Origin of the sequence: Pseudomonas danubii (assembly GCF_042980055.1) — a bacterium.
Lineage (GTDB): Bacteria > Pseudomonadota > Gammaproteobacteria > Pseudomonadales > Pseudomonadaceae > Aquipseudomonas > Aquipseudomonas danubii.
Genome location: NZ_CP116502.1, coordinates 1600840 through 1656987, shown reverse-complemented (window position 1 = coordinate 1656987; position 56148 = coordinate 1600840). Strand labels below are relative to the sequence as shown.

Annotated in this window: 52 protein-coding genes, 1 tRNA gene and 1 pseudogene (2 of these 54 cut by a window edge); 29 read left to right on the top strand and 25 right to left on the bottom strand. The window is 62.2% G+C overall.

The window, feature by feature from the left end; genetic code table 11:
• Positions 1-902, bottom strand: the beginning of a protein-coding gene (locus PFZ56_RS07790) for a glycogen/starch/alpha-glucan phosphorylase (RefSeq protein WP_170002057.1). Its footprint begins 1549 nt before the window's first position; only the first 902 of its 2451 coding nucleotides appear in the window; the start codon lies at positions 900-902; the stop codon falls past the left edge of the window.
• Positions 903-1168: 266 nt separating this feature from the next.
• Between PFZ56_RS07790 and PFZ56_RS07785 the strand changes: the two genes are divergently transcribed.
• Positions 1169-1612: a YkgJ family cysteine cluster protein gene (locus PFZ56_RS07785; RefSeq protein ID WP_170002055.1), complete on the top strand. Its 444-nt coding sequence runs from the start codon at positions 1169-1171 to the stop codon at positions 1610-1612.
• A 276-nt stretch (positions 1613-1888) separates the two neighbouring features.
• Here the strand turns inward: PFZ56_RS07785 and typA are convergent, their stop codons facing one another.
• Both typA and thiI read right to left on the bottom strand, forming a co-directional pair.
• Positions 1889-3709 (bottom strand): translational GTPase TypA, encoded by a 1821-nt coding sequence (typA, locus tag PFZ56_RS07780; protein ID WP_025130242.1) that lies wholly within the window; start codon positions 3707-3709, stop codon positions 1889-1891.
• Between the two features lie 139 nt (positions 3710-3848).
• The gene (gene thiI / locus PFZ56_RS07775; RefSeq protein WP_102862749.1) at positions 3849-5303 is read right to left on the bottom strand and encodes a tRNA uracil 4-sulfurtransferase ThiI; all 1455 of its coding nucleotides are present in this window, start codon (positions 5301-5303) and stop codon (positions 3849-3851) included.
• A 331-nt stretch (positions 5304-5634) separates the two neighbouring features.
• Between thiI and glnA the strand changes: the two genes are divergently transcribed.
• From glnA to PFZ56_RS07760, 3 genes and pseudogenes are all read left to right on the top strand, one after another.
• A complete protein-coding gene (gene glnA, locus PFZ56_RS07770; protein WP_016965623.1) occupies positions 5635-7041 on the top strand; it encodes a glutamate--ammonia ligase in 1407 nt (468 codons plus the stop codon).
• 136 nt (positions 7042-7177) lie between these two features.
• Positions 7178-7732, top strand: coding sequence for a chorismate mutase (locus PFZ56_RS07765; RefSeq protein WP_170002053.1), 555 nt, complete (start codon positions 7178-7180; stop codon positions 7730-7732).
• A gap of 120 nt (positions 7733-7852) precedes the next feature.
• Positions 7853-8158, top strand: a pseudogene (locus PFZ56_RS07760) (DUF4124 domain-containing protein); the annotation flags it as partial.
• 19 nt (positions 8159-8177) lie between these two features.
• Here PFZ56_RS07760 and PFZ56_RS07755 read toward each other — a convergent pair.
• A complete protein-coding gene (locus PFZ56_RS07755; RefSeq protein ID WP_110595369.1) occupies positions 8178-9272 on the bottom strand; it encodes a bifunctional transcriptional activator/DNA repair enzyme AdaA in 1095 nt (364 codons plus the stop codon).
• A gap of 371 nt (positions 9273-9643) precedes the next feature.
• Here PFZ56_RS07755 and glnL point away from each other — a divergent pair, with 371 nt between their 5' ends.
• Positions 9644-10735 carry a nitrogen regulation protein NR(II) gene (gene glnL, locus PFZ56_RS07750; protein ID WP_102862743.1) on the top strand — a complete coding sequence of 364 codons (1092 nt, stop codon included), beginning with the start codon at positions 9644-9646 and terminating at the stop codon, positions 10733-10735.
• Complete coding sequence (ntrC, locus tag PFZ56_RS07745; protein WP_016963311.1) at positions 10725-12161, top strand: nitrogen regulation protein NR(I); 1437 nt, start codon at positions 10725-10727, stop codon at positions 12159-12161. The genes glnL and ntrC overlap by 11 nt, the downstream gene beginning before the upstream one ends.
• Before the next feature lie 532 nt (positions 12162-12693).
• Here the strand turns inward: ntrC and PFZ56_RS07740 are convergent.
• Entirely contained in the window at positions 12694-13134 is a 441-nt protein-coding gene (locus tag PFZ56_RS07740; protein WP_102862742.1) for a hypothetical protein, read from the bottom strand.
• On the opposite strand from PFZ56_RS07740, the gene trmL reads away from it, so the two are divergent.
• A complete protein-coding gene (gene trmL / locus PFZ56_RS07735) occupies positions 13133-13588 on the top strand; it encodes a tRNA (uridine(34)/cytosine(34)/5-carboxymethylaminomethyluridine(34)-2'-O)-methyltransferase TrmL (RefSeq protein WP_016963309.1) in 456 nt (151 codons plus the stop codon). The genes PFZ56_RS07740 and trmL overlap by 2 nt on opposite strands.
• A gap of 184 nt (positions 13589-13772) precedes the next feature.
• On the opposite strand, the gene secB is transcribed toward trmL, so the two are convergent.
• The 3 genes from secB to PFZ56_RS07720 are packed head-to-tail and all read right to left on the bottom strand — an operon-like array spanning position 13773 to position 14965.
• Positions 13773-14255 (bottom strand): protein-export chaperone SecB, encoded by a 483-nt coding sequence (gene secB / locus PFZ56_RS07730; RefSeq protein WP_016963308.1) that lies wholly within the window; start codon positions 14253-14255, stop codon positions 13773-13775.
• 42 nt (positions 14256-14297) lie between these two features.
• Complete coding sequence (gene grxC / locus PFZ56_RS07725; RefSeq protein ID WP_102882126.1) at positions 14298-14552, bottom strand: glutaredoxin 3; 255 nt, start codon at positions 14550-14552, stop codon at positions 14298-14300.
• Positions 14552-14965 carry a rhodanese-like domain-containing protein gene (locus PFZ56_RS07720; RefSeq protein ID WP_102862740.1) on the bottom strand — a complete coding sequence of 138 codons (414 nt, stop codon included), beginning with the start codon at positions 14963-14965 and terminating at the stop codon, positions 14552-14554. Before PFZ56_RS07720 ends, grxC begins: the two co-directional genes overlap by 1 nt.
• Before the next feature lie 165 nt (positions 14966-15130).
• Between PFZ56_RS07720 and gpmI the strand changes: the two genes are divergently transcribed.
• The 5 genes from gpmI (at position 15131) to PFZ56_RS07695 (ending at position 21550) form a co-directional block, all read left to right on the top strand.
• Positions 15131-16666, top strand: coding sequence for a 2,3-bisphosphoglycerate-independent phosphoglycerate mutase (gene gpmI, locus PFZ56_RS07715; RefSeq protein WP_102882127.1), 1536 nt, complete (start codon positions 15131-15133; stop codon positions 16664-16666).
• A gap of 185 nt (positions 16667-16851) precedes the next feature.
• A complete protein-coding gene (locus tag PFZ56_RS07710; RefSeq protein WP_339070560.1) occupies positions 16852-17772 on the top strand; it encodes a DUF1460 domain-containing protein in 921 nt (306 codons plus the stop codon).
• A gap of 220 nt (positions 17773-17992) precedes the next feature.
• Complete coding sequence (locus tag PFZ56_RS07705) at positions 17993-19279, top strand: murein hydrolase activator EnvC (RefSeq protein WP_102862737.1); 1287 nt, start codon at positions 17993-17995, stop codon at positions 19277-19279.
• A 31-nt stretch (positions 19280-19310) separates the two neighbouring features.
• A complete protein-coding gene (locus PFZ56_RS07700; RefSeq protein WP_110595366.1) occupies positions 19311-20621 on the top strand; it encodes a S41 family peptidase in 1311 nt (436 codons plus the stop codon).
• A 116-nt stretch (positions 20622-20737) separates the two neighbouring features.
• Entirely contained in the window at positions 20738-21550 is an 813-nt protein-coding gene (locus tag PFZ56_RS07695) for a divergent polysaccharide deacetylase family protein (protein ID WP_170002049.1), read from the top strand.
• Positions 21551-21634: 84 nt separating this feature from the next.
• Here PFZ56_RS07695 and PFZ56_RS07690 read toward each other — a convergent pair whose 3' ends face one another.
• The 7 genes from PFZ56_RS07690 to PFZ56_RS07660 form a co-directional block, all read right to left on the bottom strand.
• Positions 21635-22390 carry an ABC transporter substrate-binding protein gene (locus PFZ56_RS07690; protein WP_102882132.1) on the bottom strand — a complete coding sequence of 252 codons (756 nt, stop codon included), beginning with the start codon at positions 22388-22390 and terminating at the stop codon, positions 21635-21637.
• Positions 22391-22453: 63 nt separating this feature from the next.
• Complete coding sequence (gene hisF / locus PFZ56_RS07685; protein WP_015633827.1) at positions 22454-23224, bottom strand: imidazole glycerol phosphate synthase subunit HisF; 771 nt, start codon at positions 23222-23224, stop codon at positions 22454-22456.
• Positions 23225-23233: 9 nt separating this feature from the next.
• Positions 23234-23971 carry a 1-(5-phosphoribosyl)-5-[(5-phosphoribosylamino)methylideneamino]imidazole-4-carboxamide isomerase gene (gene hisA / locus PFZ56_RS07680; RefSeq protein ID WP_170002047.1) on the bottom strand — a complete coding sequence of 246 codons (738 nt, stop codon included), beginning with the start codon at positions 23969-23971 and terminating at the stop codon, positions 23234-23236.
• Positions 23972-24013: 42 nt separating this feature from the next.
• Positions 24014-24274: a DUF2164 domain-containing protein gene (locus PFZ56_RS07675; protein ID WP_102862732.1), complete on the bottom strand. Its 261-nt coding sequence runs from the start codon at positions 24272-24274 to the stop codon at positions 24014-24016.
• Positions 24275-24913 (bottom strand): imidazole glycerol phosphate synthase subunit HisH, encoded by a 639-nt coding sequence (gene hisH, locus PFZ56_RS07670; RefSeq protein ID WP_110595364.1) that lies wholly within the window; start codon positions 24911-24913, stop codon positions 24275-24277.
• Entirely contained in the window at positions 24913-25506 is a 594-nt protein-coding gene (hisB, locus tag PFZ56_RS07665) for an imidazoleglycerol-phosphate dehydratase HisB (RefSeq protein ID WP_011058736.1), read from the bottom strand. The genes hisH and hisB overlap by 1 nt, the downstream gene beginning before the upstream one ends.
• 237 nt (positions 25507-25743) lie before the next feature.
• Positions 25744-27405: an OFA family MFS transporter gene (locus PFZ56_RS07660; protein WP_102882134.1), complete on the bottom strand. Its 1662-nt coding sequence runs from the start codon at positions 27403-27405 to the stop codon at positions 25744-25746.
• A gap of 342 nt (positions 27406-27747) precedes the next feature.
• Between PFZ56_RS07660 and PFZ56_RS07655 the strand changes: the two genes are divergently transcribed.
• The 5 genes from PFZ56_RS07655 to PFZ56_RS07635 all read left to right on the top strand — a co-directional run bounded on the left by PFZ56_RS07655 (position 27748) and on the right by PFZ56_RS07635 (position 32791).
• Positions 27748-29973 carry an AsmA family protein gene (locus PFZ56_RS07655; protein ID WP_110651075.1) on the top strand — a complete coding sequence of 742 codons (2226 nt, stop codon included), beginning with the start codon at positions 27748-27750 and terminating at the stop codon, positions 29971-29973.
• Entirely contained in the window at positions 29970-31037 is a 1068-nt protein-coding gene (gene mutY / locus PFZ56_RS07650; protein ID WP_170002045.1) for an A/G-specific adenine glycosylase, read from the top strand. The genes PFZ56_RS07655 and mutY overlap by 4 nt, the downstream gene beginning before the upstream one ends.
• Complete coding sequence (locus PFZ56_RS07645) at positions 31034-31306, top strand: oxidative damage protection protein (RefSeq protein WP_047301095.1); 273 nt, start codon at positions 31034-31036, stop codon at positions 31304-31306. Before mutY ends, PFZ56_RS07645 begins: the two co-directional genes overlap by 4 nt.
• Positions 31307-31410: 104 nt before the next feature.
• Positions 31411-31486, top strand: a tRNA-Phe gene (locus tag PFZ56_RS07640).
• 228 nt (positions 31487-31714) lie between these two features.
• A complete protein-coding gene (locus PFZ56_RS07635) occupies positions 31715-32791 on the top strand; it encodes a YhcG family protein (RefSeq protein WP_170002043.1) in 1077 nt (358 codons plus the stop codon).
• Between the two features lie 86 nt (positions 32792-32877).
• Here the strand turns inward: PFZ56_RS07635 and PFZ56_RS07630 are convergent, their stop codons facing one another.
• From PFZ56_RS07630 to PFZ56_RS07620, 3 genes are all read right to left on the bottom strand, one after another.
• Entirely contained in the window at positions 32878-33156 is a 279-nt protein-coding gene (locus PFZ56_RS07630) for a hypothetical protein (RefSeq protein ID WP_170002041.1), read from the bottom strand.
• A 352-nt stretch (positions 33157-33508) separates the two neighbouring features.
• Entirely contained in the window at positions 33509-34090 is a 582-nt protein-coding gene (locus PFZ56_RS07625) for a hypothetical protein (protein ID WP_170002039.1), read from the bottom strand.
• 120 nt (positions 34091-34210) lie between these two features.
• Positions 34211-34531: an isochorismate lyase gene (locus tag PFZ56_RS07620; RefSeq protein ID WP_102882137.1), complete on the bottom strand. Its 321-nt coding sequence runs from the start codon at positions 34529-34531 to the stop codon at positions 34211-34213.
• 227 nt (positions 34532-34758) lie between these two features.
• Between PFZ56_RS07620 and PFZ56_RS07615 the strand changes: the two genes are divergently transcribed.
• Positions 34759-35754 carry an alpha/beta fold hydrolase gene (locus PFZ56_RS07615; RefSeq protein ID WP_170002037.1) on the top strand — a complete coding sequence of 332 codons (996 nt, stop codon included), beginning with the start codon at positions 34759-34761 and terminating at the stop codon, positions 35752-35754.
• Here the strand turns inward: PFZ56_RS07615 and gltS are convergent, their stop codons facing one another.
• The 3 genes from gltS to PFZ56_RS07600 are packed head-to-tail and all read right to left on the bottom strand — an operon-like array spanning position 35755 to position 38698.
• The gene (gltS, locus tag PFZ56_RS07610) at positions 35755-36963 is read right to left on the bottom strand and encodes a sodium/glutamate symporter (RefSeq protein ID WP_170002035.1); all 1209 of its coding nucleotides are present in this window, start codon (positions 36961-36963) and stop codon (positions 35755-35757) included.
• A 52-nt stretch (positions 36964-37015) separates the two neighbouring features.
• Positions 37016-37954 (bottom strand): formimidoylglutamase, encoded by a 939-nt coding sequence (gene hutG, locus PFZ56_RS07605; protein ID WP_170002033.1) that lies wholly within the window; start codon positions 37952-37954, stop codon positions 37016-37018.
• 18 nt (positions 37955-37972) lie between these two features.
• Complete coding sequence (locus tag PFZ56_RS07600; RefSeq protein WP_170002031.1) at positions 37973-38698, bottom strand: IclR family transcriptional regulator; 726 nt, start codon at positions 38696-38698, stop codon at positions 37973-37975.
• 259 nt (positions 38699-38957) lie between these two features.
• On the opposite strand from PFZ56_RS07600, the gene PFZ56_RS07595 reads away from it, so the two are divergent.
• Positions 38958-39368, top strand: coding sequence for a hypothetical protein (locus tag PFZ56_RS07595; RefSeq protein ID WP_102882141.1), 411 nt, complete (start codon positions 38958-38960; stop codon positions 39366-39368).
• Between the two features lie 81 nt (positions 39369-39449).
• Here the strand turns inward: PFZ56_RS07595 and PFZ56_RS07590 are convergent, their stop codons facing one another.
• From PFZ56_RS07590 to gabP, 3 genes are all read right to left on the bottom strand, one after another.
• On the bottom strand, positions 39450-39770 hold the full coding sequence (locus tag PFZ56_RS07590) for a hypothetical protein (protein WP_102862719.1): 321 nt from the start codon (positions 39768-39770) through the stop codon (positions 39450-39452).
• A 369-nt stretch (positions 39771-40139) separates the two neighbouring features.
• Positions 40140-42170: a DKNYY domain-containing protein gene (locus tag PFZ56_RS07585; RefSeq protein WP_170002029.1), complete on the bottom strand. Its 2031-nt coding sequence runs from the start codon at positions 42168-42170 to the stop codon at positions 40140-40142.
• 188 nt (positions 42171-42358) lie between these two features.
• Positions 42359-43750 (bottom strand): GABA permease, encoded by a 1392-nt coding sequence (gene gabP, locus PFZ56_RS07580; protein WP_102882143.1) that lies wholly within the window; start codon positions 43748-43750, stop codon positions 42359-42361.
• A gap of 564 nt (positions 43751-44314) precedes the next feature.
• On the opposite strand from gabP, the gene PFZ56_RS07575 reads away from it, so the two are divergent.
• The 6 genes from PFZ56_RS07575 to PFZ56_RS07550 all read left to right on the top strand — a co-directional run bounded on the left by PFZ56_RS07575 (position 44315) and on the right by PFZ56_RS07550 (position 50486).
• Positions 44315-45088 (top strand): ABC transporter ATP-binding protein, encoded by a 774-nt coding sequence (locus PFZ56_RS07575; RefSeq protein ID WP_102862716.1) that lies wholly within the window; start codon positions 44315-44317, stop codon positions 45086-45088.
• A gap of 13 nt (positions 45089-45101) precedes the next feature.
• On the top strand, positions 45102-45854 hold the full coding sequence (locus tag PFZ56_RS07570; protein WP_102882144.1) for an ABC transporter substrate-binding protein: 753 nt from the start codon (positions 45102-45104) through the stop codon (positions 45852-45854).
• Between the two features lie 65 nt (positions 45855-45919).
• Positions 45920-46615 carry an ABC transporter permease gene (locus tag PFZ56_RS07565; protein ID WP_016963587.1) on the top strand — a complete coding sequence of 232 codons (696 nt, stop codon included), beginning with the start codon at positions 45920-45922 and terminating at the stop codon, positions 46613-46615.
• The gene (locus PFZ56_RS07560; RefSeq protein ID WP_170002027.1) at positions 46612-47301 is read left to right on the top strand and encodes an ABC transporter permease; all 690 of its coding nucleotides are present in this window, start codon (positions 46612-46614) and stop codon (positions 47299-47301) included. The genes PFZ56_RS07565 and PFZ56_RS07560 overlap by 4 nt, the downstream gene beginning before the upstream one ends.
• Positions 47302-47349: 48 nt before the next feature.
• Complete coding sequence (locus tag PFZ56_RS07555) at positions 47350-48561, top strand: methyltransferase (protein WP_170002025.1); 1212 nt, start codon at positions 47350-47352, stop codon at positions 48559-48561.
• A 293-nt stretch (positions 48562-48854) separates the two neighbouring features.
• Positions 48855-50486: a BBE domain-containing protein gene (locus tag PFZ56_RS07550; protein WP_170002023.1), complete on the top strand. Its 1632-nt coding sequence runs from the start codon at positions 48855-48857 to the stop codon at positions 50484-50486.
• A gap of 374 nt (positions 50487-50860) precedes the next feature.
• On the opposite strand, the gene PFZ56_RS07545 is transcribed toward PFZ56_RS07550, so the two are convergent.
• Complete coding sequence (locus PFZ56_RS07545) at positions 50861-52444, bottom strand: peptidase M20 (RefSeq protein WP_102882147.1); 1584 nt, start codon at positions 52442-52444, stop codon at positions 50861-50863.
• Positions 52445-52760: 316 nt separating this feature from the next.
• Here PFZ56_RS07545 and PFZ56_RS07540 point away from each other — a divergent pair, with 316 nt between their 5' ends.
• From PFZ56_RS07540 to PFZ56_RS07525, 4 genes are all read left to right on the top strand, one after another.
• Positions 52761-53678: a LysR substrate-binding domain-containing protein gene (locus tag PFZ56_RS07540; RefSeq protein WP_102882148.1), complete on the top strand. Its 918-nt coding sequence runs from the start codon at positions 52761-52763 to the stop codon at positions 53676-53678.
• 149 nt (positions 53679-53827) lie between these two features.
• Positions 53828-54919, top strand: coding sequence for an ABC transporter ATP-binding protein (locus tag PFZ56_RS07535; RefSeq protein ID WP_102882149.1), 1092 nt, complete (start codon positions 53828-53830; stop codon positions 54917-54919).
• A 91-nt stretch (positions 54920-55010) separates the two neighbouring features.
• Complete coding sequence (locus PFZ56_RS07530; protein WP_170002021.1) at positions 55011-56123, top strand: ABC transporter substrate-binding protein; 1113 nt, start codon at positions 55011-55013, stop codon at positions 56121-56123.
• A gap of 10 nt (positions 56124-56133) precedes the next feature.
• Positions 56134-56148, top strand: partial view of an ABC transporter permease gene (locus PFZ56_RS07525; RefSeq protein WP_102882151.1) — the 5' portion only. 822 nt of this gene lie beyond the right edge of the window; 15 of the gene's 837 nt are visible here — the first part of the coding sequence; its start codon is at positions 56134-56136; its stop codon lies off the right edge, out of view.

Here is a 56148-nt window from a genome sequence, read left to right as displayed (position 1 = left end):
AGCAAATCCTGCAACGACGCAGAGACGAAAAAGTACTCCTGGCGCAGACGCAGTTCCTGGCCCGCCTCGGTGCTGTCGGCCGGGTACAGCACCCGGGAGATGCTCTCGGCCCGAGCCACTTCCGCCACCGCCCCCAGGTGGTCACCGGCGTTGAAGCGCTCCAGGTGCAAATCCTCCATGGCCCGGGCCCGCCACAGACGCAAGGTGTTGACGCTGGCCCCACGCCAGCCCACCACTGGGGTGTCATAGGCCACCGCCCTGACGGTTTCCACCGGCCGCCAGACCTGGCGAATGTTGCCCGCTTCGTCGGTCACGCTGTCGACGCTGCCGCCAAAGCCGATGGAGTAGATCACCTCGGGGCGCTCGAACTCCCAGGGGTTGCCGAAATCCAGCCAATGTTCGGTCTGCTCCTGCTGCCACCCGTCGACAATCGCCTGGCGGAACAGGCCGTGCTCGTAACGGATACCGTAGCCGTGACCGGCCAGGCCCAGGGTCGACATGCTCTCCATGAAACACGCCGCCAGGCGCCCCAGGCCACCATTGCCCAGGGCCGCATCGGGCTCCAGCAGGCGGATGCGCTCCAGGTCCACCCCCAGATCGGTGAGGGCCTCGCGGGCCACGTCCAGCAAGCCAAGATTGCTCAGGCTGTCAAACAGCAAGCGACCGATCAGGAACTCCAGGGACAGGTAATACACCCGCTTCTGACCCTTGCGGTACATCTGTCGCGTGTGATCCATCCAGTGATCGACCATATGGTCCCGCGCCGCCAGGGCAATGGCCTCGAACCAGTCGTGGTCGAAGGCGTGATCCGGGTCTTTGCCAACCGCGTAGGTGAGTTTGGTCAAGACGGCTTCGCGAAAGGCGGCCACCTCAGCGTCACGAACAAGGGATTCCTGAGTCATCGATACGACCTCTGACGAGATACACAGTGAGCATGGAATGGTCTGAGCCTAGTCGGTCTGACACGGAGCGAAGGCTCTGGTTCGGCGCTGTCTCAAATGGCTCGACTCACGAGAGAGCCTTGCGCGCCTGCAGGGGAAAAAGATGCAGATGCCGTGCCGCCAGGGACTAATCGCAAGGCACACAAGAAAAATCCGACCTAAAGTCGTTCAAAAATCCACCAGTCCCGGTATGATCGCGCGCCCTGGAACATGCCGGAAGCACCACCTTGATGAAGTCCAATCTGATCGCCGCCGCGGAAATCGACCGTCTCGATACCTGGGCCAAATACACCGCGCCCATGTGCGGTTCCTGCATGTCCAGCTGCTGCACCCTGCCGGTGGAAGTGAAGATCAAGGACCTGATCCGCATTGGTATCGTCGACGAATTCGAGCGCGGCGAACCGGCGAAGAACATTGCCAAGCGCCTGCAGAAAGAAGGCATCGTCGAGCGCTACAACCAGAAGTCGGAAATCTTCACCCTGCAGCGCATGAGCAACAACGACTGCCTGTATCTGGATCGTAAAAGCCGCCTGTGCACCATTTATGACAAGCGCCCGGACACCTGCCGCAACCACCCGAAGATCGGCCCGCGCCCGGGCTACTGCGCCTACAAGCCCAAGCCCCAGGAGCGCCCGACCAATACCAGCAGTCGAACCCTGGAACGTTTCTGATCCCCTGCCCTTCAGGCTGCTAAGGCTGCCCACCTCCCACCGCAGCTAACGCTGCTGTAGCCGCTGCCGAGCAGCGCGAGGCTGCGAACGGCTGCAAGGCAGCCGCAAGACGGCCAGCGCGGTAGCTCAGGCACTACGCGCCGCCTGGGTTGACGGCCGCTGCGCGCCCGGTCGCAGCCTCGCAGGCTCGGCAGCGGCTACAGGTTTTCTCCAGGCATAAAAAAACGCCCCCGGTCTCGCGACCGGGGGCGTTTTCATTCAGCCGGAACTAAAGACTCAGTTCTTGGCTTTCTTGGCAGCGCGGGTACGCTCGCCTTCGTCCAGGATCTTCTTGCGAAGACGGATGGACTTAGGAGTCACTTCACACAGCTCGTCGTCCTGGATGAATTCCAGAGCCTGTTCCAGGGTGAAGCGAACAGGTGGAACCAGGGCGATGGTTTCGTCTTTACCCGAAGCACGCATGTTGTCGAGCTTCTTGCCCTTGGTAGGGTTGACGCCCAGGTCGTTGTCACGGCTGTTCAGACCAACGATCTGACCGTTGTAGATTTCCTGGCCGTGCTCGACGAACAGCTTGCCGCGCGCCTGCAGGGTTTCCAGGGAGTAGGTCAGGGCCTTGCCGGTTTCTACCGATACCAGTACGCCGTTCTGACGGCCGGACATGTGGCCGGACTTCATCGGAGCGTAGCGATCGAAGATCGAGGTCAGGATGCCTGCACCGTTGGTCAGGGTCAGGAACTGGTTACGGAAACCGATCAGACCACGGGCTGGAATGTTGTATTCCAGGCGTACACGGCCCTTGCCATCCGGAACCATGTTGCTCAGGTCGCCCTTACGCAGGCCCATTTCTTCCATGACCTTGCCCTGGGATTCTTCAGGGATGTCGATGGTGACGTTTTCGAACGGTTCCTGCTTCACGCCATCCACTTCACGGATGATCACTTCAGGACGGCCAACGCCCATCTCGAAGCCTTCGCGACGCATGGTTTCGATCAGTACCGACAGGTGCAACTCACCGCGGCCGGAAACCTTGAACTTGTCAGCCGAGTCGCCTTCTTCAACGCGCAGAGCAACGTTGTACAGCAGCTCTTTGTCCAGACGTTCCTTGATGTTACGGCTGGTCACGAACTTGCCTTCTTTACCGCAGAATGGCGAGTCGTTGACCTGGAAGGTCATGGAAACGGTTGGCTCGTCGACGCTCAGTGGCTTCATCGCTTCGACAACAGTCGGATCGCACAGGGTGTCGGAGATGAACAGCTCGTCGAAACCGCTGATGCAGACGATGTCGCCAGCAGCGGCTTCTTCAACGTCTACACGGTGCAGGCCGTGGTGACCCATCAGCTTGAGGATACGACCGTTACGGCGCTTGCCGTTGACGTCGATGGCCACAACCGGGGTGTTGGGCTTGACGCGACCGCGAGCGATACGGCCAACGCCGATCACACCCAGGAAGCTGTTGTAGTCCAGAGCGGAAACCTGCATCTGGAACGGACCGTCACGGTCAACGCTTGGCGCTGGCACGTTGTCGACGATCGACTGGTACAGCGGGGTCATGTCTTCAGCCATTTCGGTGTGGTCCAGACCGGCAATGCCGTTCAGGGCCGAGGCGTAGACGACTTTGAAGTCCAGCTGTTCTTCGGTGGCACCCAGGTTGTCGAACAGGTCGAAGATCTGGTCCAGAACCCAGTCAGGACGCGCACCCGGACGGTCAACCTTGTTGATTACCACGATTGGACGCAGGCCGGCTTCGAACGCCTTCTTGGTCACGAAACGGGTTTGCGGCATCGGGCCGTCTTGAGCGTCGACCAGCAGCAGCACGGAGTCGACCATGGACATTACGCGCTCAACTTCGCCGCCGAAGTCGGCGTGGCCCGGGGTGTCCACGATGTTGATGTGGTAGCCGTTCCAGTTGATGGCGGTGTTTTTCGCCAGAATGGTAATACCGCGTTCTTTTTCCTGGTCGTTGGAGTCCATCACGCGCTCGTCGTTGAGCTCGTTGCGCTCCAGGGTGCCGGATTGACGCAGGAGTTTGTCTACCAGGGTGGTCTTACCATGGTCAACGTGGGCAATGATGGCGATGTTGCGTAGATTTTCGATCACTTGTGTATCTCGATCAGAGGATTCGGTGTGCTGACAAATGCTGGCAGCGATTAACAATAGAGTCAGGCCTGGCCGTTACAGCTGGACGGCGGCGTCGGGGGGCCGGTGACGCAAGCCACAGGCGAACATCCCCGGGCACTTAGCTCGGTCTATAAACGCGCACATTGGCATGTCCCTCACTGAGCAGATGGTGAGCATGCAGGCGACTCATGACGCCTTTGTCGCAATACAGCAGGTACTGGCGCGTAGGGTCCAGTTCCTTGAAGCGGGCGTTCAATGCATAGAACGGCAGCGCTTGTACTTCGATGCCAGCAAGCTCCAGCGGGTCGTCTTCCTGGGCATCCGGGTGACGGATGTCGATGACGATCTGACCGGCCAGCGCCTCACTGACTTCTTCAATCTGCAAATCCTGGCCCAACTCGTCGATCACCCGATCGATCGGCACCAGCTTGGCCCGCTCGATCGCACGCTCGAGCACCGCCATATCGAATTCTTTCTCTTCATGCTCGACGCGATGGCGCTTGGCATGGGTCTTGGGGTTCACCGAGATGACCCCGCAGTACTCCGGCATGTGCTTGGCGAAGTCGGCGGTGCCGATCTCTTCGGCCAGGTCGATGATGTCCTGCTTGTGGCTGGCGATCAGCGGGCGCAGCACCAGCTTCTCGGTCACGCAGTCGATCACCGACAGGTTGGGCAACGTCTGGCTGGACACCTGGGAAATCGCCTCGCCGGTCACCAGTGCATCGATGTGCAGACGGTCGGCGATGCTTGAGGCGGCACGCAACATCATACGCTTCAAAATGACGCCCATATGACTGTTGTCGACTTTGCCGAGAATTTCCCCGAGCACTTCCTCGAACGGCACGCTGACGAACAGCACCCGCTGGGAGCTGCCGTACTTCTTCCATATATAGTGCGCGACTTCCATCACGCCCAGTTCGTGGGCACGGCCGCCCAGATTGAAGAAGCAGAAGTGGCTCATCAGGCCACGGCGCATGACCTGATAAGCGGCGACCGTGGAGTCGAAGCCGCCGGACATCAGCACCAGGGTCTGTTCCAGGGCGCCCAGCGGGTAGCCACCGATACTGTTGTGCTGGCTGTGGATCACGAACAACCGTTGGTCGCGAATTTCCATCCGCACTTCGATTTCCGGCTCTTTGAGGGAAATGCCGGCGGCACCGCACTGCCGACGCAGCTGGCTGCCAACGTACTTTTCCACGTCCATGGAGCTGAATTCATGCTTGCCGGCACGCTTGCAGCGCACCGAGAAAATCTTCCCGGGCAAGGCCTCGCCGAAGTGCTGCTTGCACTTGGCAACGATGTCGTCGAAGTCGCCCAGCGGGTACTCGTCAACCTGCAGGAAATGCGCGATGCCGGGCATGCAACTCAGGCGCTCGGTCAGCTCCTTCAGGGCCTTGGGCTCGCTGAGGGCGGTTTCCAGCTCGAGGTTGTCCCACACACCATTGACCACCACGGCCGGGTCCAGATCGCGGAGCACGGCACGGATGTTCTTGGCCAACTGACGGATGAAACGCATCCGTACCGGGCGGCTCTTGATGGTGATTTCCGGGAAAACTTTAACGATTAGTTTCATGAAAACTGCGCGCGCTGGGCCAGCCGAAAAAGGGGGGCGCGGATTATAGCGGAAATTGCTCAAGGTTTAACCAATTAATGTGCATAAGGTTTTAGGTGCACCAAAACGGGTCATTTATCAAAGAAGACGCTACATTGCAGTGCGCCAAATGCCGGCATTACGCCAAATCCGCCGCAGAAAGCGTGATTTTGGGGCAGAAAACCCATCTCGGGGCACTGGCATGCAATTTGCTCCCTTGTGAGGCAGGTTGCCATGGCAGAGTATTCGCGCCGGCATCACCCACATTCTAAGGGCACTCCAACACCAAGCCCGAAGCCACCCGGAGGACACTATGTCGAAGTCGGTTCAACTCATCAAAGATCATGACGTCAAATGGATTGATCTGCGCTTCACTGACACCAAGGGCACTCAACATCACGTGACCATGCCGGCCCGTGATGCGCTGGATGAAGACTTCTTCGAATCCGGCAAGATGTTCGACGGTTCCTCCATTGCTGGCTGGAAAGGCATCGAAGCCTCCGACATGATCCTGATGCCGGACGACGAAACCGCCGTGCTGGACCCGTTCACCGAAGAACCGACCCTGATCCTGGTCTGCGACATCATCGAACCTTCGAGCATGCAAGGTTACGACCGCGACCCACGCGCCATTGCCAAGCGCGCCGAAGAGCACCTGAAAGCCACCGGCATCGGCGACACCGTATTCGCCGGTCCAGAGCCAGAGTTCTTCATCTTCGACCAAGTGAAATTCAAGTCCGACATCTCCGGTTCCATGTTCAAGATCTACTCCGAACAAGGTTCCTGGATGTCCGACCAGGACATCGAAGGCGGCAACAAGGGCCACCGTCCAGGCGTCAAAGGCGGCTACTTCCCGGTTCCACCGTTCGACCACGACCACGAAATCCGTACCTCCATGTGCAACGCACTGGAAGAAATGGGCCTGACCGTTGAAGTTCACCACCACGAAGTGGCGACTGCCGGCCAGAACGAAATCGGCGTCAAGTTCAACACCCTGGTGAAGAAGGCCGACGAAACCCAGACCCTGAAATACGTCGTGCACAACGTGGCCGACGCCTACGGTCGCACCGCCACCTTCATGCCTAAGCCACTGTACGGTGACAACGGCTCGGGCATGCACGTGCACATGTCGATCTGGAAAGACGGCAAGAACACCTTCGCAGGTGAAGGCTATGCCGGCCTGTCCGATACCGCTCTGTACTTCATCGGCGGCATCATCAAGCACGGTAAGGCCCTGAACGGCTTCACCAACCCGGCCACCAACTCCTACAAGCGTCTGGTTCCAGGCTTCGAAGCCCCGGTCATGCTGGCCTACTCGGCACGCAACCGTTCCGCTTCGATCCGTATTCCTTACGTGTCGAGCCCTAAAGCCCGCCGTATCGAAGCCCGTTTCCCGGACCCGGCTGCCAACCCATACCTGGCCTTCGCTGCTCTGCTGATGGCCGGCCTGGACGGTATCCAGAACAAGATCCACCCTGGCGACGCCGCTGACAAAAACCTGTACGACCTGCCGCCTGAAGAGGCCAAAGAGATCCCACAAGTTTGCGGCAGCCTGAAAGAAGCCCTGGAAGAGCTGGACAAAGGTCGTGCGTTCCTGACCAAAGGCGGCGTTTTCAGCGACGACTTCATCGACGCTTACATCGCCCTGAAAAGCGAAGAAGAGATCAAGGTCCGTACCTTCGTACACCCACTGGAATACGAGCTGTACTACAGCTGCTGATCCGGTAGCGCCGGCGCAAGCCGCGTGATCAAGAGGCCTCCTTCGGGAGGCCTTTTTTATGCCCGCGCATTTGCCCTGCCCGGGGTGGTTGCGTGCATCATGGGCGCCGCCCTTCTCTTATCTGCCGAGCCCGCCCATGACTTCGCGCCTCAACTTGTGCCTCGCCCTGACCTGCAGCCTGCTCACCACAGCCGCCTGCGCCACCGAAGCCCCCGCCGCTCTCGCCCCGTTGCTCGGCAGCATCGGCGAACGCCTGGCCATTGCCGATCAGGTGGCCCTGAGCAAATGGGACAGCCACAAGGCGGTGGAGGACCGGCCTAGGGAACAGCAGGTAATTGCCGGCGCCACGGCCCAGGCCGCCACCTATCACCTGAGCGAGGAAAGGGTTGGGCAGTTCTTCGCCGCCCAGATCGAAGCCAACAAACTGGTGCAGTACGCCAAGCTGTCCAGCTGGCACCTGCAAGGTCGGGCGCCAGACACCCCGCGCCAGGACCTGGCCGGACAGATCCGTCCACAACTTGATCAGTTACAAAAACGCCTGTTGCAGCAACTGGCCGACTTCAGCCCCCATGCCGGCGATCGCCAATGCCCGCAATGGCTGGCCCAGGCCAATCAGGCCGCCAGCCGCGACCCGTTGCGCCAACTGGCAATGGTCCGCGCCACCGCTGAGTTATGTGTGTTCAAAGGTTAACCACGCCCGCGCCCAGCCTCGCGTCGCCCTATGCTGAGCCTTTCAACCGCGAACCTGTAAAGGGCTGGAATCACCGTGATGCGCGTCGCTGCTTTTTGCCTGCTGTGGATAACGGCGCTGCCCGCCAGCGCAGAGCCTTACGCCCAACTGCAGTTGCAGGGCGTGCCAGCGCACGGCGCGCTGCGGGCCAACAACGGCAGCTTCACGGTGCAGGTGGCGCTGGTGCCGGACTTGCAGCCGCAGCATCGCCTGCGTCTGCTGCTGGACGATCAGGCGTATGGAACCCCGAGCCGGGGTCCTGAGTTGCCGCTGGTGAATATCGACCGTGGCCAACATCGCCTGGCAGTGCAGGTCCTCGACGGCGAGCGGGTCCTGCAGCAGAGCGCGCCGATCACCTTCACCCTGCTGCGGGCCCATCGCCGCTGAGCCCACTTCAACCGCCCCGCTACAGCCCGCTCGCGGAGTGAACCTGCGCAGTGCCCATGCGGCGCTCGTGCTCCAGCAGCCAGCGCTTGCGCCACAGTCCGCCGCCGTAGCCGGTCAGCGCGCCATCGCTACCAATGACCCGGTGACAGGCGATGACGATGGCGATCTGATTGGCGCCGTTGGCCCGGGCCACGGCACGCACCGCTGACGGCGAGCCGATCCGGCTCGCCACTTCGGCATAACTGCAGGTACTGCCCAGAGGGATGGCGCGCAAGGCCTGCCATACCGTTCGGGTAAAGGGCGAGGCGTTCATCGCCAGGGGAGTGTGGAAACCGTCGGCTTCTCCGGCGAAATAACGCTGCAGCTCGGCCTCGATTTGATCGATAGGGGCGAAACGTCCAAACCCTATGCTGGAGCCGCTGCTCTTTTGCAGGTTTTGCAGCTCATTGGCCAGGGCCGGGCGATCGAAAAACTCCAGCAGATGCAGGACCTGGGCGTCGGCCACCGCCAGCATCACGCCGATAGGAGTCTGCAACCAGTCCACCTTGAGCAACTCGCGCCCCCGCAGGTTCGACGGCGGCTGGCCGGCCAGGCGGGCAAAGGCACGGCGAAAGCCACTGTCGGAATCAAAGCCGGCGCTGATCTGCGCCTCGATCACCGACTCACCGCAGGACAGCTGCTGCATGCCTTGGCCCATGCGTCGCAGGCGGGCCATTTCCAGGAAGGTCACCCCAAAGTAGCGCTTGAACGCGCGACGCACGGTGGACGGGTCCAACCCCTGGCGGCTCAGGTCGTCTTCGTACCAGCGGCGTTCGGGATCGCTTTGCAACTGATCCAGCAGGGTTTGCACCCAGGGCTCCTGTACTCCGGCCCGCTCCAGGGGGCGACAACGCAGACAGGCGCGGAATCCCGCTTCGACGCAGCCCTTGATGGAGCTGAAAAACACCGTGTTCTCACGCTTGGGCTTGCGCGCGGCACAGGTCAAGCGACAGAACACACCGGTACTTTTCACCCCGACAAAGGCAAAGCCTTCATAGGCCGGGTCGCGATCCAGAAGGGCCTGGTACAGGGTGTCGTCATCGGGGAGCTGGAACAGCAGAGGGGCGTTTTCCATGGCCGCATCCTAAACCTTGAAGCATGGGGTTCGAGCACTTTAAACCCGCTCCCTGACAGCCGCCGCTGAAAAACGGGCGTTGATTCCCACACCGTCGAGCACCGCGCAAGCACCATGCAGATTCATGCACTATATTGGTGCAACAAGTTGCACCCGGAGACCATTCACAGCCCATTTTGGTTCGAAAATACCCGCCGGGGCTGGCAAAGCGCCACGCAATCGAGCTTCAAACGGCTGTTTCAGGGCTTGGACGCTTCTTTTCGGAGCCTTGGTTTGGTTTTTGCATTTTCTCCACATCAGCGCCTTACCCGCGCGCGCAATTCGGGACCGGCCCCGGATTGTCTTGCTTCAAAAGAGGTCACCACTTACCCATGACCATCAGCGACCCACTGCACCGTCTGCTTCTGGACAACCTGACCACCGCCACCATCCTGCTCAACGCCGACCTGCGCCTTGAGTACATGAACCCGGCGGCGGAGATGCTCCTGGCCATCAGCGGCCAGCGCAGCCATGGGCAATTCATCAGCGAGCTGTTCACCGAATCCGCCGAGGCCCTGAGCTCCCTGCGCCAGGCGGTGGAACAGGCGCACCCCTTCACCAAGCGCGAAGCCATGCTCACCGCCCTGACCGGCCAGACCCTGACCGTCGACTACGCGGTAACGCCGATCCTCAGCAATGGCGATACCTTGCTGCTGCTGGAAGTCCACCCCCGCGACCGGCTGCTGCGCATCACCAAGGAAGAGGCCCAGCTGTCCAAGCAGGAAACCAGCAAGATGCTGGTGCGCGGCCTGGCCCACGAGATCAAGAACCCCTTGGGAGGGATTCGCGGCGCCGCACAATTGCTGGCCCGGGAGCTGCCCGAGGAAAGCCTCAAGGACTACACCAACGTCATCATCGAAGAGGCCGACCGCCTGCGAAACCTGGTGGACCGCATGCTGGGCTCGAACAAGCTGCCGTCCCTGGCTCTGACCAACATCCATGAAGTGCTGGAGCGGGTCAGCAGCCTGGTGGAAGCCGAAAGCCAGGGCTGCATCACCCTGGTACGCGATTACGACCCGAGCATTCCCGACGTTTTGATCGACCGCGAGCAGATGATCCAGGCGGTGCTCAACATCGTGCGCAACGCCATGCAAGCCATCAGCAGCCAGAACGAAATGCGCCTGGGGCGCATCACCCTGCGCAGCCGCACCATGCGCCAGTTCACCATCGGCCATGTGCGCCATCGCCTGGTGACCAAGATCGAGATCATCGACAACGGCCCGGGCATCCCTGCCGAGCTGCAGGACACCCTCTTCTTCCCCATGGTCAGCGGCCGCCCGGACGGCACCGGGCTGGGTCTGGCCATTACTCAGAACATCATCAGCCAGCACCAGGGCCTGATCGAATGTGACAGCCATCCCGGCCACACCACCTTCTCGATCTTTCTGCCTCTGGAACAAGGAGCCCATCGACATGAGCCGTAGTGAAACCGTGTGGATCGTCGATGACGACCGTTCTATCCGTTGGGTCCTGGAGAAAGCCTTGCAACAAGAAGGCATGACCACCCAGAGCTTCGACAGCGCCGACGGGGTGATGAGTCGCCTGGCACGCCAGCAGCCAGACGTGATCATCTCCGACATCCGTATGCCCGGTGCCAGCGGCCTCGACCTGCTAGCGCGGATTCGCGAGCTGCACCCGCGCCTGCCGGTGATCATCATGACCGCGCATTCGGACCTGGACAGCGCTGTCGCCTCCTATCAGGGCGGGGCCTTCGAGTACCTGCCCAAGCCATTCGATGTGGATGAGGCGGTGTCCCTGGTCAAGCGTGCCAACCAGCATGCTCAGGAGCAGCAGGGCCTGGAAGTGGCCCCGACCCTGGCCCGCACCCCGGAGATCATCGGCGAAGCGCCGGCGATGCAGGAGGTGTTCCGCGCCATCGGGCGCCTGAGTCACTCCAACATCACGGTGTTGATCAACGGCGAGTCGGGCACCGGCAAGGAACTGGTGGCCCACGCCCTGCATCGCCACAGCCCGCGGGCGGCTTCGCCGTTCATCGCCCTGAACATGGCGGCTATCCCTAAGGACCTGATGGAGTCCGAGCTGTTCGGCCATGAAAAAGGCGCCTTCACCGGCGCTGCCAACCTGCGCCGTGGACGTTTCGAGCAAGCCGATGGCGGCACCCTGTTCCTCGACGAAATCGGCGACATGCCGGCCGATACCCAGACTCGTCTGCTGCGGGTTCTGGCCGATGGCGAGTTCTACCGGGTCGGTGGACATACTCCAGTCAAGGTCGATGTACGGATCATCGCCGCCACCCACCAGAACCTGGAAACCCTGGTGCACGCCGGCAAGTTTCGTGAGGACCTGTTCCACCGCCTCAACGTGATCCGCATCCATATCCCGCGCCTGTCGGACCGTCGCGAAGACATCCCGACCCTGGCCAAGCACTTCCTCAGCCGTGCCGCCCAGGAGCTGGCGGTGGAACCCAAGCTGCTGAAGAACGAAACCGAGGAATACCTGAAGAACCTGCCCTGGCCGGGCAACGTTCGCCAGCTGGAGAACACCTGCCGCTGGATCACCGTCATGGCGTCGGGGCGCGAGGTGCACATCAGCGACCTGCCGCCGGAGCTGTTGAGCCTGCCCCAGGATTCGGCGCCGGTAACCAACTGGGAACAGGCCCTGCGCCAGTGGGCCGATCAGGCCCTGGCCCGCGGCCAGTCGAGCCTTTTGGACAGCGCGGTGCCGAGTTTCGAACGGATCATGATCGAGACCGCCCTCAAGCACACCGCCGGCCGCCGCCGCGACGCCGCAGTGCTGCTGGGCTGGGGCCGCAACACCCTGACCCGCAAGATCAAGGAGTTGGGGATGAAGGTGGACGGTGGCGACGAGGACGAAAGCGAAGAAGGCTGAGCCCTCCCCCCAACAACGAGGATGTGCGTGCACCAGGATGGGGTGCATGCACTGCTCGAAGGCGCGATGAACCGCAATCGAGCACCGCGCCATCATTCAAGGCCTGGCCTTCAAATCTGAAATTATCCCTTCGAAAACGCAAAAGCCCCGGATTCCGGGGCTTTTGGCTTTTTTTCCAGACAATTCATGCAGCACTAGCCAGAGTTGGCACGCCCCCTGCAATAACCCCATCACTACCCAGTTTAGGGGACCTTGGTACAGGCAGGCCGGGGATTCCCCTCTTTAATACCCGGCCCATCACGCTCACAGCGACGGGCCATGTTTTCGGGAACCTCGGTACAGGCAGGCTGGGGCTTCCCTCTTTAACACCGGGCTCATCACGCTTTGAGCGACGCGCCCACAACTCTTTCGGGGACCCTGGTACAGGCAGGCCGGGAATCCCCTTCTTTACACCGGGACTCATCGCCCCCAAGGCGATCAGCCCCTCCCACTTTTGGGGGCCTTGGTACAGGCAGGCCGGGGTTTCCCTCTTTTATTCCTCCCGCAGGTGGATCGCCAGGCGCCAGCGCCCCTCCACCTCGCTACCCGCCCAATCGCCCCGCAGCGGACGGGCGGCCACCAGATTCAGCAACAAGCCCCGGTCCGCCAGGCGCACCCGCCAGTTCACATTCTTCTGATTGACCTGTAGCTGACCGTTCTGCCCGCGCCCCTGGGCGTCGAACAGCAACGCCACGGCGCCGTCGATATGTTCGCCGTGAACCTTGGGCTCATGGTTGAACCACAGCACCAGGCCATCAGCGGCCACCTCGACCTGCTGCAACTCCACAGGATCGGGCTGGGTCAAGCGGCCAATCATCAGCCCCACCATCACCCCGACAATCGCCAGGGAGCCGAATACCTTCGGCATTAGCTTCGGTCGCGGGTCTTCTTCAGGCGTAGAATGCAGCCTGTCTTTCTCTTCGGAGCCGTGCATGTTTCACGTCATCCTCTTTCAACCAGAAATACCGCCGAATACCGGCAACGTTATCAGGCTATGCGCCAACAGCGGCTGCCACCTGCATTTGATCGAGCCGCTGGGTTTCGAAATGGACGACAAGCGCCTGCGCCGCGCCGGCCTCGACTATCACGAATACGCCACCTTGCAACGCCATGCCGACCTCGCCAGTTGCCTGGAAAGCCTCGGCCATCCGCGCCTGTTCGCCTTCACCACCAAGGGCTCGCGGCCCTTCCATGACGCCAGCTTCAAGGAAGGCGACGCCTTCCTGTTCGGCCCGGAAAGCCGTGGCCTGCCGGCGGACGTACTGGACGCCCTGCCCGGCGAACAACGCCTGCGCCTGCCCATGCGCGAAGGCTGCCGCAGCCTGAACCTGTCCAACACCGTGGCCGTGGCCGTCTATGAAGGCTGGCGGCAACTGGGCTTCAAGTAACCCTTCTCTGTAGCCGCTGCCGCAGACTGCGACAAGGCCCGAAGGGCCTTCTTGCATGCGCGATCACGGCGCCCACTTAGTGGTCGATCGCAGCCTGCGGCAGCGGCTACAGGGTTTTGACAGCTGACGCCCGAGCATGAAAAAAGCGCCGTTACAGGCGCTTTTTTCGTACCGCAACCCGTACTTACTGAACGGTGTTTTCGCCGGCGGACTGCAGGCGTTGCAGTTCCTGGGCGTACAGCGCGTCGAAGTTCACCGGAGCCAGCATCAGCGCCGGGAATGAACCACGGGTCACCAGGCTGTCCAGCGCTTCGCGAGCGTAAGGGAACAGGATGTTCGGGCAGAAGGCACCCAGGGTGTGGCTCATGGAAGCCTCGTCCAGGTTCTTGATCAGGAAGATGCCGGCTTGTTGCACTTCAGCGATGAAGGCCACTTCGTCGCCGTTCTTCACGGTCACGGACAGGGTCAGCACCACTTCGTGGAAGTCGGCTTCCAGGGCTTTCTGGCGGGTGTTCAGGTCCAGGCCGACGCTTGGCTCCCACTGCTGACGGAAGATGGCCGGGCTTTTCGGCGCTTCGAAGGACAGGTCACGCACATAGATGCGCTGCAGGGAGAATTGCGGTGCGCTTTCGTCTTCGGCAGCAGCAGTGTTCTGTTGGTCAGTCATCTCAGATCCTTCTTGATCTTGGGGTCTATAGGGTTAGGAATTTCAGGCCGCCAGCAGCGCGTCGAGCTTGCCGGCGCGCTCCAGGGCAAACAAATCATCACAACCACCTACATGGGTGGCACCGATCCAGATCTGCGGTACGGACGTGCGTCCGGCCTTCTGAGCCATATCGGCGCGCACCTGCGGCTTGCCATCGACCTTGATCTCTTCGAAGGCTACGCCTTTGCTCCCGAGCAGATGCTTGGCCCGCGAGCAATAAGGGCAGTAATCACTGGAGTAGACGATGACCTTGGGCATTACTTCACCAATGGCAGGTTGTCGGCTTTCCAGCTGGACACACCGCCAGACAGTTTGGCCGCGGTGAAACCGGACTTCAGCAGCTCACGGGCGTGGGTGCCGGCGTGCTGGCCTTGGGCATCCACCAGGATGATGGTCTTGGCCTTGTGCTTCTCCAGCTCGCCGACGCGGGCGGCCAGCTTGTCCTGGGGAATGTTCAGCGCGCCGACGATGTGGCCGGCGGCGAAGTCCTTGGACGGACGGATATCGATCACTACGCCCTGCTCGCTGTTGACCAGCGCAGTCAGTTCACGGGTGCTGAGGCTGCGGCCACCGCGGCTCAATTCATGAGCGATCAACAGAGCCAGCAGGATGGCGAAGGCGCCGACGAGCAAGTAGTGTTCAGTGGCGAATTGAATCAGGTGAGCAACCATCTAAGGAGGTTCCAGGGCGTTAAAATGTCGGCCAGTATACACAGCCCTCAAGGTCGGCCAAACCCCGCCCGGCGGTGACGCCATTGGAACTTCGCTTTAAACTGCCACTCCGTTTTTCCACACCTCCTTTTTCAACACTTCCCTATCCAGCCACGAGTGGACGCCATGACTACCACGCCTAAACCTTTGGTCCTGATGATTCTGGATGGCTTCGGTCACAGCGAGAGCCACGAATCCAATGCCGTCTATGCGGCCAAGAAGCCAGTCCTGGACCGCTTGTGCGCCAGCATGCCCAACGGCCTGATCTCCGGTTCGGGCATGGACGTCGGCCTGCCGGACGGACAGATGGGCAACTCCGAAGTCGGCCACATGAACCTGGGCGCCGGTCGCGTGGTGTATCAGGACTTCACCCGGGTGACCAAGGCCATCCGTGACGGTGAGTTCTTCGAGAATCCGACCATTTGCGCGGCCGTGGACAAGGCCGTGGCCGCCGACAAGGCCGTACACATCCTCGGCCTGCTGTCGGACGGCGGCGTGCACAGCCATCAGGACCACCTGATCGCCATGGCCGAACTGGCCTTCAAGCGCGGCGCCGAAAAGATCTACCTGCACGCCTTCCTCGACGGTCGCGACACGCCGCCAAAAAGCGCCCAGTCGTCCATCGAACTGCTGGACGAGACCTTCAAGACCCTGGGCAAGGGCCGCATCGCCAGCCTGATCGGCCGTTACTTCGCCATGGACCGCGACAATCGCTGGGACCGCGTGGCCCAGGCCTACAACCTGATCGTCGACGGCCAGGGCCAGTTCAACGCCGCCACCGCCCAGCAAGGCCTGCAAGCCGCCTATGCCCGTGAAGAGAGCGACGAATTCGTCAAGGCCACCACCATCGGCGAACCGGTCAAGGTCGAAGACGGCGATGCCGTGGTGTTCATGAACTTCCGCGCCGACCGCGCCCGCGAGCTGACCCGGGTCTTCGTCGAGGACGACTTCAAGGACTTCGCACGCGCACGCCAGCCAAAACTGGCCGGCTTCGTCATGCTCACCCAGTATGCCGCCAGCATCCCCGCGCCGGCGGCCTTCGCTCCAGGCAGCCTGGAAAACGTACTGGGCGACTATCTGGCGAAAAACGGCAAGACCCAGCTGCGCATCGCCGAAACCGAAAAATACGCCCATGTGACCTTCTTCTTCTCCGGCGGCCGTGAAGAACCGTTCCCGGGTGAAGAACGCATCCTGATTCCGTCGCCGAAAGTCGCCACCTACGACCTGCAGCCAGAGATGAGCGCTCCTGAAGTCACCGACAAGATCGTCGATGCCATCGAGCACCAGCGCTACGACGTGATCATCGTCAACTACGCCAACGGCGACATGGTCGGCCACAGCGGTGTGTTCGCAGCTGCGGTGAAAGCCGTGGAATGCCTGGACCTGTGTGTCGGGCGCATCGTCGATGCTCTGGAAAAGGTCGGTGGCGAAGCCTTGATCACTGCCGACCACGGCAACGTCGAGCAAATGTCCGACGAGTCCACCGGCCAGGCCCACACCGCTCACACCACCGAGCCGGTGCCTTTCATCTATGTGGGCAAGCGTGCGCTGAAAGTCCGTGAAGGCGGGGTCCTGGCGGACGTGGCGCCCACCATGCTCAAACTGCTGGGCCTGGCGCAGCCTGAAGAGATGACCGGCAAGTCGATACTGCTGGACGCCTGAAACTGAAGCTGGCTGTTTCCTGCACAAACGCCCGATACGCCGTATCGGGCGTTTGCGTATCAGCAGCAGCCTTTGCCTCGCAGCCTCTCCAGCTGATGAGCGCACCCAGGCAGCACCACCCGCAGCACCGCCGCACAAATAGTAATAATTATCAGTTACAATTGTGCAGCATCTGGAGAAACCGAATGAACAAGACCGCTGTATTTTTTTTAGCCTCCGTTCTCGCAGGTTGCGCCAGCCCCGCTCCTGTTGAACACAAACACACAGCTGAAGTGGCTGCGTTCGAAGATCAGCGCCCCTCGGTAGAAATGGACAGCTACACCGCCGAGAAACTGAACGCCCTGCTCAAGGTTCGCCAACAGGCCGGGGCGCAAAGCACGGGCCAACTGAGCGAGGAGATTTCACGGGCGTTCATGCACACGCCTTACGCAGCGAACATGTTGCAGGGCTCGGCGACCCTGGCAGAGAAGCTGGTCGTCGACTTCAGGGGCCTGGATTGCTTCACCTACCTGGATTACGTCGAGGCTCTGCGAAAATCCACCGACCAGGACAGCTTCATCAAAAACCTCATCCAGACCCGCTATACCGGCGACGGCGTGCACTATGCAGACCGCCGGCACTTCTTCACGGACTGGGCGCATGCCGGGCAACCGCTGACCGAGGACCTGACTGCGCAGTTGAGCGCGGATGCGGTGACCGTGACCAAACACCTCAACCAAAAGGCCAACGGGGACCTGTACCTGCCAGGCCTGCCCCTGGTCGACCGCGACATTACCTACATACCCAGCACGTCGATTGACGAGCAGGTGCTCAGCCGCCTGCAGACTGGCGACTACATCGGCATCTACACCCATCTTGCGGGCCTGGACGTCACCCATACCGGGCTCTTCATCAACACCGCCAACGGCCCCGTGCTGCGCAATGCATCGTCCAAGAAGATGCAACGCGAGGTCATGGATTCACCCTTCATGGAATACGTGCAGAACATCCCGGGCATCGTGGTGTTGCGAACCCGACAAGACGGCCAGGCTTTCACACCGCAATCAGCGCCGGAAATCGACGCGCAATCAGCACGGCAACCCAGCCAGGCGCTCACCCACGGCTGATTGCCAACGGCGATCAGCCGCCAGCCACGCCAGCGAACGGGCCTTGCTTGATCGGGGTTTGCGGCAATAACCACCTGCGCCCTGATAGCAAATGGCCCAATAACCGCCCGGAAACGGCTTTTTATGACGAACGCCGCAAAGCAGTTGGCTTTGAGGCGTTTTTTTTGCAGCGATGGGCGGGCATACTAGACCGTCCCTTTCCCTGGTGTCGCCCGCCTCTATGCTTCGCGCCCTGATTGCCCTTGCTCTGATCTGCCTGCTCCAACCGGCTTTTGCCGATGAGCGCGCGCAAACCCAACAACAGTTGGACGCCACGCGTCAGGACATTGCCGAGCTGAAAAAGCTGCTGGGCAAGCTGCAGGAAGAAAAATCCGGTGTGCAGAAAGAACTGCGCGGCACCGAGACCGAGATGGGCAAGCTGGAGAAGCAGGTCGAAGCCCTGCAGAAAGAGCTGAAGAAAAGCGAATCCGAGCTGCAGCGACTCGATGAGGAGAAAAAAAAACTCCAGAGCGCGCGCACTGAACAGCAACGACTGATCGCCATCCAGGCCCGCGCGGCCTACCAGAACGGGCGCCAGGAATACCTCAAGCTGCTGCTCAACCAGCAGAATCCGGAAAAATTCGCCCGCACCCTGACCTATTACGACTACCTGAGCCAGGCGCGCCTGGAGCAGTTGAAGAATTTCAACGAGACCCTGCGTCAGCTGGCCAATGTGGAAAAAGACATTTCCCTGCAACAGGCCCAGTTGCTGGTGCAGAAGAGCAGCCTCGACAGCCAGCGTGAAGAACTCGACAAAGTGCGCAAGGAGCGCCAGCTGGCCCTGGCCAAGCTGAACAACGACGTGAAGGCCCGGGACGACAAGCTCAAGGCCCGCGAACAGGACCAGGCCGACCTGGCCAAAGTCCTGAAAACCATTGAAGAAACCCTGGCTCGCCAGGCCCGCGAGGCAGAGGAAGCGCGTCAGAAAGCGCTGATCGCCCAGCAGGAAGCCGAAAAAAAGCGTTTACGTGAGGCCCAGGCCGACGCCAGCGATGCCCCGCGCAAGCCCGTCAGATCAAGCCCGGGCGCCTTGGTTTCCAGCGCCGGCCCTTCCTTCGGCGGTGCATTTGCTGCAGCCCGGGGAAAACTTCCATGGCCAGTTGATGGTCGACTGCTGGCACGCTTTGGTGAAACCCGTGGCGACGACTCCCGTTCCAAGTGGGACGGGGTGATGATCAGCGCCGCCGCCGGCAGCCAGGTGCACGCCGTACATGGTGGCCGGGTAGTGTTCGCCGACTGGCTGCGCGGCGCCGGGCTGCTGGTGATCCTCGATCATGGCAACGGTTACCTGAGTCTCTACGGACATAACCAGACACTGCTCAAAGAAGCCGGTGATGTGGTCAAGGCCGGAGAGTCCATCTCCACAGTGGGCAATAGTGGCGGACAGGACACTCCTGCGCTGTACTTTGCAATTCGTCAGCAGGGCCGCCCCAGCGACCCGGCACAGTGGTGCCACGCGCAAGGATAAGCGCTGCATCTAAATTAGGAGTTCGTTCGACATGCTGCATTTGTCCCGCCTTACCTCGCTGGCCCTGACGATCGCCCTGGTGATCGGAGCGCCTCTGGCGTTTGCCGCCGAAACCGCTCAATCAGCGACCGCCGCGACCACCAAGGCACCTTTGCCGCTGGAAGAACTGCGCACCTTTGCCGAGGTCATGGACCGGATCAAGGCGGCCTATGTCGAACCCGTGGATGACAAGACCCTGCTGGAGAATGCCATCAAGGGCATGCTCAGCAACCTCGACCCGCACTCGGCCTACCTGGGGCCGGAAGACTTCGCCGAACTGCAGGAAAGCACCAGCGGCGAATTCGGCGGCCTGGGCATCGAAGTCGGCGCCGAAGACGGCTTTATCAAAGTGGTCTCGCCCATCGACGACACTCCAGCGTCCAAGGCCGGCATCCAGGCCGGCGACCTGATCGTCAAGATCAACGGCCAGCCGACCCGCGGCCAGACCATGACCGAAGCCGTGGACAAGATGCGCGGCAAGATCGGCCAGAAAATCACCCTGACCCTGGTGCGCGACGGCGGCACGCCGTTCGACGTGACCCTGGCCCGCGCCACCATCCAGGTGAAGAGCGTGAAGAGCCAGCTGCTGGAGTCGGGCTACGGCTACATCCGCATCACCCAGTTCCAGGTCAAGACCGGCGAGGAAGTCTCCAAGGCCCTGGCCAAGCTGCGCAAGGACAACGGCAAGAAGCTCAACGGCATCATCCTCGACCTGCGCAACAACCCGGGCGGCGTGCTGCAGGCTGCGGTGGAAGTGGTCGACCACTTCATCACCAAGGGCCTGATCGTCTACACCAAAGGCCGCATCGCCAACTCCGAGCTGCGCTTCTCCGCCACCGGCAAGGACGAAAGCGAAGCCGTGCCGATGGTGGTGCTGATCAACGGCGGCAGCGCCTCGGCATCGGAAATCGTCGCCGGCGCCTTGCAGGACCAGAAACGCGCGGTGCTGATGGGCACCACCAGCTTCGGTAAAGGCTCGGTGCAGACCGTGCTGCCGCTGAACAACGACCGCGCGCTGAAGATCACCACCGCCCTGTACTTCACCCCCAACGGCCGCTCGATCCAGGCCCAGGGCATCGTTCCGGACATCGAAGTGCGCCGCGCCAAGATCACCAGCGAGGCCCAGGACGGCGAGTACTTCAAGGAAGCCGACCTGCAGGGCCACCTGGGCAACGGCAACGGTGGTGCCGACAAGCCAAGCGGCTCGTCGAGCAAGGCCAAGCCGATGCCGCAGGATGACGACTACCAGCTGGCCCAGGCCCTGAGCCTGCTCAAAGGGCTGAGCATCACTCGCGGCAAGTGATTGAACCCTTCGCCGGCAAGCCGGCTCCTACAGGAGCTGGCTTGTGTAGGAGCTGGCTTGCCAGCGAAGCGCCCGCCAGGGCGCCCATTCCCCTATAAGGCCCGACCCCGACCCTCATGATTTCCCACCGCCACACTCTGTTCCGCTCGCTCTGGGCTCCGCTGTTCGCCCTGCTGTGCCTGGGCCCCCTTTCCCAGGCCCGCGCTGCCGAATCCGCAGTACCAGCTGTGCCCAAGGCCTACCTGAGTCTGATCATCGACGACCTCGGCCAGAACCTGCCCCGTGACCGCCGCGTACTGGCTCTGCCCGGCCCGGTCACCACGGCGATCATGCCCGACACGCCCCACGCTGCCGAATTCGCCCGTGAGGCCCATCGCGCCGGCAAGATCATCATCCTGCACATGCCCATGGACCCGGCCACCGGCCCCTTCGCCTGGCACCCCGAGCTGCCCATCGAAGAGCTGCAAAAACGCCTGGACGCGGCCTTCCAGGCCGTGCCCTACACCAGTGGCATCAACAACCATATGGGCAGCCGCATGACCGCCCAGCCCCAGGCCATGGCCTGGCTGATGGCCGACTTGCAGCGCCGCCACAAATTCTTCGTCGACAGCCGCACCAGCGCCCAGACAGTCGCCGCCGCACAAGCGCAGAAGATCGGTCTGGCCAGTGTTTCCCGGGATGTGTTCCTGGATGACGAGCGCACCGAGGCGGCAATTGCCCAGCAGTTGCAGACGGCGATCAAGCTGGCGCGCAAACAGGGTTCGGCGGTGATGATCGGCCACCCTTATCCCCAGACCCTGGCCGTGCTCGAACGCGAACTGCCCAAGCTCAAGGCCCAGGGCATCGAATGGATCGATATCAAGTCGATGATCAGCCTGCGCAGCAACGAAGCCATGGCCGGGCATGGCAAGAACGGCAAGTACAGATAGGGCGGCGGCAAGCCTCAAGCTGCAAGCCAACGCGCCGCCGACCTGCTGTTATTTGTAGCTTGCCACTTGCAACTTGCCGCTGATCTAGAGATAGCGCCCCATGATCTCCTCCACCATCCCCTCTTTGCGCATCTGCTCCAGGGCAGCCTGAAGCTTGTCCACTACCTCGTCAGGCACGTCCTTGTTCAGGGCCAGGTACAGCTCGGCGCTATTGAAGCGCAGCACGGTCTTGAGACCGGTGATGCCTGCCTGCTTGGCCAGGTAACGTCCGGCCGGGTCGCCAGTGGCCCAGAGGTCGATCTGACCCGCCACCAGCTTCTTGGCATTGTCCTGGTCGCGCAGCACCACCTGGGGTGCCAGGCCCTGCTTGGTCAGCGTCTCGGCAATGGCATCGCCCTTGTAGGCGCCGATCTTGTATTTGCGCGCCTGCTCCAGGGATTCGAGGGTGATCTTGCTGCCGGCCTTGGCCAGCATGATCCAGTCATCCGGGCCGATGGGGCCGACCCACTTGAACAGCCGTTCGCGGTCCGGCAGGCGCGCCATGACGAACACGCCATAGCCGGGTTGCTCCAGAGCCATCTTGTAGATGCGTTCCCAGGGGAAGCGCAGGGTCAGGCTGTAATTGACCCCGGCACGCTTGAACATTTCGCGGACGATATCCACGGCAATACCGTCGATATTCTCGCCTTGAGCGAAGTTCTTGCCGTTCTTGGCCATGTTGTAGGGGGGGAAGTTTTCCGTCAGCAGCACCAGGGAGGTGTCGGCGGTTTCAGCGGCGCGGGCCAAGCTGCCAAGGAGCAGAGAAGCGCTGGCGACAACCACAAGAAGACGTTTGAACATGACGGGATACCAGAATCCATGGCGTGCCCAAGAGTGCCGCGAGCACGCCATGCTGTCCAGTGGCTATCGCACAACAATCCCGCGCTGAGCCATATAGGCCTTGGCCTCGGGAACCGTGTATTCACCGAAGTGGAAGATGCTCGCCGCCAGCACCGCGCTGGCGTGACCTTCGATGATGCCGTCGGCCAGATGCTGGAGGTTGCCAACGCCGCCGGAAGCAATCACCGGAATCCCCAGCGCATCGCTGATGGCCCGGGTCACGCCCAGGTCAAAGCCGTTTTTCATGCCGTCCTGATCCATGCTGGTCAGGAGGATTTCGCCAGCACCCAGGCCTTCCATCTTCTTCGCCCACTCCACCGCATCTAGCCCGGTGGGCTTGCGTCCGCCATGGGTGAAGATCTCCCAGCGCGGGGTTTCGCCCGGACCGGAGACCTTCTTCGCATCGATGGCCACCACGATGCACTGGGAGCCGAAATGCTGCGCCGCTTCGCCGACGAACTCGGGGTTGAACACCGCCGCGGTGTTGATCGAGACCTTGTCCGCGCCGGCATTGAGCAGGTTGCGGATGTCCTGCACGGTGCGCACGCCACCGCCCACGGTCAGCGGGATGAACACCTGGCTGGCCATGCGCTCGACGGTATGCAGGGTGGTATCGCGCCCATCGACGCTGGCGGTGATGTCGAGGAAGGTGATCTCGTCGGCGCCCTGCTCGTCGTAGCGACGAGCGATTTCCACCGGATCACCAGCGTCACGGATGTTCTCGAACTTGACGCCCTTGACCACCCGGCCGTTATCCACGTCCAGGCAAGGGATGATGCGTTTGGCCAGTGCCATGGCGAGTCCTCAGCCTTGGTACGAATCGCAGAAAGCCTGGGCTTCTGCGACATCGAGGGTGCCTTCATAGATCGCGCGACCAGTAATGGCGCCGATGATTCCCGGAGCCTTGGCATCCAGCAGGGCCTTGATGTCGCCCAGGTTGTGGATACCGCCGGAAGCGATCACCGGGATCTTGGTGGCCGCCGCCAGGGCCGCGGTGAACGGCACGTTGCAGCCCTGCATCATGCCGTCTTTGGCGATGTCGGTATAAACGATGGCGGACACGCCGTCGGCTTCGAAGCGCTTGGCCAGGTCGATCACTTGCACGCTGCTGACTTCAGCCCAGCCGTCGGTGGCGACGAAACCGTCCTTGGCGTCCAGGCCAACGATGACCTTGCCCGGGAAAGCGCGGCAGGCTTCTGCCACGAACTCCGGCTCCTTGACCGCCTTGGTGCCGATGATCACGTAGCTCACGCCAGCCTTCACATAGTGTTCGATGGTTTCCAGGGAGCGGATGCCGCCACCGATCTGGATCGGCAGGCTCGGGTAACGCTTGGCGATCGCGGTAACCACCTCGCCGTTCACCGGCTGACCTTCGAAGGCACCGTTCAGGTCCACCAGATGCAGACGACGGCAACCGCCTTCAACCCACTTGGCAGCCATGCTCACCGGGTCGTCGGAGAACACCGTGGAATCTTCCATGCGGCCCTGGCGCAGACGTACACAGGCACCGTCTTTAAGATCGATAGCGGGAATAATCAGCATCTGGCAAACCTTCAAATTCGATTGTTCAGCTTCACTCGAAAATCAATTTTTCTCGAGCGCCCACAGATCGCTTTCGATGCTCTCGAACCTCTCCTTGAGGTGCGTCTGCACATCGAAAATCGCCCTGTTGTAATAGTGCGGAGCAATTTCGCGAGTAAAGAGTTCAAGAATCTCCGCCGCCTCGAACGAGCCTAGATCGAGCTCGAAGCGCTCCTCCATGAAGCGCTTGATCTTGTGCGTCGCCTCACTCTCCTGTTCGGCAGTGAGGCGCAGTATCGGCGGCTTGGATTTCTTGATCGCCATTTACCAGCGACCGTCCCAGGCAGCGAAGTTCTGCAGCAACTGCAGGCCGTGGGTATGGCTCTTTTCCGGGTGGAACTGCACAGCGAAACGCGAGCCTTCGGCCAGCGCTGCTGCGAAGTCCACGCCATAGTGACCGCTGCCTACCACCTGCCGGGCATTGCCGGCATGGATGTAGTAGCTGTGCACGAAGTAGAAGCGCGCCCGGTCCGCAATGTTGTGCCACAGCGGATGGTCCACCGCCTGCTGCACTTCGTTCCAGCCCATGTGCGGCACCTTCAGGTGCTCGCCGTCCTCGATCAGGCCCTTGCCGAAGAACTTCACCTGGCCGGGAAACAGGCCGATGCAGTCAACGCCCTCGTTCTCTTCGCTGTGGTCGAGCAAGGCTTGCATGCCCACGCAGATTCCGAGGAAAGGACGATCCTGGCTGACTTCGCGCACCAGGGTGTCGAAGCCCAGGCGACGGATCTCGGCCATGCAATCGCGAATCGCGCCCACGCCGGGAAACACCACCCGGTCGGCTTCGCGAATCACGTTGGCATCGCTGGTGATCAGCACCTTGCCGGCGCCCACGTGCTCCAGGGCCTTGGCCACCGAGTGCAGGTTGCCCATGCCGTAGTCGATAACGGCGACGGTCTGCATTACAGCACGCCCTTGGTGGACGGCATCTGGCCGGCCATGCGCTCGTCCAGCTCCACCGCCATGCGCAGCGCGCGGCCGAAGGCCTTGAACACTGTCTCGATCTGGTGGTGTGTGTTGGTGCCGCGCAGGGTATCGATGTGCAGGGTCACGTTGGCATGGTTGACGAAGCCCTGGAAGAATTCCTGGAACAGGTCAACGTCGAAACCGCCGACAGTGGCGCGGGTGAAGGGTACGTGCATCTGCAGGCCGGGACGGCCGGAGAAGTCGATCACCACGCGGGACAGGGCTTCATCCAGCGGCACATAGGCGTGACCGTAGCGACGGATGCCCTTCTTGTCGCCGATGGCCTTGCTGAACGCCTGGCCGAGGGTGATACCGACATCCTCCACGGTGTGGTGGTCGTCGATATGCAGGTCGCCCTTGCTTTCGATGTCCAGGTCGATCAGCCCGTGCCGGGCGATCTGGTCCAGCATGTGCTCAAGGAAGGGCACGCCGATATCGAATCGGGCCTTTCCGGTGCCATCCAGGTTGATCGAGGCTTTGATCTGGGTTTCCAGAGTGTCGCGCTCGACAGATGCCTTACGTTCGGCCATCACCAGCTCCGCAAAATCATTGGGCGAAAAAGGCGAATAGTATAGGCCCGACGGCGGCCAAACAGAAACACGCTGGACAATATCCTGACGGGCGCCAGCCAATGGCTACGGGGCTGTACCTGTCATGACAACTGTAGAAACTGACTTGCTGGTGAAGGTGCCAGGCCTACAAGACCGAGGCACCTTGTGCACCGGCAAGCCGGCTCCTGAGCAGGAGCGGGCTTGCCGGCGAAGCCGTCAATGGAACAGCACCGCCGTCTTCTGCAAGGTCACCCACACCCCCCAGGCCAGGGGAATGCCCACCACCAGCCAGGCAGCGATCACCACCGGCAGACTGGCGGACGAAGCTTTCCACTCCAGCACGACACTGCTGTCAGCGCCCTTGTCATGGCCCAGGGCCTGCTCGGCCGCCAGTTGCTCGTCGGTCATGAAGTACTTGTCGGCCACCGGGCGCACCAGCAGGTTGCACAGGAAACCCAGCACCAGCAGACCGGCCAGGATGTACAGCGTGATGTCATACGCCGCGGCGCGTTCAACGCCGATGCTCAACTGATACTCACGCAGGTAGTTCACCAGCACTGGCCCCAGCACTCCGGCCGCCGCCCAGGCGGTCAGCAGGCGACCGTGGATCGCGCCTACCATCTGGGTGCCGAACAGGTCTGCCAGGTAGGCCGGCACTGTGGCGAAACCGCCGCCGTACATCGACAGGATGATGCAGAACGCCGCCACGAACAGAGCGATATTGCCCAGATGGCCGAGGTTCGGAATCAGCGCGTACAGGGCAAAGCCCAGGGCGAAGAACACGAAGTAGGTGTTCTTGCGACCCAGGTAGTCGGAGAACGACGCCCAGAAGAACCGCCCGCCGATGTTGAACAAGCTCAACAGACCGGTAAAGCCGGCGGCAATCGCGGCGATCTGCGCCAGTTGCCCGGCGTCCAGCTGGCTGAAGCTCAGATCGTTGCCCAGCAGCTTGCCGGCGAACACTTCCTGCAACAGCGGCGAGGCCATGCCGAGGATGCCGATACCGGCCGATACGTTGAGGCACAGCACCAGCCACACCAGGCGGAACTGCGGGGTCTTCCAGGCCACGTTCACGTGCACGTGACGGTGAGTGATCATCGCATTGGCGGCTTTTTTCGCCGGAGCGGTCCAGCCCTCAGGCTTCCAGCCGGTAGGCGGAACCCGGTAGGCCAGGGCGCCACCGATCATGAACACGAAGTAGATGGCGGCCATCACCAAAAAGCTCTGCCACACGCCGACACTGGTGGGCGTGGCGAAATGGCTCATCAGGGCTGCGGCCAGAGGTGCGCCGACCATGGCGCCACCGCCAAAGCCCATGATCGCCATGCCGGTGGCCATGCCGCGCTTGTCCGGGAACCACTTGATCAGGGTCGACACCGGGGAGATGTAGCCCAGGCCCAGGCCGATACCGCCGATGACCCCGGAGCCGATCCACATCAGCCAGATCTGGTGGGTATAGACCCCCAGCGCCGAGATCAGCAGGCCGCCGCACCAGCACAGCGCCGATACCACACCGGCCTTGCGCGGCCCGGCATGTTCCAGCCAGCCACCCCAGATCGCTGCCGAGCAGCCCAGGAAGATGAAGAACAGGGTGTAGATCCAGCCGAGCATGGAAATCGGCCAGTCACACTGGGACGAAAAGACCTGCTCGATAAAGCCCATGCCCGGCGCGCACGCCACTGGCGCGCTGATGCCCAGCGCCTTGGACAGTGGCAGCCAGAACACCGAGAAGCCGTAGGCCATGCCGATGCACAGGTGAATGGCCAGAGCGGCCGGTGGGACCAGCCAGCGGTTGAAACCGGGCTTGGCAATGATGCGCTCTTTGGACAAGAACGCTGGCTGAGCGGCCGGGCTGGCCACCGCAGTGCTAGAGCTCATGGATGTTTCCCCCAATTATTAGAATTGTTCATCGGCCACTCCCCTGCGACGACCTTGGCACGCAGGCGCGGTCGTTTTATGAGTAAAGCTCCCTTTGGGCAGGCGCGACATTCAGTCGCAGAAGGACGGACGAACCGCGAGAGGTTACCATTTGCGACAAACTAAATACCCAAACTGGCATCACCTTTTTTCCCGCGACTGCTTCGCCCGCAGGCCAGGCCACTGGCAAAAAAATGGCCGTTACAACGAAAAAACCTCTAACAGCAATGGGTGACCAGTCGCCAGGTTCAGAGCGTTATACTCCCTGGCTAAATTTTGAATTCGACACACAAGGACTCGCCCATGAAAGCGTTCGGCAAAATCCTGGGTCTGGTAATTCTCGGGCTGTTGCTGATCATCGTGGCTCTGGGCTTCGCCCTGACCCACCTGTTTGATCCCAACGACTACAAAGAAGAGATTCGCCAGATTGCCCGCGACAAGGCCCACATCGAGCTGACGCTCAATGGCGACATCGGCTGGAGCCTGTTCCCCTGGCTCGGCCTGGAACTGCACGACGCCGGCGTAGCCACCCTGGCCAACCCGACCCAACCTTTCGCCGACCTGCAGATGCTTGGCCTGTCGGTCCGGGTATTGCCGCTGCTGCGCCGTGAAGTGCAGATGAGCGATGTGCGGGTCGAAGGCCTCAACCTGCGCCTGAACCGCGACAAGGATGGCCACGGTAACTGGCAGGACATCGGCAAGGCCGCCCCTACCGACAAGCAGGCCCAAACCCCGGCCACCAGCACCGGCGAAGCGGGCCAGCCCAGCGTCGGCACAGACAAGCCTTCGCAGCCCATCCGCCTGGACATCGACAGCCTGACCGTGAACAACGCCCGGGTTGAGTACAACGATGAACAGACCGGCAAGCAGTTCACCGCCGAAAGCATCCAACTGAGCACCGGGCCAATTCACGAAGCCAGCAACACCCCGGTCAAGCTCACCGCATTCCTGGCCAGCAACCAGCCTGCCGTGCGGGTACGCACCGAGCTCAATGGCGAGCTGCGCTTCGATCGCGCCCTGCAGCGCTACCAGTTCGAAGACATGCGCCTGTCCGGCGAGGCCACCGGCGATCCGCTGCAAGGCAAGACCGTGACCTTCGCCGCCCAGGGCCAGCTGTTGCTGGACAAGGCCGCCAACGTCGGCCAGTGGACCGGTTTGAAAATCTCCCTCAACCAGTTGCGCGCCCTGGGCGAACTCAAGGTCAATGACCTGGACAAGACCCCGCAGATCAGCGGCGGGCTCTCCATTGCCCAGTTCGACCTGGCGAAATTCGTCGACAGCATCGGCCAGACCCTGCCGGCCATGGCCGAAGGCAGCCTGAGCAAGGTCGAGCTGGTCAGCCGCCTGCAAGGCACGCCCAGCAGCCTGGCCCTGGAAGACCTGAACCTGAAGCTCGACGACAGCACCTTCAGCGGACGCCTGGCGATCGAGGATTTCGCCAAGCAATCCCTGCGCGCCCAACTCAAGGCCGACACCTTCAACGTCGACCGCTACCTGCCGCCCAAGTCGGCCGAAGCCAACAGTGCCGCCACGGCGCGCAAGGCCGAAGTGCAAAGCAGCGAAGCCGATGCCATGGCCGGGGCCGGCACCACGCCGCTGCCCAGCTCGCCGACCAAGGGCGCCTGGAGCACCGACAAGCTGCTACCGGTGGAACGCCTGAACAAGCTCGACGTCGACGCCGACCTGAGCTTCGGCCAACTGATCCTGGACAAGCTGCCGATTCAGAATGCCGCGCTCAAGGCCAGCGGCCAGGGCGGCCTGCTCAAACTGTCCAGCCTGCGCGGTGAGCTGTACAACGGCAGTTTCGAGGCCAGCGGCAATCTCGATGTGCGCCAGAGCACACCGCAGTTGAGCCTGCAGACCAAGATCAACCGCGTGCCGGTGGAACGCATCCTCGAAAGCCAGGGCCAGAATCCTCCGGTCAAAGGTCTGGTGACCCTGAACAGCAACCTCAGCGGCAGCGGCAACAGCCAGAAAGCGCTGATCGACAGCCTCAACGGTACTGCCAGCTTCGTCATCAACAACGGCGTGCTGCTCAACGCCAACATCGAACAGCAGCTGTGCCAGGGCATCGCCGTACTCAATCGCAAGAACCTCAGCAGCACGCCTCGGGGCAAAGACACACCGTTCCAGGAGCTCAAGGGCAACCTGACGTTTCGCAACGGCGTGGCCAGCAACCCGGACCTGAAAGTGCGCATCCCCGGCATGACCGTCAACGGCAATGGTGATATCGACCTGCGGGTGCTGGGCATGGACTACCGGGTCGGCATCGTCGTCGAGGGTGACCTCAGCGATAACCCGGACCCGGCCTGCCAGGTCGGTGAACGCTTCGCCGGCGTTGAACTGCCCCTGCGCTGCCGCGGCCCACTGGAGCTGGGGGCCAAGGCCTGTCGTTTGGACAAGGACGGCCTGGGCCAGGTAGCCGCCAAGCTGGCCGGTGACCGCCTGCAACAGAAGATCGACGAAAAACTGGGTGACAAGGTCAGCCCGGAACTGAAGAACGCACTCAAGGGGCTGTTCAAGCGATGAGAGCCGAGGCCTTTGCACCGGCGGTGCTGGACTGGTACGACCGCCATGGTCGTCATGACCTGCCCTGGCAGCAGGACATCAACCCGTATCGAGTGTGGGTGTCGGAGATCATGCTGCAACAGACCCAGGTCAGCACCGTACTCAACTACTTCGACCGCTTCATGGCCTCGCTGCCCACGGTGCAGGCCCTGGCCGAAGCCCCGGAAGACGAAGTGCTGCACCTGTGGACCGGCCTGGGCTACTACACCCGGGCGCGCAACCTGCAAAAGACCGCGAAGATCGTCATGACCGAGTACGGCGGCGAGTTTCCCCGGGACGTGGAAAAACTCACCGAGCTGCCGGGCATCGGCCTGTCCACCGCTGGTGCCATCGCCAGCATCAGCATGGGCCTGCGGGCGCCGATCCTCGACGGCAACGTCAAGCGAGTGCTGGCCCGCTTCACCGCCCAGGAGGGCTACCCGGGCGAACCCAAGGTGGCGAAACAGCTGTGGGCCACTGCGGAACGCTTCACGCCCCACAGCCGGGTCAACCACTACACCCAGGCGATGATGGACCTGGGGGCGACCCTCTGCACCCGGAGCAAGCCCAGCTGCCTGCTGTGCCCCCTGGAGCGCGGCTGCGAAGCCCACATGCTCGGCCTGGAAACCCGCTACCCGATTCCCAAGCCGCGCAAGGAGGTGCCGCAGAAGCGCACCCTGATGCCATTACTGGCCAACCGCGAAGGCGCCATCCTGCTTTATCGGCGCCCCTCCAGCGGCCTCTGGGGCGGCTTGTGGAGCCTGCCGGAACTGGATGGCCTGGACGACATCCCGCACCTGGCATCGCAGCACTCCCTGGAGCTGGGCCAGCAACAGCAGATGCCCGGCCTGGTCCACACCTTCAGTCACTTCCAGCTGGCCATCGAGCCCTGGCTGATCCGGGTCGAAGAGTCGGCGCTGCACGTCGCCGAGGCCGACTGGCTCTGGTATAACCTCGCCACCCCGCCGCGCCTGGGCCTTGCCGCCCCGGTGAAAACACTGCTCAAACGCGCGGCCGAAGTCTTGAATGCAGGAGAGTCGTCATGACCCGCACCGTAATGTGCCGCAAGTACCAGGAAGAATTGCCGGGCCTGGAACGCCCCCCGTACCCGGGCGCCAAAGGCCAGGATATTTTCGAACACGTCTCGGCCAAGGCCTGGGCTGACTGGCAGAAACACCAGACCCTGCTGATCAACGAAAAGCGCCTGAACATGATGAATGCCGAAGACCGCAAATATCTGCAGGGCGAGATGGATAAATTTTTCTCCGGCGAGGAATACGCCAAGGCCGAAGGCTACGTGCCGCCGGCGGAGTAAACCCACGGAAAATCGGGGGCGGAGCGTAAGCGGCGGTAATAATTAAACTTTTTTTCAAAACTTGCTTGACGCCCCCCTGAAAAACCCGTTTAATGCGCCCCGTTGCCCAGATAGCTCAGTCGGTAGAGCAGGGGATTGAAAATCCCCGTGTCGGCGGTTCGATTCCGTCTCTGGGCACCACCTTCAGCTTTCAGGTGGTGTTTACATCACGTGAAAGCAACCAAGAAACCCGCCTAGTGCGGGTTTTTTGTTGCCTGAGATTTAGCCCCTCCCTGTATAACCTGCATCGCCAAGAGTGTTGCACCCCGACAGAAATACCCCGATACCCCATGACCCAACTCAAGTCGTGACTTGCTGGCACTCTCCTCAGTTTGCCCATCCGTCAGGCTGCCCTCTGTGGAGGTTCATATGAGTCAGGCAATTACGGGGAACAATCCGGACACCCATCTTCTTCCGCTGATCGACAGCCTCGGCGAGCTGATCCGTCAATCGCGCCGACAGGCACTACGCGCTGTCGATACGTTACAGGTACAAACCTGCTGGCAGATTGGCCGGCATATCGTGGAGTTCGAGCAAGGGGGTGCCGAGCGGGCAGCCTATGGAAAGCGCCTGCTGCCAGAGCTGGCAAAAGTACTGAGCGCGGAGTTTGGCAAAGGCTTCGACGCTACCAACTTGCGGCATATGCGGGGATTCTTCCTGAGCTTCGAAAAATGCGACGCACTGCGTCGCGAATTGAGCTGGACCCACTATCGCTTGCTGCTAAGGGTCGAAAGCCAGCACGCTCGCCAGTGGTACATGCATGAAGCCGCGACACAGGGCTGGTCAACCCGAGCCCTGGAACGCCAGATCGGCACGCTCTATTACGAACGCCTACTGAGTAGCCAGGATCGCGTACCCGTCGAGCAAGAGGCGGCCATAAAGATTCAAGCCCTGGGCAAGACTCCCAGAGAGTTTGTCCGCGATCCGGTACTGCTGGAGTTTCTTGGGGTACCCAGCGCCGCCAGCCTGCTGGAGAACGATCTGGAGCAGGCGCTGATCAATCAGTTGCAAGCCTTCCTGCTTGAACTGGGCAAGGGCTTCGCCTTTGTTGCTCGCCAACAGCGCATCAGCACCGAGAGCAAAGACTTCTACCTCGATCTGGTGTTCTACAACTACCTGCTCAAATGTTTCGTGGTCTTCGACCTCAAGCGTGGCGAACTCAGCCATCAAGATATTGGCCAGATGGATATGTACGTGCGCCTTTACGATGAACTCAAGCGCGGGGCGGACGATGGACCTACAGTGGGCATCATTCTGTGCACACAAAAGGACGAATCCGTGGTTCGTTATTCCGTGCTGCACGGGCATGAACAACTGTTTGCCAGCAAGTACAAGCTGGTACTGCCCAGCGAAGAGCAACTGCGCGATGAACTGGACCGCGAGCGAGCCAGGATCGAAGAACGCCTACTGGCGCAAACTGACCAAACGCTTCCTAGAAGCTCATAAGCGCCTCAGATGCTCTCAGGCCAGTTTGAAGGCAGCCAGAATCCTATCGATCCTGGCCGCCTTTACGCATTACCTGCATCCGCCAATCAGAAGGCCTTATCCGCCCGCTCCATCGCCTGCCCCTGGGCCACATCGAGCAAGGCCACGCCATCACCGAGCAGCAGCGAGGCGATGTCGGCGATCTGGAACAGGTCGCTGGCGTCAGACGTTTGCGCGGTCATGCAGGATAGGCTGTTCATCAGTTTGTGAAGGGCACGTATGCGCTGATCGGCGCAGGCCAGGAGATCGACCAGGGGCGCATGGGGATTGATCAGCAGGACGGGGTTGTCCGCTGGCGTGTGTTGAAGAGGGATATATCCGTTCATTGGTGTAGCTCCGTGCGTTAGGGAAGCTCCCCCCAAACTCTCCTACAAGCTGGGTGGCAGCTGTACGCGGGGTAGGAGACCGGTCGCACAACCCGGCCACGCCGAAGCGTGCCCGCGCACAGCCGCCATAAAACACAGGGCAGCAAGAAGCACCCAAGAAAAACTGGGCGCCTGTGCACGGTGCGACTCTCGGGCTCCTACACCCGGCCGCTGATTTGGCAGCGACCGGCGCAGAGTAAAGAGCAGGTCCGATCAGCGCAAGCCCTCACCTGGTGACTGAAAGTAACCGACCCGCCCGCGCTCAAACCAACCCCAAAAGAGGGCGCTGCAGCACTTCAGCCGCCCAACCACTTCACTGCGAACCGGCATCCATCAACACCTTGAGCGCCGCATCGGCCTCGACGCGTTGTGCCTGGGTGGGTTTGACGGCAAATTGGCTGCGCTGCTTGTTGAGGGTCAGGTAGGCGTTGTCGCCATCGCCCCAAATGTAGGAGTAGATCAGCAGGAAACTGTCGGAGCCGGGCTGGCAGTAAGGGGCTACGCTGCGCAGCGGCGCCAGCAGTTGGATCATCTCGCCATAGTTGTCGGTGAACTCCAGCAGGGCGAACTGCCAGCGACCGGTCTGCGGATCGTATTGGGAGGAGCCGCCAGTGCCCGTCCACATTTGCACCACTTCCTGCAGGCTGCGCGCACCGGAATCCTGCAACCACTCGGCATCGACCCGGGCCGAGCCGTACATGTCCTTGCTGTCGAACCACTTCTGCCAATCGCTGTAGGAAATCGCCGGGCGTGGCGGCGCAGCCATGGCTTGGGCGTATTGCTCGGGCGTCATGCTGCAACGCAGATACACCGAGGAAGGCTCGCTCGCCTGTGCCTGCCCGGTCGCAGCCAAAAGCGCTGGCAGCGCCAGCCCTGTCCATGAGCGAAGTTGCATGGTTGTCGTTCCTGATCGTTCGAGAAAAGGCCGCCAGCCTACCGGCGGCGACGCCGATCAACGCAGAGGGCCTGCCCTCTGCCGCAGAGTCCGATCAACGCCGAACGTCGGCAAGCAACTTCAGGCAAGCGCCTGCGCCGCCTGCCAATGCTTCATCTCCTCGGCGATAAAATGCTGCACCAGATCGCTGTACAGCTTCTCGATGGCATCCGCGCTCAGGCCTTCGGCCTCGGCCCATTCGCGGCGGGTGGCGAGCATCGCCTTGAAGCGCTCCTCGGCCCGCACCGTGGCCGCCGAGGTCTTGAACTTCGACGCGGCCAGCACGTACTTGAAACGCGCACCCAGCAGCGCGATTACCGCCCGATCCAGGGTGTCGATTTCCCGGCGGATATCTTCCATGCCCTGGCATTGTTCCGGGGTCATTTGCTGCTTCACTTCCATGCTCAACGCTCCATCGGGGTCAGGGGCCCGGCCGTGGCCGGGGGTCGGATTATTCTCACGGGCCGGCACGGGAGTAAAGTCGCCGGCAACCAGGCATCCCCCAACGAGCGGACGCGCTGGCAGTTGCCGCACCCCGGATGGGCCGGGTATTAATGAACGCACAACAACTTCGTCGCTGAGCGAGGTGGCTTGCCCACTCCACACCAGCCGCCCAGGAACAACCGCCCATGTCCCTGCTGTCCTCCCCCGAACTGCCTGCCACCCGCCCCGCCGCTGCCGGTCCAGATTCAGGTGCAGGTGCAGATCCAGGCCCCAGCGCAACCTTCAGCGAACCGGCGGCGGATGGCGTTCTCCTCGGCGGCTTCACTTGGCGCCACCCATTAGCCGATCCAGCACGGCCGGTGGTGATCATCAACGCCGCGACCTCGGTGCGCTGCCGCTACTACTTTCGTTTCGCCGACTACCTGTTCGCCAACGGCTTCGACGTGATGACCTATGACTATCGCGGCATCGGCGAGTCGCGTCGGGGCTCGCTCAAGGGGTTCAAGGCGTCCTGGTCGGATTGGGGCGCACTGGATTTCGAAGCCATGCTGCAACGGGCCCAGCGCGAGTTTCCCGGACAGCCGATCGATGTGGTGGGCCACAGCTTCGGCGGCTGCGCCGTGGGCCTGGCCGCCTCCGCCGGAGTGATCCGGCGCGTGGCCACCATGGGCGCGCAATTCGCCTACTGGCGTGACTACGAGCCCCGGCTGCGCTGGCGCATGCTGGGCAAATGGCATGTGTTGATGCCCCTGCTGACGGGCCTCTACGGCTACTTCCCCGGCAAGCGCCTGGGCTGGATGGAGGACACACCTTCTGGGGTGGTCCGCGACTGGGCCACCCCGCACCCACGCTACGAAGGCCGCCCCAGCGGCCGCAGGCTGGCCGCAAAGCGTAGTGGGCAGCCCTTCGCCCAGGTCAGCGCAGCGATCCTCGCCATCAGTGTCAGCGACGACCCCTTTGGCACCGTGACGGCCATCGAGCGGCTACTGGGCTACTTCAGCAACAGCCCACGTACACATCTGCGCCTTCACCCCGAGGACATCGGCGAGGCCGAGATCGGCCATTTCGCCTTCTTCCACAGCCGCTTCGAAAGCCGGCTCTGGCCGCTGCTGCTGCACTGGCTGCAGCACGCCAGCCTGGCCCCGAACAGCCCCGGGCAACAGCTGATGCTGGAGCGCTGATCAGGCAAAGGCGTTGATGAACCAGGTGATCAGCGGGATCGCCACGATGTCGATCAACACCGCACCGCACAGCGGCACGATGATGAAGGCCTTGAAGGAAAAGACCTTGTAGTGATCACAGATCGCGCCCATGTTGGCCACCGCATTGGGCGTAGCGCCCAGGCCGTGCCCCATGAAGCCGGCACACAGCACCGCGGCGTCGTAGTTGCCGCCGAACAGGCGAAACAGCAGGAACACACACAGCAGCACCATCACCAGCACCTGCACCACCAGGATCACCAGCAGCGGCAGGCCGAGCTGTTCCAGCTCCCAGAACTTCAGACTCATCATGGCCATGGTCAGGAACACCCCCAGGCATACGTCGCCCAGGGTGTTCACTGCGCTGTCGGGGATGTCGATGATTCGCGCCCGGTCATTGAGGTTGCGCAGGATGATCGCCACGAACATCGCCCCCACGTAGCTCGGCAGCACAATGCCCAGGTGTTCGTTCAATGCGCTGCCGATCCAGAAGCCCAGCACCATGATCAGCAGGACGCAGGTCAGCAGGCGCAGCAAGGTCGGCGCATCCAGAGGCGCCACCGAGCCCTGGGCGGCGCTTTCCAGGTGCTGCAAAGTGCTGACCTGATCGGCCTGGATCTGCAAGCGGTTGCGCTCAATCAGCCAGCGCGCCAGCGGGCTGCCCAGCAGGCCACCGGCAACCATGCCGAAGGTGGCCGAAGCCAGGGCCGCCGTGGTGGCGCCCACCGCCCCGAGGTTTTCCGCGATCGGGCCAAAGGCCGCCGCGGCGCCAAAGCCGCCCTCCAGGGACACCGCACCGGCCATGATGCCCAGCAGCGGATCGATGCCCAGCGCCTTGGCCGCACCGACACCCACCAGGTTCTGCAGCAGCGCCAGGGACCAGCAAGCCCCCAGGTAGACGAACAGGATCTTGCCGCCGCGCCGCAGCAGGCCGAGGCTGCCCCCCAGGCCCACGGTGGTGAAGAACGCCACCATCAGGGGCGTCTGGATCGCGGTGTCGAGCTTGATGCTCAGCAGTTGCTGGTCGCGCAGCAGCCAGACGATCAAGGCAAAGCCGAAACCGCCGATCACCGGCGCCGGGACACAGAGCTGGGTCAGCCAGCGGCTGCGTTTCTTCAGCTGGGCTCCCACCCCCAGCAGGATCAGGGCCAGCGCCAGGGTGGTCAGCGCGTCCAGTTCAAAAGTCGGCATGGCAAACATCTCTTCTTGTCATTGTGGTGTTGCGCGACGAGGGGCGTACCCCTCAGTGAATCAGGCTGGCCAATAGACGCGCGGCCACGCGGGCGGTGCGCTGGTCCTGGTCGAGCCCGGGATTGAGTTCGGCAATGTCGGCTACGCGCAATTTGCCGCTGGCCCGAGCGCGGCGTACCAGGTGCTCGACCACTTGCACGTCCACTCCGTGGGCCGAGGGTGCACTGACGCCGGGAGCCTGGCTGGCTGGCAGCACATCCAGGCAAATGGTCATGTACAGCACGTCGATACCGTCGAGAAAAGCGTCGAGGCAGGCCTCGATTGCCGGCAGGTTCCAGCCCTGCATCTGCCGGTCCAGCAGGTAGCGCACATTGAGCTCCCGGGCCTGCTCGAACAGCGCCTGGGTATTGCTCAACTCGCTGACTCCCAGGCAGCAATACTCGAAGGGCATGCCGGCCTGTCGGCAATACTCGGCGATCTGCCGGAACGGCGTGCCGGAACTGCTTTGCGGTGCATGACGCAGGTCGAAGTGAGCATCGAAATTGAGGATGCCGATCCGCGGAAAAGGCTGTTGGCGGCGCAGGTAATCGGCCAGGCCACTGAAGCTGGCAAAGGCGATTTCATGACCACCACCCAGGCCCAGGGCCAAGTGCCCCTGTTCGAGCAACTGGCCGAGGCGATTGGCGTAGAGCTGCTGGGCGCTTTCCAGATGGTGGCCGTTACAGGCCACGTCCCCCGCATCATACAGCGGGCCTTGGCCGTGCCAGGCCAGGTTGGCCAGGGCCGCGCGCAAGGCCGCCGGGCCCTGGCTGGCACCGGTGCGCCCCTGGTTGCGCTTGACCCCTTCGTCACAGGCCAACCCAAGCAAGGCAACACCCGCCGACTGCTGTTCACTCCAGGGTTGTACCCACTGGTGCCAGCGCCGGGCGGCCAGGCCTTCGGCCAGGTCGATACGACCCTGCCAGAGGTGCATGGGGGCGGTAGTGATCATGGTCTTGCTCCAGTCAATTCAATCCAGTCGGGTACTCAGCCGCTGAGCGGCTTCGCGGGTCCAGCGGATCAGCCGCTCACTGCGCTGTTCAGCGCGGAACGCCGGGGCCATGAGGCTGATGGCGCCTTGCAGGCGGTCACGGCTATCGAGCAAGGGCGCGCTGACACCCCAGATGCCGTGGTCGATCTCGCTCAGGCTCACGGCATGCCCGGCTGCGCGAATCGTCGCGTAGCTTTCCAGGTACGTGGCCACATCCGCTTCCTCGACGCCGCGCTGGCGCAGGATCGACAAGCACAGCTCAGGCTCCATGTAGGCCAGCAACACCTTGGCCGAGGCGCCCAGCAGCAGCGGCTGCGCCAGGCCCTTCTGGTAGCAGCAGCGCAGGGGCTGCGGGCTGTCCACCAGTTCAATACAGATCGCCTGCCCGTTGCTGGGCACCATCAGCGCGACGCTTTCCTGGCTGAGCTCGGCCAGGCGGTTGAGCTCCGGTTTGGCCAGGGTCACCAGCAGGCCTTCGCGGTCGAACTTCTTCGCCAGTTGCAGGCAAGCAGGCCCGGGCAGGTAGCGGCCCTGGCCATTGTCCTGGGCCAGCCCCCAGCGCAACAGGGTCTTGAGATGGCGATAGGTACTGCTCAAGGGCTGCTGCAAGTTCAGCGACAGCTCCTTGGCGGACATGGCCTCCGGGGATTGCCCCAGGGCCACGAGTATTTGCAGCAGACGGTCAGTGGGCGTGTGGTAGTGCATAGCGGCCTCTTGCAGCCATGGTGCATGGACTTTCCCGGCAAATGAAATCAGATTCCCAAGCAGTGGGAAAAGACTGCAAAAAACCTTCGGCAAAGGCGCACCGCTGCAATAGCCCGCGACTCATACAGGATCGACGGTGCCCGCCAAGAGACCATGGCGGGTGCCAGCGCGGTGATTTGCTGGCATCCTCTCCCGCCTGACTGGCCGCTCGCCTGGTATCCGCGAGCGCCACCCCTTTGTGCAACAAGGTAAGACGCCCATGGCATCGATCGACAAACAACACAAACGTGCCGCCCGGGCAAAGGCCAAGGCCAAGCAAAACCGCGCCAAGCGCACAGCCCCCACCTCGGAGCTGGAACTGGACCCCAACGACAGCCGCATCGACTTCGAATCGGTAGACCTGACCGAGCTGTTCGTGAAAATGCGTGACGCTGAGAAAACCAGCCAGCAAGCGCTGTGCACGGTGTTCCTCTCGGACCCGCTGCTGGAGCTGGTCTACGAGCAGGAGGGCGAACAGGGCGCCACGGATTTCATCCTGGCAGCACTGATCGAATACCGTAACTGGTCCACCGAGGCCGACGAGGCCACGGCCCTGGCCTGGATCGAGTCCGAGGCCTTCCAGGCCGACTACCTGGCCGCATCCCAGGCACTGTTCAGCGCCGAAGGCTGAGTTTCATTCGGGCATGAAAAAGGGCGCATTCAGCAATGAATGCGCCCTTTTCCGTTTCAGCTAAACAGCCTGGCGTGATGCTCAGGCCGCTTCCAGCCGAGGGATTTCCATGCCGATGCGCGAGCTGGCGAAGTTCAGGTCGCCGCTGGCGATGGACTGGGCCTTGAAGCCCGAGCCGATCAGGTCGCGTACATACAGCTTGTTGTACATGAACATGAACACCAGGTTGCTCAGGCCGAAAGTGAACATGGCCAGCAGGAACATGATGGCGGCCCATTTCCAGTCGGCGCGGAACAGTGCCGGGATGAAGCCGAAGAAGAACACGGTCCAGGAGAAACCAACTGGCGCTTCCTTGATGGCTCCGGTGTTCGGGTTTTTGAAGATGATTTTAGTGAACGCCATGCGCGTCTCCTTGCCGCCCTTTCTTTAAGAGAGCAATGGCCGGGCGATCACCATTGAACCCTGAATGCTCGTTCTTCGAGCCGGGACCGTCAGCCATGCCAGGGGCAAGTGCGGACAATCAGGAGCATGGGCCGACGCAAATGGATCAAGGGAGAGAGACGAAAGGCGGATTCAGAGCCCCGACAAGCATTCAATCCCTTGCAATACAGCGCTATTCCCTAGCTCCTCTCACGCTGGCACGCAAGAGCTCTTATCGAAGAGCGCGCAGGCTACTATTTCGCCAGCGGGCTGTCCATGAAACGCCATGTAACAAGTCACAGATCCGATAAAAAAATCCGCCGTCAATGCTGACAGCAGCCTTTTTACCGTTCAAACAGCCAAATGTTCAGGGTCCCCGGCCAGGTCCTTCGTCGTTGCCTGGCAATACTGCTCGGCACTGATTTCGCTGAGCGTCGCGTAGCCGTCGTAATGGTAAAAACGCTGTTTGTCCCGTGCATAGCGGTCCGCGAGAAACTCCAGGCTGGCCAGGTCGATGCGCTTGGCACTCACTGGGCGCCGGCCACAGAACAGCTTGCGCGTGCCCAACTGCAAGAAGTCCGGATGGGGAACCCTCACTTCTTCCGGGCTGAACTCCACCTCCAGCGCCTTGCCGGCAGAAAACATCTGCGTCGCGCTGAAGGCGTAGCTGCCCATGAAGCGCGTGTGGGCCGGGTCGAGGTTCCTTTTTCTTTCGCTGTAGTAGTACACCGCGCCCTTATCCCTGGCCCAGCCATGCCCACAAGACTCGAAGCTGGCCAGATCCGCCTTACCCAGCGGCTCAGGCGCCTGATAAAAGACCCTGTGGCAAAAAACCGTCTGGCCATCGGTCAGATAGGGCCCACCCAGGGCACGGTACTGGTCGACGGAGGCTGAAGAAAATCGCTCCGGCACCTGGGTCTCGGCACGATGAAAGGGGATCAGGTACAAGCCGTTGGCATCACCGCACAGGTGTGTGTCCAGCAGCTTGAAACTGCCGGCATCCAGACCATTGATAGCGCGACCATGAAAGTGCACCTGGTGCCCCAGCTCAAACCCCAAGCCGATGGAGCGCAGGGCGGGCATTGTCGCCGCTGGCTCACAGGGCTTTTGCAAACGGTGCCACCAGTAGCCCTGCAACTGCGGGTGAGCCTCGAAGAACGCGGCCCACTCCTGCAGCATCCCGTCATCAATCACCCCAGCCGAACCGAGAGGGCCGTGCTTGTCGCCCACCAGTACCGGTGAATGGTTGTACTCACCGCGTTCCAGCCGGGCCACCACAAAACTCTGCACATCCACGTCCAGCGGCTTGTTGAACAGATAGGCGCGCTGCTCGTCGGCGTAGTAATGAAACCCCAGGTGGCGAAAACTCGGAGCATGGGCCCCGCGCAAGCGGGTGCCATTGCAGTAGACAAACTGGTCGTCCACGGCCACGTACGGGTCCGGCGTTTCACTGCGACTCAAGACTCGCCCCGCAGCATCGAACACCGACTCAACGCGGTTCAGCAAGCGAAAGTCGCCGACATAACGCAGGGTTTTCCCGGTCAGGAAGTAGGCCCGTTGGGCGTCCTTGGCGTAGCGCTCATTGAGCACACAGAACGTCGCCAGATCGGCCTTGTCGATGCGGTAGAAATACTCGTAGGCAATGCTGGAGCCCTGCTGCGCCTGGACGATCACCGAATGCCCGTCGGTGCCCCAGCGCCGGGCCAGCATGTGAAAACCGTCCGGATTGGCAATCGGCAACGGCGAGCCGTCCTTCTGGTGCAGCGGCACGCCGCCCCGGCAGACCTGATCATTGATCACCTGATAAGCCGGATGGTTGGTGCCACGCACCCGGTCCTCGGCGCTGGCGATCGCCCGTGCGCCCAGGAAGACCTTGGCGCCGTCACTGAACAGCACCGCAGATGAAGGCCAGTCCTCCGGCACCGGGTGCAGCAGCGCCAGACGCTCTGGGTGTGCGTCCTCGATCAGCGCCAGCCCATAGTCGTGACAGAAGTAGGCCCGCTGGTGATCGCTCCAATGGTCATGGCCCAGGCTTCGCAACCCGCGACACACGCGCATCGGCAACGCCTGCAACGGGTGGTAGCCGTAACGTTCGAAGTAACGGGGCAAGGCATAGTAATCGGCCCGGGCATCACGCAGCAGGTGCCGATGAACACGATGGCGCCAGAACGCTTCGCCCTCTACCAGTGGGGAAACCGGGTATTGCTCGGCCGCGGCCTGAGAAGCCTGCTCAGCCGGCGTCCGCCCCTCACGCTGCAGCATGAGGTACACATCCCGGGCCCGCTCCTCCACCAACAGCGCCCCCTCCACGAAGGCAAACCCCTGATGCCATTCAAGGTCGAGCTTTTCCCACTCGGCAAAATCCATGTCCAAGCCCTTCATCGCTGCATCCCAAGCTGACCGAGCGGTGGATTATCAGCAGGCGACCTGCGAGCGTAAAGCGCCCCGACGCCAGACCGCGAGTGAGCATCAGCCCGCCACAAGCAGACGTGCCACCTTGCATCCGGACATGAAAAAGGCCGCGGTCATCTCTGAGCGCAGCCTTTTTCCACAAGCAGTGAATCAAACCGTCAGTTCAGCGCCAGAGCCCCACTGCGCTCGGCCTTGCGCCGACGGGCCACCAACAGGCCCGCAGCGATGACGATGACACTGAGCAGGCCAGTGGCGAGGATCTCCACCCGATGCTCCTCCTGGAACAGCATGATGCCCAGGATCGCGACGATGAACACGATCACCGCGTAGGTCAGGCCGGGGAACAGCCACATGCGGAAGGCGATCTTCTCGCCGGCGGCCATGCGTTTCTGGCGCATGCGCAGTTGCGATACGGCAATCACCAGGTACACCAGCAAGGCGATGGCGCCGGAACTGGCCAGGAGGAACTCGAACACCGCAGCCGGCGCTACATAGTTGGCGAACACCGCAAGGAAAGCCGCAGCGGTGGACAGGATCACCGCCCAATATGGCGTGCCGCTGGCATTGGTGCGCTTGGCGACCGCTGGAGCATCGCCCCGCTTGCCCAGGGAGAAGAGCATGCGCGAGGCGGTGTAGAGCGCCGAGTTCAGGCAACTGGTCACCGCCACCAGCACCACCAGATCGACGATCAGCTTGGCGTTGGGAATGCCCATGCGATCGAGCACGGTCTGGTAGGAACCAACCTGGGCCAGGCTTGGGTCGTTCCACGGCACCAGGGCCACGACGATGAAGATCGACACCAGGTAGAACAGACCGATCCGCCAGATCACCGAATTGGTGGCCTTGGAAATCTGTTTGCCCGGGTTGTGGGATTCCGCCGCAGCGATGGTGACGATCTCGGTACCCATGAAGGAGAACATGGTGGTCAGCATGGCGGCCAACACCGCGCCCATGCCATTGGGCATGAAGCCCTGGGTGTCCACCAGGTGCGAGACGCCGCTGACCTGGCTGTTGGGCAGCAAGCCACAGATGGCGGCGAGGCCGAGGATCACGAAACCGATGATGGCCACCACCTTGATCAGGGCGAACCAGAACTCGAACTCGCCGTAGTTCTTCACGCTGAACAGGTTGGTAGCGGTCAGCAGCAGGGTGATCACCAGGGTAAAGACCCAGATCGCCACGTTGGGGAACCAGGCATGCAGGATGGTTGCAGCGGCGTTGGCTTCCAGCGGGATCACCAGCACCCAGAACCACCAGTACAGCCAACCGATGGTGAAACCGGCCCAGTGGCCAATGGCGCGATCGGCGTAGGTCGAGAACGACCCGGTGTCCGGCGAGGCGACGGCCATTTCCGCCAGCATGCGCATCACCAGCACCACCAGGGTGCCGGCGGCGGCGTAAGCCAGCAGCACGGCAGGACCGGCCTCGGCAATGGCGTGGCCGGAGCCGACGAAGAGGCCCGCGCCGATAACGCCAGCGATCGACAGCATGGTCACATGCCGTGGTTTGAGCCCCTGTTCGAGGTCATTGGAGAGTTGCGTACCGCTCATGAAAGCACCTTTGCAACGAAAAAAGAGTCACTCCACCCGGTCTGCATTCGTTCTCGTAAAAAGAATTCAACAGGGCGTTCTTTATTTCGTACGCAAGAATTGCGCCAAAATGTTACAGAGTCCCGGACAACAGGGGTTGGCGAGCCGACCGATGGAAATCCCAAGTCATTGAGAACAATGGTATTTCGCCACTTCGTTACCGGGCGACTCACTTTGTAGGACGAAACAGCGCACCAGAAACACACCCCCAAAGTGCGTGATGCACAATTAGCAAGCAGATCCATGACCTTTGGCCCGTTAACCCTTCCAACACCCGGCCAAAGCTGGCACCATCGCGCCTTTTTTTACGCGACACCTACCGGATTTCAGGCGAATTCAGGGTTCAAACGGGCGTTCGGTTGTTGATGGGGCGACAGTCTTCTGTGCTGATGCGACAACCTGCCACATACCCTCTGTTTACCTCCGGTAGCGCTGTTGGCTGCGCTTGGAACCCTATGCTAGCTTGGCGCCTCGCCAGGAAGGCCGCCAACAGCAGGAGCACAATGAACTCTATGAGGACCGCACATGGCTGAGGCCACGCCCGCGCTTGAAATCCGCAACTTGCACAAACGCTACGGCACTCAGGAGGTACTCAAAGGTATCTCGCTGACCGCACGCGACGGTGACGTGATATCGATCCTGGGTTCCTCCGGCTCCGGCAAGTCCACTTTCCTGCGTTGCATCAACCTGCTGGAAAACCCGCACCAGGGCCAGATCCTGGTGGCCGGCGAAGAGCTCAAGCTCAAGGCCGCGAAAAACGGCGAGCTGGTGGCCGCCGACGGCAAGCAGATCAACCGCCTGCGCAGCGAAATCGGGTTCGTCTTCCAGAATTTCAATCTCTGGCCGCACATGAGCGTGCTCGACAACATCATCGAGGCACCGCGCCGGGTGCTGGGCCAGAGCAAGGCCGAGGCCATCGAAGTGGCCGAAGCGCTGCTGGCCAAGGTCGGTATCGCCGACAAACGCCACGCCTACCCGGCCCAGCTGTCCGGCGGCCAGCAGCAACGCGCCGCCATCGCCCGCACCCTGGCGATGCAACCCAAAGTCATCCTGTTCGACGAGCCGACCTCGGCCCTGGACCCGGAAATGGTCCAGGAAGTCCTCAACGTGATCCGCGCCCTGGCCGACGAAGGCCGTACCATGCTGCTGGTCACCCATGAAATGAGCTTTGCCCGCCAGGTCTCCAGTGAAGTGGTATTCCTTCACCAGGGCCTGATCGAAGAGCAGGGATCGCCACAGCAGGTCTTCGAGAACCCGCTTTCGGCACGCTGCAAACAATTCATGTCCAGCAACCGCTAACGGAGCTACACGCATGCAGAGCTATAAGAAGATCCTCCTGGCCGCTGCCGTCACTCTGGCTTTCAGCGCCAGCGCTGCCGCCGAGACCCTGAAAATGGGCATCGAGGCCGCCTACCCACCGTTCAACAACAAGGATGCCAGCGGCCAAGTGGTCGGCTTCGACAAGGACATCGGCGACGCCCTGTGCGCCAAGATGAAAGTCGAATGCACCGTGGTCACTTCCGACTGGGACGGCATCATTCCGGCCCTGAACGCGAAGAAGTTCGACTTCCTGATCTCCTCGCTGTCGATCACCGACGAGCGCAAGCAGGCGGTGGACTTCACCGACCCGTACTACTCCAACAAGCTGCAGTTCATCGCGCCCAAGGCCAAGACCGACTTCAAGACCGACAAGGCCTCGCTCAAGGGCAAGATCATCGGCGCGCAACGGGCGACCCTGGCCGGCACCTGGCTGGAAGACAACCTGGGTGACGACATCACCATCAAGCTCTACGACACCCAGGAAAACGCCTACCTGGACCTGACCTCCGGCCGCCTGGACGCGATCCTGGCCGACAAGTACGTCAACTACGAGTGGCTGAAAAGCGAAGCCGGCAAGCCTTACGAGTTCAAGGGCGACCCGGTTGAAGAAAGCGACAAGATCGGGATTGCCGTGCGCAAGAAAGATCCACTGCGCGAGAAGCTGAACGCCGCCCTGAAAGAAATCGTGGCCGACGGCACTTACAAGAAGATCAACGACAAGTACTTCCCGTTCAGCATCTATTGATACTGACTTGCCTGACCGGCGCCTGCCCCCTGGGCGCCGGTCCTTAGCAAAGCCATCCAGACCCCATGAATATCGATCTCTACGGATTCGGCCCGGCGCTCGCCGCCGGTGCGCTGATGACCGTCAAGCTGGCCCTCTCGGCATTGTGCCTGGGACTGGTGCTCGGTCTGCTCGGCGCCTTGGCCAAGACTTCTCCGTACAAGCCGTTGCAATGGCTTGGCGGCGCTTATTCGACCCTGGTGCGCGGCGTTCCCGAGCTGCTCTGGGTCCTGCTCATCTACTTCGGTACGGTCAACCTGATGCGTGCCCTGGGCGAGTTCTTCGGCAACCCCGACCTTGAACTCAATGCCTTCGCCGCCGGGGTGATCGCCCTTGGCCTGTGCTTCGGCGCCTACGCCACTGAAGTGTTCCGCGGCGCGATCCTGGCCATTCCCAAGGGCCACCGCGAGGCCGGCATGGCCCTGGGCCTGTCGAAATGGCGGATCTTCACCCGGCTGATCATGCCGCAGATGTGGCGCATCGCCCTGCCGGGCCTGGGCAACCTGTTCATGATCCTGATGAAGGACACCGCCCTGGTGTCGGTGATCGGCCTGGAAGAAATCATGCGTCACTCGCAGATTGCCGTGACCGTTTCCAAGCAGCCGTTCACCTTCTATATGGTCGCCGCCTTCATGTACCTTGGCCTGACCGTGCTGGCCATGACCGGCATGCACTTCCTGGAAAAACGCGCCGCTCGCGGCTTCGCAAGGAGCGCCCAATGAACTGGGAAGTGATCATCAAATGGCTGCCAAAGCTGGCTCAGGGTGCAACCCTGACCCTGGAGCTGGTGGCCATCGCGGTCATCGCCGGCCTGCTGCTGGCGATCCCCCTGGGCATCGCCCGCTCATCACGGCTGTGGTACGTGCGCGCCCTGCCCTACGCCTACATTTTCTTCTTCCGCGGCACACCGCTGCTGGTGCAGCTGTTCCTGGTGTACTACGGGCTGGCGCAGTTCGATGCGGTACGTGAAAGCGCACTGTGGCCTTATCTGCGCGATCCGTTCTGGTGCGCCACCGTGACCATGACCCTGCACACTGCGGCCTACATCGCCGAGATCCTGCGCGGTGCGATCCAGGCCATCCCGCCGGGTGAAATCGAGGCCGCGCGGGCCCTGGGCATGTCCCGACCCAAGGCGCTGTTCTACATCATCCTGCCGCGCGCCGCGCGCATCGGCCTGCCGGCCTACAGCAACGAAGTGATCCTGATGCTCAAGGCCAGTGCCCTGGCCAGCACCGTGACCCTGCTGGAACTGACCGGCATGGCACGCACCATCATTGCCCGCACCTACCTGCCGGTGGAGATCTTCTTCGCCGCCGGGCTGTTCTACCTGGTGATGGCCTACGTCCTGGTACGCGGCTTCAAGCTGCTGGAACGCTGGCTGCGAGTCGACGCCTGCCAGGGACGCTGACCTTCCCCCGCTCCCGCCCGGGAGCGGGCCTGCCCGGACCCATCGCCCATGCCCTCGATCCTCCAAGGCCCCGCGCTGCTCGATCGCTTCCAGGCCCTGGATGGCTTCCTGCTTGAACACCAGGCGCTCTGGCGCCCGCGCCCGTTCCACCATCTGCAACTGCCGTGGGAAACCGCTCATCCCGAACTCGCCCAGTGGCTACGCCAACGCTCCCTGGAAGACGCCGAAGCGGCCCACAACCAGCCGCAGCAACTCCAGGCACCGGCGCCCTTTGCCCCACTGGCGGAGCAGGCCCGAGCACTCGGCGCGCTGGGCGAACTCCCCATAAAGGCACTGCCCGCGCCTCACCCGCGCCTCAATGTCGACGTACCCGGGCGCAAATGGCAGCAGATCGAAGCCTTCGCCGCCTGCCTGCAATTCGACCGCGCTCCGACTCACTGGCTCGACTGGTGCTCCGGCAAGGGCCACCTCGGCAGGCGCCTGCTGCAACCCGGGCAGCAACTGACCTGCCTGGAATACGACCCGGCGCTGATCGACAGTGGCGAGCAACTGAGCCGGCACCACGGTTTGCCCGCCCGCCATGTGCAACAGGACGTGCTGGCCGATGACACAGCCCAGCACCTCTGCGCCGAGCACAGTCCGGTGGCCCTGCATGCGTGCGGCGATCTGCATGTGCGCTTGATCCAGCTGGCCAGCCAGCAGGGTTGTCCACAGCTGGCCATTGCCCCGTGCTGCTACAACCGCACCCGCGCCAGCCACTACCGGGGCTTATCCACAGCGGCCCAGGCCTCGCGCCTGGAACTGTCCCTGGAAGACCTGGCCTTGCCCATGAGCGAAACCGTCACCGCCGGCGCCCGGGTCCGGCGTCAGCGCGACACCTCCATGGCCCGGCGCCTGGCCTTCGACCTGCTGCAACGGCAAGTGCGGGGCCTCGACGAATACCTGCCGACACCCTCGCTGCCCAGCCACTGGCTGGACAAACCCTTCGCCGACTACTGCCGCGACCTGGCCGCCCTCAAGGACTTATCCACAGTCGATTGCCAGGATTGGGCCGTGCTCGAAGCCGCCGGCTGGCAGCGCCTGGCCCAGGTGCGCAATCTGGAACTGCTGCGCGGCCTGTTCCGCCGCCCGCTGGAATTGTGGCTGGCCTTGGATCGCGGGCTGTTCCTGCAAGAGCAGGGCTATGCCGTGCGCCTCGGAACCTTCTGCAAGGCCCCCTTGACCCCCCGCAATCTGCTCCTGCTGGCAGAACGCCCGTAACCTGCCGCTGCACCGGCTCTAGCCGAAGTTCGTCGTGCAGGCCCCTGCGGCCAGTGACCTTGAAAAACGGACATCGGACACCCCATGGGAAACCCACAACCCATTGAAAGTCGCCGATCAAGCCGGGGGCTGTCCGCAACTTCACAAAAGAAAAAAACCAAGCTCATGACGCCTACTAGTCTCTAAGGCGTGCAGGGCATATGCCGCACTCAAGCCACAGCTCTGGCGCAACTCAAGCGGTCATGTTTCGACAGGAAGTCACCAAGTTCACCATCACTGACAGGGAGTTAACCATGAACATCATCGACCCTCAGGCACACACCTACGAAACCCTGCAAAAGGGTTTCAACTTGCGTTGGCCACCCAGTATCGAACAGGGCGCGAACCGAATTTATGTGTGTACAACACCTGATGAAGTTCTGACGGCAGCCAATACAGCACTGCATGATGGCTATCGCATTACGGTGCGCAGTGGCGGCCACTGCTACGAGGGTTTTGTTTCCAACAAGTTGAGCGGCGAGACACAAAACCTGGCGATTATCGACATCGGTGAAATGAAAGGCCTGAAGTACGACGAGAGCCAAACCATCACTTCTCCCTGGGATAGCCAGAACAAGAAGTATCGTTTCATGGCATTGACCGGCAATCAGAACTGGGACGGTTACCTGTCGCTGTACAAGCAGGCCGGGCGCACCCTTCCTGGCGGCTCGTGTTATTCGGTCGGTTTGGGCGGGCACATCAGCGGCGGCGGTTACGGTTTGTTATCGCGCCTTCAGGGCTTGACCGTGGACTGGGTCACCGGCGTCGACATGCTTGTGCCTGTGGAAAACTCACAGCAACTGGAGTTCCGGCATGTTCGCGCGGACAGCCCCTCGAACAACGACAAGGCATTGTTCACCGCCTGTTGCGGGGCCGGCGGTGGCAACTTCGGCATCATCATCGGCTACTACTTCGACCAACTCCCCCAAGCCCCGCAACAAGCCTACTGGATTCCCCTGGCCTACCCGTGGAAAGAACTGATTCCCAACTTCTCGAACTTCCTGCGAGCCTATTGGCAATGGTTCTCGGATAACGACGCCAACGCGACCAGCCTGGTGGAAGGCGTAGGCAACGGCGGCTTGTTCACCCTGCTGAAACTCAACCATGTGGATACCTCCGACCATGTGGTGCTGGCGATCCAGTACACCGGCCCTAATGGCCGGGTCGGCGGCGCCAACGATATCCCGCTCAACGACTTCATCAGCAAGATGAATGCCGCGGCGGGCATCACGCCAACCCTGCATGACGGCTTCATCGCCCCCAACATTGCCCCGCTCAGGCACCCGCTTGCCGGCAGGAAATTCAAAGGGGCGGTGGCTGAACACACGGCAATGGATTGGCTGTACGTCACTCAAATGATCAACGGCTCGGGCAACAATCAGCGGGGCAAATACAAGTCTGACTATCAGGTCGAACAATTCTCCGATCAGGCCTGCAACGCCTTGCTGACGCACTTGACCGAAGCTACGCCAGACAAACGCTTCAGCCAGTCACTGGTACAGATTGACTCCTACGGCGGGGCGATCAATAAAAAGGGCATGGGCACCACCGCGGTTCCGCAAAGAAGCTCACTGCTCAAAGCCCAGTACCAAACGTACTGGACCCACGCTGCCGACGACGCGGTGCAAATCGCCTGGATTCGCAACATCTTCACCGCCGTGCACGGCGGCAAGCCAAAGCGCCCCGCCTACGATGGCTGCTACATCAACTACCCCGATGTGGACATGAAGTACACCGCCACCGGCGCGGTAGACCCCGACTGGTTGAACTTGTACTACGGCTGGAATAGCGAACTCATCAACAGACTGTCCAACTTGAAAGCCGCCATCGACCCCAACAACCTGTTTCGTCATGAACTGTCCATCCCGACCACAAAGGCCGAGTAGGTCGCAGCCTGGCCACCCACCGGCAGCATGACCACAGCCTGCTCGGCTGAGCCTGCGTCGCAGGTTCGATGAGCAGGCTGTGGAGCCGTGCGACAGGCTGTCGCGACCTGTGGATAAGTCTGTTGATGGAATTCTGGCAAAGCCTTGGATTGCATGGCGCTGGAGGACTTTCGCGGACTGGTCATTTTTTGTTCACAAAATAAAATCCCGAAAAAACAGCCAGTTGCATAAAGATGAGAACGGCTCCACAAATTCGACAGTTCCCGGCCCTGGCAACCCATCCGTTGTGCATAAACACCTGAGCGAACGGGCATAACGCCCCTCGCCCAAGTGCCTTGGAGCGACCTCAGGCAAGGGCCTGATAGCGGCTGCCCCTACTCGTCGGCCCGCGCCGGAATCCACCACTCTTCGCCCCGGGCGGTGCTGATGTACTCCGGCCAACGGAAATCATGGGGCACCTTGAAGTCCTCGGGCAGAAGCGGCGCCTGCCAGCGGCTGCCGCCGATGCCGCCGCCGGTGCGCTCGACAAACTCGGCCTTGGCCGCGCTGAGCAACGCCTCGTCGGTCAGCAGGTCCACCAGGGTCGCGGCGATGGTCTTGGCGGCGACCTCGATCATCGGGTCGATGGTCTGGCGAATGCCGCCCAAAGCGTTGGACACCCAGTCCGGATAGACCGTGCCCGGCGGCGCGCTGAGCATCGGCCGGGCCACCAGCAGGCGCACGGTCGGGCAGTGCCAGGTGTATTCCGGGTAGTCGTCGGAGGTCAGGTAGTTCTGCCAGGCCGGCATTTGCAGGCGCATCTGGCGTTCGCATTCCTGGGGCTCGATCAGTTCTTCGGTGGCCGGCAGGAAGGGCTTGTCCATGGCTTCAAGGCCGAGGTTGCGCTGGATCTCGCGAGCGATTTCCCGCGCTTCTTCGTCCCACTGCGGGGCCCCTACTGCCGCCAGGTTGTCGTAGGTGGCCTGGGCCATGACGTGGTTGGGCAGGCCGCCCCGGGACTTGCAGACCCAGGTCTTTTTCCAGCGACAACCGGTGGCCATGGCCGCCGCGGCAGCGTTGTTGTCCATGACCTGGGAGATGGTTTCGGCCTGCTCGATGGAGTCGCAACGCAGCAGGTACTGGATCTGTGACAGGTGCGGCGGCAGGTTGTCGGCGGTGGCCTGGCCGGCGGTGAGAATCGCCTCGTTGTAGCTCCACAGGCCGGTGAACGGCAGGGTCGAGCGACGCAGGCTTTCGTTGAGGGTGTAGAAATGCACCAGGGCGTCGTTGGCCCCCGGCGCTCGGGCCGCCAGGTGGTTCTGCGGAATCGGGCTGTAACGATCGGCGGCGATCCAGTTCTGCGGGTCCTCGCAGGTGAAGCTGTAGATGTAGGCGTAGGCAATGCCGCAGTGCGTGTCCCAGGTGGTGGTGTTGTTCAGCGGCAGCATGTAGGTGGGGTGGAAGCTGATGGCCGCGTCGAGGTCGTCGTAGTAGCCCTTGGCGGCGTGGACCGGCTTGGAGGCGCGGAGTTTTTCCGCCGGCTCGCCGAAGAACCTGATGCTGCCCTGCAGGCCGAATTCCACCATGGTCGCCTTGGCCGCCAGGGCCCCGCCGAGGGCGCTGATGCCCAGGGCCGAATGCGGGTCGGTGTGCCCCGGCGCAAAGCGCGACAACCCATCGCGCGGCTGCTTGCGGGTGGTGGCCGCCTGGCAGTTGCCGGGCACCGCATCGTACTCGCCGTAGGTGGCCAGCAGCGGGCCCTGACCCTGGGTGAAGGTGGCGCAGAAGGCCGTGGGCATGCCGCCGCTGCCGCGCTCGACGGTGAAGCCCTCGGCTTCCAGCAGCTGCACATACCAGGCACAGGACTTGTATTCACGGAACGCCGGCTCGGCGTAATGCCAGATGATCTGGTGCCAGTCCGACAGTTGCTGGCGGTGGCGCTCAACCCAATCGAGAGCGAATGCTTTGTAGCGGGACATGCGCGGCACTCCTGGTTATCCAGGTTCCGGCCGGCCGCTGCCCGGACGCCTCGGCACCCGTGCAAGACCTGCAGGACCTCTTGTTGTTATAGGGATGGTCCGGTCGGTTGCGGCCCGGATCGAGGTCCAGTATTGGTGAAGCGGCTGCGACATCAATCGAATTTTTTCGCCAGCAATGTCAAAGAAAATTGACCAGTTCGGCGCCGTCGCGGCCCATACTGCGACGCGGCCGGCCCCTCCTCGGGGTCCTGCCTGGGCAGCATCCAGGTACCGGCCGGTCCCCTTCGAAGACAGGTTTCCTTGACCCGGAGTTTGCATGCGCTATCCCTCGATCACTGCCCTGCGCGCCCTCGACGCCGTGGCCCGGCTCGGTAGCGTGACCGCCGCCGCCCAGCAACTGAGCCTGACCCGCAGCGCCATCAGCCACCAGATCATCAGCCTGGAACAGAGCCTGGGTTTTGCCCTCACCGAACGGGTCGGGCGCGGCATCGGCCTGACCTACCAGGGCGAGTGCTACGCCCGGGAAGTGCGGCGCATCCTCGCGGACATCCAGGACGCCGGACGGCGCTTCGACGACCAGGCGGTGTCGGGCAAATTGCGCATCAGCTGCAACCCGGGCTTTGCCAGTTTCTGGCTGTGCAACCACATCAACGGCTTCCTGCGCCAATACCCCCAAGTGCAGCTGCAAGTGGTCAGCCCTCGTGCCCAGGACGACACCAGCGACGCCGAGGCCGACCTGTTCATCGCCTATGGCATCGGCGACTGGCCGGGGCTGCTGGTGGAGCAGATCGTCACCCTGCGCTTTTCACCGGTGTGCAGTCCGCGCCTGATCAACGCCATCGGCGGTTTGAAGAGCCCGCTGGACCTCAAGGACTTTCCGTTGATCCACATGAGCGACAGCAGCGACTGGCGGGTCTGGCTGGCGGCCGCCGGTGCCAGTCAGGTCAACCCCGACCGTGGCATTACCTTCTCCGACGCCCATTGCGCGCAGTCCGCCTGCATCGCCGCCCAGGGCGTGGCCATTGGCGACAATCTGCTCAGCGGCGACGCCCTGGCCCGGGGGCTGCTGGTGCGCCCGTTCGACATCAGCATCAGCGCCCTGCGCGGTTATTTCCTGGTGATCGATCCGGCCAAGGCCGAACGGCCGGCGGTCCAGGCGTTCAGCGACTGGCTGAAAAACCAGCTGCTGGTCAGTGCCCAAAGCATCAGCGACAACCCGCTGAGCGAGCCGTGAAAGCCGGGTCGAATGGGAAATTTCACTCACCAATGAGGCAAAAATTATTCCATTGATGTGGCGTTGCTTTTCACAATAATGAGTTCACCACCTGCTGCACACACAATAAAAACTCAATCGTGCAGGTGGGTTTCCGGGAGATCTCTGTAGTGTCCAGCAGCCCCTCGACTCAACTCAGCGCCCAAGGAATCAGCCAGTATTACGGCAACTTCACTGCCCTGGACGGCATCGATCTGGACGTTCGCCAAGGCGAATTCCTCACCCTGCTGGGCCCCTCCGGCTCAGGCAAGACCACCCTGTTGATGATCCTCGCGGGCTTTCTCAGCCCCAGCGCCGGCAAGCTGCTGGAGCGTGGCGTCGACATCAGCCGGCGCCCGGCGGAAAAACGCAACTACGGCATGGTGTTCCAGGGCTACGCCCTGTTCCCGCACATGAGCGTGGCCGACAACGTCGCCTACCCGCTGCGCATTCGTGGGGTGAAGGCCGAGGAGCGCCAGCGCCGGGTCAAGCACATCCTCGAGGTGGTGGGCCTGGGGGCTCACCTGCACAAGAAGCCTTCCGAGCTTTCCGGTGGTCAGCAACAGCGCGTGGCCATTGCCCGGGCCCTGGTGTTCGAACCGGACATGTTGCTGCTGGACGAGCCGCTGTCGGCCCTGGACAAGAACCTGCGCGAGCAACTGCAGACCGAGCTGCAGCGCATTCACCGCCAGGTCGGCACCAGCTTCGTCTTCGTCACCCATGACCAGGGTGAAGCCCTGGCCCTGTCGACCCGAATCGCCATCTTCAACCAGGGACGGCTGGCACAGATCGACACCCCGGAAACCATCTACGACCGGCCGAAAAACCGCTTCGTCGCCGAGTTCCTCGGCAAGATGAACCTGTTCCCGCTGCAGGGCCTTTCCCGCAACGGCAGCCAGGCCAGCGGGCGCTTTGGCGACAGCCCGCTGCACGCCACCACGACCGGGGACATCAGCAACCAGCCGCAGTTGCTGGCGGTGCGTCCGGAACACATGACCCTGCACACCGAGCGTCCGCAAGCCGGCGAACACAACGTGCTGCCCGCCTGCCTTGGCGAGCGGGTCTACCAGGGCTCCAGCACCCACCTGGCGCTGAACATCAGCCCGGAACTGGCACCGGTCAACCTCTCGGTGCCCGGCGATCACCCCGGCGCCCGATTGCCCAGCGGCACCCCGGTGTGGCTGAGCTGGCCGGTGCGCCACAGCTTCCTGCTGGAAGCCTGAGCCGACCACGCTCGCTGTCGAGCGTTTGCGTAGAAAGCCAATAACACTATCGGCCGGCGCCTGGCGCATCGGCCTCGCGAGGACTTGCCCCATGAGCCAGCACCATCAACGCGACTGCATCGAAATCCTCATCGAAAAAGCCCGTGGCGGGCAGGTCAGCCGCCGCACCTTCCTCCAGGCCATGGGCCTGCTGGCCGCGGTGCCCCTGGCGCTGCGCAGTGGCATCAGTTGGGCGGCGGACAAACCGCTGGTGGTGGTCAACTGGGGCGGCGATGCGCTCAACGCCTTCCGCAGCGCCTGGACCGACAGCTTCACCAAAAGCACCGGCATCCCGGTGCGCATCGACGGCGCCGGCCCCACCGAAGGGGCGATCCGCTCTCAGCTGGCCAGCGGCCGGCCAAGCTGGGACGTGGTGGATGTGGACAGCTACAGCGCCATGACCCTGGGCCGCGACAAGGTCCTCCAGCCCCTGGACTACAGCGTGGTGCAACGGGATCTGGTGGCCCCGGAGCTGTCCCACGAACACGGCGTCGCCGGCTACCTGTTCAGCTACGTGATCGCCTGGGACAGCCAGAAATACGGCAACAACGGCCCCAAGAACTGGGCCGATTTCTGGAACGTAGAGCAATTCCCCGGCAAGCGCACCCTCTACAAGTGGATGAACGGCATGCTCGAAGCCGCGCTGCTGGCCGACGGCGTGGCCGCTGACCAGCTGTACCCGCTGGACGTGCCTCGGGCCTTGCGCAAGATCGATGAGCTCAAGCCCCACGTCCTGTCGTTCTGGGGCTCGGGCGCCGAAAGCCAGCAGCTGATGATCGAAGGCGAAGCCTCCATGGGCGCCATCTGGCACACCCGCGCCACCCTGCTCCACGAGGACAGCGAGGGCCGCATCCAGTGGGGCTTCGACCATGCCTTCCTCAACGCCAGCAGTTGGGGCGTGCTCAAGGAAAACCCGGCAGGCGCCGCGCCGGCCATGCAGTTCATCCAGCACGCCTTGCAGCCCGCCGGGCAGCTGAAGCTGTTCGAAGCCCTGGGCAACGGCCCGTCCAACGCCGCCACCCAGCAACTGATGAGCGCCGAACAGCGGGAGATCAACTGCGCCTCCGAAGCCAACATGAAGAAGCAGATCTTCCTCAACACCCAGTGGTACGCCGACCACTACTCCAGCACCCTGGAGCAGTACCTGACCCACCTGTCCAAGTGAGCCGTCGACCATGAGTGCAACCCGA

What these genes read in the sequence shown, in the direction of transcription:
- grxC (WP_102882126.1), bottom strand. Translation starts at nt 14,552, where the DNA reads ATGCCCAAGGTCATCGTCTACTCCAGTGATTACTGCCCTTATTGCTCG.
- gltS (WP_170002035.1), bottom strand. Translation starts at nt 36,963, where the DNA reads ATGCCGACTTTTGAACTGGACGCGCTGACCACCCTGGCGCTGGCCCTG.
- PFZ56_RS07550 (WP_170002023.1), top strand. Translation starts at nt 48,855, where the DNA reads ATGAACATCATCGACCCTCAGGCACACACCTACGAAACCCTGCAAAAG.
- mutY (WP_170002045.1), top strand. Translation starts at nt 29,970, where the DNA reads ATGAGAGCCGAGGCCTTTGCACCGGCGGTGCTGGACTGGTACGACCGC.
- gpmI (WP_102882127.1), top strand. Translation starts at nt 15,131, where the DNA reads ATGACTACCACGCCTAAACCTTTGGTCCTGATGATTCTGGATGGCTTC.
- hisH (WP_110595364.1), bottom strand. Translation starts at nt 24,913, where the DNA reads ATGCAGACCGTCGCCGTTATCGACTACGGCATGGGCAACCTGCACTCG.
- hisB (WP_011058736.1), bottom strand. Translation starts at nt 25,506, where the DNA reads ATGGCCGAACGTAAGGCATCTGTCGAGCGCGACACTCTGGAAACCCAG.
- hutG (WP_170002033.1), bottom strand. Translation starts at nt 37,954, where the DNA reads ATGATCACTACCGCCCCCATGCACCTCTGGCAGGGTCGTATCGACCTG.
- PFZ56_RS07570 (WP_102882144.1), top strand. Translation starts at nt 45,102, where the DNA reads ATGCAGAGCTATAAGAAGATCCTCCTGGCCGCTGCCGTCACTCTGGCT.
- hisF (WP_015633827.1), bottom strand. Translation starts at nt 23,224, where the DNA reads ATGGCACTGGCCAAACGCATCATCCCTTGCCTGGACGTGGATAACGGC.
- PFZ56_RS07655 (WP_110651075.1), top strand. Translation starts at nt 27,748, where the DNA reads ATGAAAGCGTTCGGCAAAATCCTGGGTCTGGTAATTCTCGGGCTGTTG.
- PFZ56_RS07695 (WP_170002049.1), top strand. Translation starts at nt 20,738, where the DNA reads ATGATTTCCCACCGCCACACTCTGTTCCGCTCGCTCTGGGCTCCGCTG.
- glnA (WP_016965623.1), top strand. Translation starts at nt 5,635, where the DNA reads ATGTCGAAGTCGGTTCAACTCATCAAAGATCATGACGTCAAATGGATT.
- hisA (WP_170002047.1), bottom strand. Translation starts at nt 23,971, where the DNA reads ATGCTGATTATTCCCGCTATCGATCTTAAAGACGGTGCCTGTGTACGT.
- PFZ56_RS07720 (WP_102862740.1), bottom strand. Translation starts at nt 14,965, where the DNA reads ATGGTTGCTCACCTGATTCAATTCGCCACTGAACACTACTTGCTCGTC.
- PFZ56_RS07690 (WP_102882132.1), bottom strand. Translation starts at nt 22,390, where the DNA reads ATGTTCAAACGTCTTCTTGTGGTTGTCGCCAGCGCTTCTCTGCTCCTT.
- ntrC (WP_016963311.1), top strand. Translation starts at nt 10,725, where the DNA reads ATGAGCCGTAGTGAAACCGTGTGGATCGTCGATGACGACCGTTCTATC.
- PFZ56_RS07710 (WP_339070560.1), top strand. Translation starts at nt 16,852, where the DNA reads ATGAACAAGACCGCTGTATTTTTTTTAGCCTCCGTTCTCGCAGGTTGC.
- PFZ56_RS07625 (WP_170002039.1), bottom strand. Translation starts at nt 34,090, where the DNA reads ATGCAACTTCGCTCATGGACAGGGCTGGCGCTGCCAGCGCTTTTGGCT.
- secB (WP_016963308.1), bottom strand. Translation starts at nt 14,255, where the DNA reads ATGACTGACCAACAGAACACTGCTGCTGCCGAAGACGAAAGCGCACCG.
- PFZ56_RS07585 (WP_170002029.1), bottom strand. Translation starts at nt 42,170, where the DNA reads ATGAAGGGCTTGGACATGGATTTTGCCGAGTGGGAAAAGCTCGACCTT.
- glnL (WP_102862743.1), top strand. Translation starts at nt 9,644, where the DNA reads ATGACCATCAGCGACCCACTGCACCGTCTGCTTCTGGACAACCTGACC.
- PFZ56_RS07660 (WP_102882134.1), bottom strand. Translation starts at nt 27,405, where the DNA reads ATGAGCTCTAGCACTGCGGTGGCCAGCCCGGCCGCTCAGCCAGCGTTC.
- PFZ56_RS07560 (WP_170002027.1), top strand. Translation starts at nt 46,612, where the DNA reads ATGAACTGGGAAGTGATCATCAAATGGCTGCCAAAGCTGGCTCAGGGT.
- PFZ56_RS07705 (WP_102862737.1), top strand. Translation starts at nt 17,993, where the DNA reads ATGCTTCGCGCCCTGATTGCCCTTGCTCTGATCTGCCTGCTCCAACCG.
- PFZ56_RS07755 (WP_110595369.1), bottom strand. Translation starts at nt 9,272, where the DNA reads ATGGAAAACGCCCCTCTGCTGTTCCAGCTCCCCGATGACGACACCCTG.
- trmL (WP_016963309.1), top strand. Translation starts at nt 13,133, where the DNA reads ATGTTTCACGTCATCCTCTTTCAACCAGAAATACCGCCGAATACCGGC.
- gabP (WP_102882143.1), bottom strand. Translation starts at nt 43,750, where the DNA reads ATGAGCGGTACGCAACTCTCCAATGACCTCGAACAGGGGCTCAAACCA.
- PFZ56_RS07555 (WP_170002025.1), top strand. Translation starts at nt 47,350, where the DNA reads ATGCCCTCGATCCTCCAAGGCCCCGCGCTGCTCGATCGCTTCCAGGCC.
- PFZ56_RS07700 (WP_110595366.1), top strand. Translation starts at nt 19,311, where the DNA reads ATGCTGCATTTGTCCCGCCTTACCTCGCTGGCCCTGACGATCGCCCTG.
- PFZ56_RS07595 (WP_102882141.1), top strand. Translation starts at nt 38,958, where the DNA reads ATGGCATCGATCGACAAACAACACAAACGTGCCGCCCGGGCAAAGGCC.
- PFZ56_RS07545 (WP_102882147.1), bottom strand. Translation starts at nt 52,444, where the DNA reads ATGTCCCGCTACAAAGCATTCGCTCTCGATTGGGTTGAGCGCCACCGC.
- PFZ56_RS07630 (WP_170002041.1), bottom strand. Translation starts at nt 33,156, where the DNA reads ATGAACGGATATATCCCTCTTCAACACACGCCAGCGGACAACCCCGTC.
- thiI (WP_102862749.1), bottom strand. Translation starts at nt 5,303, where the DNA reads ATGAAACTAATCGTTAAAGTTTTCCCGGAAATCACCATCAAGAGCCGC.
- PFZ56_RS07740 (WP_102862742.1), bottom strand. Translation starts at nt 13,134, where the DNA reads ATGCACGGCTCCGAAGAGAAAGACAGGCTGCATTCTACGCCTGAAGAA.
- PFZ56_RS07645 (WP_047301095.1), top strand. Translation starts at nt 31,034, where the DNA reads ATGACCCGCACCGTAATGTGCCGCAAGTACCAGGAAGAATTGCCGGGC.
- PFZ56_RS07620 (WP_102882137.1), bottom strand. Translation starts at nt 34,531, where the DNA reads ATGGAAGTGAAGCAGCAAATGACCCCGGAACAATGCCAGGGCATGGAA.
- PFZ56_RS07530 (WP_170002021.1), top strand. Translation starts at nt 55,011, where the DNA reads ATGAGCCAGCACCATCAACGCGACTGCATCGAAATCCTCATCGAAAAA.
- PFZ56_RS07540 (WP_102882148.1), top strand. Translation starts at nt 52,761, where the DNA reads ATGCGCTATCCCTCGATCACTGCCCTGCGCGCCCTCGACGCCGTGGCC.
- PFZ56_RS07615 (WP_170002037.1), top strand. Translation starts at nt 34,759, where the DNA reads ATGTCCCTGCTGTCCTCCCCCGAACTGCCTGCCACCCGCCCCGCCGCT.
- PFZ56_RS07600 (WP_170002031.1), bottom strand. Translation starts at nt 38,698, where the DNA reads ATGCACTACCACACGCCCACTGACCGTCTGCTGCAAATACTCGTGGCC.
- PFZ56_RS07590 (WP_102862719.1), bottom strand. Translation starts at nt 39,770, where the DNA reads ATGGCGTTCACTAAAATCATCTTCAAAAACCCGAACACCGGAGCCATC.
- PFZ56_RS07565 (WP_016963587.1), top strand. Translation starts at nt 45,920, where the DNA reads ATGAATATCGATCTCTACGGATTCGGCCCGGCGCTCGCCGCCGGTGCG.
- PFZ56_RS07675 (WP_102862732.1), bottom strand. Translation starts at nt 24,274, where the DNA reads ATGGCGATCAAGAAATCCAAGCCGCCGATACTGCGCCTCACTGCCGAA.
- PFZ56_RS07765 (WP_170002053.1), top strand. Translation starts at nt 7,178, where the DNA reads ATGACTTCGCGCCTCAACTTGTGCCTCGCCCTGACCTGCAGCCTGCTC.
- PFZ56_RS07635 (WP_170002043.1), top strand. Translation starts at nt 31,715, where the DNA reads ATGAGTCAGGCAATTACGGGGAACAATCCGGACACCCATCTTCTTCCG.
- PFZ56_RS07575 (WP_102862716.1), top strand. Translation starts at nt 44,315, where the DNA reads ATGGCTGAGGCCACGCCCGCGCTTGAAATCCGCAACTTGCACAAACGC.